The organism is Peribacillus sp. N1 (assembly GCF_054600815.1).
Genome location: NZ_BAAHZO010000002.1, coordinates 749,728 through 807,398 on the forward strand (window position 1 = coordinate 749,728; position 57,671 = coordinate 807,398).

Below are 57,671 nucleotides of genomic sequence, written 5' to 3' on the forward strand. Positions count from 1 at the left end.
GCATTCATAAACTCCAAGAATTCTACCATTAACTTGGATTTTTCAATTAACTTGGTAACCTCATTTTTCGTTCGTGATGTATTATTAGCATATTCTGCTTCAGTGAAAGTTTCTTCTTCGATAATATCACGATAAACGTCCACTAAATTATCAATTGGATTATAGTCTACTGGCTTTTCTTCCGCATGCTGTAGATTTAACTCGAGTCGTTTAATATCTTTATTTGTAATACTATTCGTTGTATCTAAGATAACTGCTTCAAAATAACAGTCCATACCATCTTCATACTTCAATTCCCGTAAGCAAGTATAACGGCGATTCCCATCGATAATTCTGCCATCTTGCAATACTACACCAGCAACCCTTTGACCAAATGCCTTGATATTATTCTTCGTTTTTGTTAAAGCACCAGGATTAGACTTGCGGATAAATTCATGCAGAGTCTGATTATACTTTTTCATATCCTGTGTTGGATTCAATGGCCCTACTTCAGAAGAGTATTGACTAATCCAAGTAGCAATTCGTCCATTACGATCGTTATAAAATAATACTTCCAAAGGAATTTTATAAACTGTATAGTTTTCAGTATCTCCTTTAATCGTTAGCTTCCTGGCCCCCGAAGTTATCGTAATCTCAGTCCCAATTAAATCTAATAAGTTAATACTCACGAAAATACCTCCTCATAATAATCATCTGCATCTAAATAAAATCTTTGTAATTCTTCTGAGTAAAAAACTTCTATCCGTTGGATTGAACTAATAATTTTATGAGTTTCAATATTCAAGCCATATTTGTTTTTTAGCTCGTCCAACAAATCGTATAAATTCAACTTTCTATGAGCCGCTACACGGTTATATATAAAATCTGATAAACTAATTTGTTCTTCAGTGAGTTTGAATACATATCCTGCTCCTAAACGAATAGTCGAAATCCCTTCAAATCTGGCAATCATACGTTCATAAAAAATATTATCAAAACCGAAATCCTCTATAAAGTGTTCAAATCCTAAATCTCTTACCCTTTTCAAAGTGAAAAATTCACTATGTTGTACTAGCTCTATTAACTTTTCCCGAAACTCCATGATATTACCATGGGAGATACCAGCTTCACCTAGTTTCTTAGAAGTGATATACATATCTTTCTCGACCTTAATAATATCGAAACTTTTTTCAAGCTTAGAAATCGCACTATTATAGCTTTGGTTTTTATAAATTGGTAAATCTTCGTAAACAAAATAATCTTGAGATAGAATGTGCTCTCTGAAATATTCCTCAACGGCTGAGTATTCATTTGATAATACATAATTGCTTCTTAAAGTATAGCCTAAATGTGTTAAGTTCATATTATTCACATACCTATTAAAATGTTTATCTACTTTCAAGCCAATTGATTTAAACTGTTCTACCGTATAGATGGGCAAACTTAAATTTGTTTTTAATTCTTGTAATATGTCTTTAGACAATAATTGATAGTCTATTTTGATATAGTCATTGTGAATATATTGAGAAAATTCACTTGTAATATAACTCGTTAAAGAGTCTTTTCTGAGCCCAAAGTTCTCCTCTATATACATTAGAAATTCACTGAATTCAATAGGTGCTAACTCATAAAAAATTTCAAGAATAAATTCTTTCTTTGTAATTTTACCCACTGTGAATTCAGGCATCCGTGTATACCTCACTTGTGGAGGATGTATATACCTTTTCAATAAATTGTGTAATTCGAATTCAGTCCTGATATCCAATTCTTCCATCAGGTCAGGGTTCTCATTGAAAAGTTTTTTTGTACTATATACACCTCGTTCTAGCATTAATAAATCATGTAGACGTGTCAGCATATGTCTATCGACTGCTTGAAAATCATAATATCTAAAATAATTACTTTTACAGCGTATAACAAGATTGCTTCTCTCTGCTATTCCACGAATAGAGTTAATATCAGCCTTCAAGGTTTCTGGAAAATTATTCTTCACAAGAAAATCGTTATAACCTACTAACATATCTTCATTACGCATTTTTTTATCATGGTATTTTTTTAACACTTCATTAAAAACATTGATTCGTGAATACTCTAAAATATCACCGCTAGAAGAAATGAAACAATTAAAATGCTGCAACAAGTATTCCTTTTGTTTTTCATTGAAATTAAGATGGTGAAAACCCTCTAAAATTGACTTACTTTGACGATTAAACTTATTAATCATGAAGTGATAAACTATAGGCGATTCATCAAATAATTTACAAAATAGTGTTTCCTCAACATCATATTCTTCGAACAGTTTTGAAAATCTATACTCTTCTTCGAACACAGACATTTTTGCCATTACTCTTTTCACAACATTAAATGCACCTTGTCTTGAATATCCAAAATGATTTGCCAATTGTTGAAAATTTTTCCCCTGTAATCTTTCTAAAAATAGCTCTTTGTCATCAAAGTCCTCTTTCAAATATTCCATTAAAGAAAATACATACTTTTTTATGCCTATAGATGTAAATTTTATTTTTCTCGCCTTTTGCAAATCTGCAATGATTCGATTCAAAATATCTCCGATTGGCATTTGAAACTTCCTGGATAGAATATCTCTTAACTGCACAACCGTAATAGATTGATTAAACGCTAGAGTAGAAATATAATTATTTGCAAAATTAAATAATTGGTAATAAGAAACAGACCCTTTGGTTTTTTCAACTGCATTGAATGCTTCAATAATTTTTTTTATAGTCGTCTGCCTTAAAGAAATTTTAGAACGTACACTCCCACTAACTAGGAGTTCTGGTACTTCATTATACCGAACACCAGCCTCTATTAAATTTTCTATGATATTCAGTGACAGGCCTTCATTAAATAATTGATAAAGATCATCTACTTTATTTCGTGAATCGATTTTATGCATCATTTTTTTTATTGCTACATACATCTAGTGTAAAGCCCTTTTCAACTAAAAATGATACCTGTCTCGTAGAAATTCCTTGATTGTATAATTCATACAAACTATACAGACCCATCACCTCATTATTCAATATATTGGTAGTATGCCTCTCTGCTAATAAATAATCGTTCAAGTTCTTCTGAATAATATAGTAGACTTTGATTAGCATAAAAACCAATATTATCTCGGTTAGTAAATGTACCAAACTGTTCTATAAATTTATCATCTAGTTCATTTAAAGAGATGGAGGAGTTCTCTCCCATTAAATATCGAAAGAGATCACTTATATTAAAATCATCAATTGATTTAACAAAAAATGACGTTTGATTGATTTTCATGTACTTAAAAGCACCTGGTCTTTTAAGTAAACTCTCGTAAAAAATCTCTTGGAACCCCAGGTCTATTAAATCATTTTGAAAGCCTGCTTTTACGATAGAATTCCAAGTGAAAAATTGACCATAATTAACAAAATTCTCTACATCATTTTTAAAATCAATTAAATCTTTTTTATATATACTTGCTTCATTCAGTTTTTTGATTGTTATATACGTATTTTCCTCTACTTTCAATAAATCATAACTGTTTTCGAGATTCACTAGTTTACGCAAAAATGGGCCACTATCGTAAATAGGATCGATTATTTTAGTGAAATAATCTTGCTCAAATATTTTTTGTTCAAAATATTCCTCAGGTCTACTAATTTCTTTGACTAGTATAAAATTAGGATGAATATTATATCCAATAGCAGAGATATTTTCCGCATTAAAATAGTATTCTTCAAACTTGTCTACTACTTTACTAGATATATTATTAAAATCATCAAAAGTATAAATAGGATGCACCAATTTTTTTTTGATTTTTTCTATGCTTGTAGTTTCCAACTGTTTTAATTCAACTTTACTTTGTTTATAATTCTTTACTTTAGGCATTTCTTTAATGACTTCTCCTATAAAATCCGCATTTAACCAAAATGCTTGCTTTGTAATAGACTGTCCATTAGGTAAAAACACTTTATCAGATGAATCACTCGCCTTGGGTCTGACATGAGCCACATTATTAAATCGGATTCCTGGTAAGTTATTTGTCTGAACAGTCTTAATACCACGCTTCACTACTTCGATTTCCAATCCATCCTGTAAAAGTTTTTTGGTCTTCTCCCATACTTTTTTCACATCGTTATCTAATGTTTTCAACGGCATCTGCCATACATAGAATCCTTTGAAATACAGGTTGTCTACTGAAGTATTTTTCTCCTCATATTCAAAAACCACAAACAGGAATGTAGTAGACAAAAATTTTTCTCTTAACTTGCTTGTCTCCCAGGATTCTCTCACCAGTTCATTAAACTTTATTTGTTCAAAAGACATTGACTCCTTTGGTATACCATTATGTTTCAAACGAACGGTTTTCAAAGATACTGATTTGATATATTCTCCAAAGATAAGATCATCTTCATTAAACTCTTCAATCTCCTTTAATTTCTTTACAATGTTAACTGTCGATAGTTTGGTTTTTAAAATCTCCGGATTGATACCTACAGCTCTAGCTACATTGGAAAAAGAGAGACCTTTGTACTTATTAAATTTTTCATTTAACTGTTGTTGCACTTCTTTTATATATTGCTGTTTATTCATATACTCCACCTACGGTTCAATTAATTTTACACATGGCATAACAGCGTCAAACCCATCTTAAATAGAAACCTATTTCTGTAAGCAATTATCTCACTTTGAATGTGACATTGTCTTCTACAATCATATCGATTCAAAAATCAAAACTCAGTGATAATGGCGGGCATAACGACAAAAAGGCTGGCTGAAAATGGTAGTCTGAGAAAACATTCAGATGATAATTTCCCCATTAAATTAAGCATTACCATAATTTTCACTAAAAAGTTACTTTCCATGGATGAAGAAAAAATGCTTTATTAATTTAATACATGTGTTGTTTAAAAGCGCAGCACTATCTTTCACTTATCGTAATACCCTAAGTTCTATGTAATTCTATATTGGTTCAAATAAACATTGGCATTCGAATGGAACTAAAAACATCCAGCTTATACAGTCCTTAATTGTATTTTAATTGTGCTATATACCGCTCTACTAAATATAGGAATATCCAAATTCAATTAAGCTATTCGACCAAACTCATAATAGTACATATATACCATTATATATTAATCACATTTAACTTACATTTTTTTTATTAATTTCTTTAAATTGTAACAACAATTAGATGTTGAATTAAAATAGGTGTTTGAAAAACCTTTGGGTTGGTACTAATGAAGTAAGGGACTGAACACTTCCCTACTGAAAGGGGATCTTATAATGGCAATTCATGAACGATTACCAGAGACGAAAGAAACCCGGAGTAAAATCATGTCATCGATAAAAGCCGTTTCGAAGCTGGAAACGTTCGTTTCACATGAACTATGGCACAGGGGGTACCGATTCAGGAGGAATGTTAGGGGGATGATGGGAACACCAGACATCGCCATCAAAAAGTATAAGGTCGTTATATTCATCGATTCGTGCTTTTGGCACTTCTGCCCAATACATGGTAAAATGCCGAAGAGCAATATAGATTTCTGGGTGAAGAAGCTTTTGAGAAACCAGGAACGCGATTTAGAAATCACAAAATATTATACAGATGGAAATTGGAATATCTTACGAATATGGGAGCATGAAGTAAGGAAGGATTTTGATAATACCATCGAAAAAATCACCACGTTCATCGATAATGCCAAGGAAGATGTGGACACGAATAAGAATGGTCCCTGACAATTTTGCCAGGGACCATTCTAAATTTAAAATAAACTAAGTTGTTGTGGATTCGCTTTAATGGCTTCCGCATCTTCTTCCTCGATTTGGAGAATCCGCTTGGCCATTCTTTCAATCAATCCGACCACCAAAGCATTTCCCATACAGAAGTACCTCATCCGTTCGGACATTCCTTCTGTCCAATGATCAGGGAAACCATTCAATCGTTCACACTCTACTGGGGTAAGGATTCGAAGCCTTTTCGTTTCAGGGTCTTCCACCACATGGCTGCTCCGATTCACAGTCCCTTCACTTGTCAGCATCGTACGGCCTGGCTTGTCCAACGATTCTGGGAAAGCCATCCCACCCTCGGAGAATACATATTTATGGCCGTTAGCAGCCGTTCTCTCAATCTTTTTCGGCCCTTTAAGGTAACGGAATTTCTCGATTGCATCCGTGCTAAGGTAATACTTTTCATCGACACCCGATTGCAAGATATCACCTAACATCCGTGGCCGCTCCTCGATTGGTAGCAATTCCTCAGTATATACAGCGCCATCTCTCATGATTCCTGAATTCAAGTAGGTCATCGTGAACTCATCTGAAATTTCCAGAATACCTTCTTCCATCGTAAACGAATGTGGTTTATGCCTTGTGGAAATTTCCCATTTGACTGGAAATGCATTAGCGAAGAAACCACGTTCATGCAACATTACCGCAGCATCTTCCTTGGCCCTACTTTTGACATACGGCGTATCGTTCCTAATGGCAAAAATGAAGACGCGACGACGCCTCTGTGCTTGTCCATACTCCGCGGCATTGACCACTCTCCATTCGACAGAGTAATTCAAATCCCTGAAGCTTGCCAGCATGATGGAGAAGTCCCTTCCCCGCTGTTTCGATGGCGACTTTAATAACCGATCCACATTTTCCAGCAATATATACTTCGGCCTGATTCCTTCAGCAAGCCTCATGATTTCCCAGAACAGGACACCCTTCTTCCCTTGAATTCCCTTTTCTCCGGAAAGACTTCTGGCAACGGAGTAATCTTGACAAGGAAAACCGCCTACAATTAGTTCAATCCCTTTATTTATAAATATCTTTTCATCTACCATAGAAATATCTTCATTGGAGTGTATTCCTCTATCGAACTGTCTAGCATAACAGTTAAAAGCATCCTGTGATTTTTTTGAAGGTTCCCACTGGTTACCCCAAACCACATCAAATCCTTTTGCCGCCTCAAGGCCGAGCCGGAACCCCCCGACCCCCGCAAATAATTCAATTGCATTTATCATGACCGAACATCCTTTCGGCTTTTATACCTATTATAATAATAATCCCTAGGAGGATCAAGAACAATTCATAAAAATATAAAATAAATTCTTATTTAACCAATATCAGTTAATTCATATACCAGATTTTTGAATATAGCGGTATAATATTATATACCCTAACTCTATCATTTTAAAGTGTAATGCGTGAATTGTAAAAGATTTTAAAATTCCATTTTAACAGAACATCCTAGAAACGAGTTAGTAATATTATGGAATAAAAACCTAACGAAGGTTGAAATATATTTAAAAAGTCATTTATATATTAAATAATCAATGAGATAAACTGTATGCTATTAAGAACCCTCAATTTGAATAATTAAAAACCAAGTTCCATATCTTAGTCGCGCACCTAAATAGGTTTTTCTCCAATGTAAAGTTGAAAGACTAGGTAATTTTTCATGAAATCAATATAGAGAACAACTATTAGAATACATAGAATATATTAAGGTAAAACATTTGTTCAAATACAAAGAGAAGGTCTGTTAAAAATAGGGAACAAGGATAAAGGAAAGGTTTAGTAGCTTATAATGAATTAAAATTAAACAGAAGTGTTCATTATAATAAAATGTTTCATTTTATTCCTCTAGGATGTATTAAACTCATAAAGTTATATCCTTAATGAGTCAAAACGCTGTATGCCAAAAAATTGACTACAGAAGGGGTTCATACTTCTTCATAAATCAGTTCTTCCTTAAAGGCTTCTTTTATTAGTTGCGATAAGAATTGATTCAACTGGTCATTGGCAACGTACCCTTTATCGTTCAGCATTTTATCAATGATATACACAAGATACTAAATCTGATTTCCATTAACATATGGATATTTTGTTGCCTTCCTTAACTGATAATTGGGCATAAACAGCACTAAATTTTTATACTGTTCTGATATACCTTCAAATAGTTTACTAAGTAACAACGGACAGACTCCTTAATAAATTGATATGGACGGCTTCTTGAGGGATTTTAATTTTTTAAGGTACTATATCATTTGTAAGATATGAAACCGATATAGTATAATATCACCATTTTTTAGATTGGAGTATGAATTACTCTCAAACGGTATACCCATATTCTTTACTTCAATATTAGATAACTTTGTATTAGGAATTTACCTTACACCATAGTTAGAAACCCCTGAATAAATTAAATCAACATATACCACTTGTTAATTTTTGGAATAGTAGCGATTCTAATATTATTAAACAAAATCTTTTAAAGAAATAAAATTGAAACAAATTTATAACTCTTAACATTTTATGTCTTTAACTAAGTAAATCCCAATATTTCTAATGGATATCCAGAAATACTGCTACCAATGTAGGCCAATCACTATTGAACCAATTGTGAAAGATTTGGACATAGTTTAGGAGAGTTTCAATATCGATTCTGGGGGATAGATGTTAATTGCTGTTCCATGTGACCACCCGCTAAATAAACTAAGTTCAGTTATTAGTTTTTTTCAGCTCTTATTAAAAGATAAAAAACCACCCTTGTTCATTTAGGGTGGTTTTTGGTATAACCAATTGACTTTCACTTTATTATTTTGTGAAAAGATCGATTATCCAAAGTGGATTGTCGCAGTTTTATATGCGTAGTAGTGTTCACTATTATCTTAACTATATCTTTAGTCTATGTAACTTACTTATGCTCCGTTAAATACTAATGTTCCATTATTAATTGAATAAAATACTACTTTCGCTTTTAATGAAACCCTTGTTTTAGTACCTTTGAAGTTTTACTTATACATGGTAATTATGTAAAACTAATTTAGAAGAACAGAGTGTACTAACAGTATTCACCAAGCTCAATCGAAGTGTAAATCCACTAGAACAAAAAAATACTCGTTTCACAAAAAAATTCTTGCGTTTTGCATCGTTCATAATTTAGTATACTAATTGTAACAACTTTTATAGCTGATCACCCGAAAAGTGTACATGAGTAAAAAGCCTAAGATACTAAGTTCATTACATAAAAGAACCCTCATCCGAAGGGTAAGATATTTACCTTAAAAGGATAAAAAACTAAAATAGGAGTACACCAATGAATTTTACAAAACAACAAGGTAATACCCAACGGAAACAACTGAGTAACGGAGAACTTTTTAACGAGGTAATATCTTTCAGTAAGGAAGGTAAAATTATTACTGAAGCAATTAAAGCTGTATGTGAAAAATATCAATTAAACTTTGGTTCTACCAAATCACGCTGGTACAAGCTACTTAAAAAAGAACCCTATATAAACCATTACAAGATTTTTTTACAAAGCCAACAGTCATCTTTGTTTGTAAATGAGAAAAACTCCTCTAACACAACCTCTGATAAAAAAAATATACAAAACTGGGATTATTCTAATAATGAAACCCTTTTAAATCTATACATTAATAATTTTAACAACTTTTATCAAATTGTTAAGGATAATAAAGAAATTGTATCAAAACTGTTAGTAGTGCAAGAACATCAAATTGAAATAAAGGAATATAAGAGCAAACTAGAAAAATCTGACAGAGTTTTCGAGATTGCTAAACAAATTGAGGAAATAATTAAATAATATCATTATTGATACATGAATTGATTATTAAATAATTATTCGATTTTCTCAATTACAAGTAGAGATTTATTCTTTTTTGTGAAACAACTTTATGTTTTTTTATTATGTTGTTGGGACCATGGAGGTACTAAAAATGAACGTTGATGATAGTTTAATGGGGAAAGACGATATAAAGAAGTTGAAATTACCAAATGAGTTAATAGTGTATTTTACTGAGAGCTCTCGTATTTCAGATAAACTGTACACCTCAGTTTTAAAAGATCTTGAAGATATTTATTTGTTATACTCAAGTATGTATAATTTTAAAATATCTGACTTCTGTAGTTTCGCTATAAGCTGTATTGAGCGAGCGAATAAAATAGATAGTTTTCACTACTACCTTAGCAAGACTTTGGAAAACCACCTAGATCGAACTGAAAAATATCCGACTAATTCTGTGGATGATTCATCAAAATTTATCAAGGTAGAAACCAAAACGTTTGATGAAGTTACTAAGGAGGTTGTAGTTTTATATATTAACCTTGTAGATAGAATGTATAATGAGGAAACTGTAAATCTATCTGAGGTTTATGAGGCATTTGGGAAAGTAGAATTTATGCTTAAATTAAACTTTGACGAATATCATAAAAAGCTTTTGGACTCAGGCCGAAATATTTTAAATGCTTACATCAAGAAGCTCCAGCAAAATTCTGAACTGGAACATAATCTATAAAACAAATAAAGCAGGAACCCTTTAGGTTCCTGCTTATTTTTTTTGTGTCATCCTAGCAGTTGCCTCAATATGACTGGGGTGCGAAAACTATACTTCTACTTTATCCTGAGGATTTATATTAAATAACTTACACAGGTGTTTAGTCACCATCTCTTCTACCTCATCAGCATCCATCACATCAAGGATCATAGCACCACCAACAACATTTAGATATTTACTAGCCTGAACAAAATGATTTCGTTTAATGTTCTCACCCTGTTGCTTAAACTTATAGATAGCTCTTAGGATTCCGACAGTAATATCTCGGTTAGATGTAAAGTTACTTGAAAAAAAGACTGTACTGCGGGCTGAGAAATCTCGTTCTGTAAAGAAATCAGTTAACCAAAATGGATTTTCTTTGTTATTCTCGTCGTATGTCATATAACCGACCCACCATAGACGAGCCAAAATATGAACAAATAAAGAGCGTTTGGCACTATGTGTAAAGAATAGACTAGATTTAATACGTTTGTCATTCTTATCATCAATATCCTTTTTTAATCGATAAAACGTAAAGTCTCTAAACTGCAGATGGGCTAGTCCAGCCCAAATCCGTTCTTGAGTTGCTTGAGCAACAGGTAAATGTTGTAACGCTTTGTATATGGCCTTAACATTTTCTCTGTCACTAACAGCATAGTCTTCATGATAAGAAAATATCGGCATATCAAATTCAAAGCTGCTGTTTAATTCTTTACCTTCTTCACTAAAATATTGGTCAAACCATTCAAGGTCTTCCATATAATAACGTTCTAAGTATGTATCGTTATTAATTTTTAAATCTTGGAGTGTGTGTTCTGAAATGAATTTTAATTTCATCTTTAATCCTCCAATGCTATTTTTTCAATTTCTTTAAAGCTTAATTTTAGCGGCTTACGCAAAATAAGCTGTGCGGCTTTTAGTGCAGGTAAACGATCTGTTCCTACATCTTCAATTTGCAGATTGTTTTCTTTGAAAATCTTCTCCATCACTTGGTACCATGTGTACTCTACTAAATCTTCTTCTCTATCATCTTTCATTCTAGTAAATACCTCCATTAAGCACGGGAGGAATATCATGGAAATGATTGTGCTTTTTAACCTTGTGTTAGCATAACTTGCGTAATGGTCATACTCTTCTTCAGGCAATGAAACAAGTATAATTTGAGAATTTATTTCTACCTCCATATATTCCTTGTTTATTCCTCTGTGAACATCGATTATAGCCGGGAGGTCCATTAATTCAGTGTTATCCTCATGAAGAGTTGCTTCAATAGCATTACCGATTGCTAGAAGATTTCCTCTTTCAAACATAATCTTAATTCCTTTATACCAGTCATTTAAAGATTTATTATTATAATGTGTGATTTCTCGTTGCGCGATGATAAACGAGTGAATGTTCACTTTACCTCTAAGATGCTTTGTGTCAATAGATTCATGAATTTCGGGTTTCGCATTAAAATAAGCTTTTCGAAAGCTTGTTTGTGGACATTCCACACGAAGCATGTAAACTGCGTTTCCTGCTTGAATTAATTGTTCTATTCCTTCATTTTGTAATGAAAAGAAAGCATGAATTTTGAATTCCCCGAATACTTTTTCTGTAACAAATTCAACTTGAAAACTTGAATTACTATAGTCATCATTATTCGGATGAAGAACTGGATAAGGATAGGAATTACTTAACTTCATACACGCTCACCTCCATTACACAATAATCTGAATAGTCAATTTCAATATCAACATTTAAGGATTTCGTTTTTGCTGTTGACGAAAAACGAATTGTGTTATCTGATATGCTATCCACCACAATACCATTGTCAGCAAATCGGGCTTGTACAATTGGTAAATCAAATTCATTTTGTTCACCCAAAACTTTGAACTTCAACTCGCCTTTTGTAATTGCTTTTTGTGATGTAATCGCGAATCTGTATTGCCCAGCTTTCTTATTGGCACATGCATATTTTTGTTGGTTTTTGACAGGCACACTTTTCGTTGCTTCTTCTTCTTTTATACCAACATTTCCACCTTTATCTGGATCTATTGTTTTATCGCCACCAGGTTCGGTTGTGCCACCACCGTCACCACCACCAGAGCGGCCTTTTCCAGGAACATGTCCACTTTCTTCACCATCAGTAATGCCAAACTCTCCTAGAATTTGCTCTTCTGTTTTAGTAAGATCGTTTCCTCTAGATTTAGCCTTCTTAGATGGCTTTTTCTCAATTTCTTTTATACCAATTGACTTCACTCGTGTTTCGATTGATTCTAATTTTTGAGTACCATCTTCTTCTAGTAAATTTCTGTTTGGTAAGAAATCACTTAGCCCTACCGCGTTCATCGAATCAGTGGTATTTTGTTGGAACGTATCCTTCACTGAATCACGAAGGAATCGACGTAAATCAGAATAAATCTTATCTGCAAGGTTTTGGTTTTCCTCGTAACGCTTCGGAATCCACTTATCATGAGCTGGGTTTTCCATTTGTTTGAACACTTTGTTCATGTTTTTTCCTTTCATAATTAATAGACCTGTAAAAGAGATGCTACCGCTAATTCGGTTTTGCTCGTAGATTCTCATTCCGTTTTTACGTGTCATTAATACACAACGATTTAAATCATCCCCGTCCATCAGTAACAGTTCCGCTTCTCCTTCTTCAAAATCAATCTTGCCTTTGCTATTACTGAATGACTGCTTTGAATAAGGAATGCGGATAGTACGTTCAGATGTAAGTAATGAAAAGTAATGCTTTAAAATTTGATTTTCATCATTATCATCCAATCCAGCAATTAAATCAGCAATATTTTTATGATCAATTTGAAAACCATTAATTTTTACAATTAATAGCTTTTCAAAGACTGTTACAAAGAAATTTTTTAGAACTGATAGAATCATTTCATTCTCCCAGTTTTCAAACTCATTAAAGGATGTGACAAAAATGTCTGTTCCGGATTCATCACGATTTAGTGATGGATCAAGATTTAATAGACGTTCAATCGCATGCGAATTATCATTTTTAGTGTAAAAGCCTTTTCCAACCGTTACAAGATTGTCATCTTTATGAAAAGACATAATATCAGAAACTCCAATATGAGATTTGTACCCTTCTTTATCATAACTGGAATAAAACAACGTCCTTAATTCTGAGCTTAAAAATGGAGCAGCCTTCCCTATACCGAAGCTACCACCAGAATCATCATCTTTATTAGAAGAGCCAGCTTCTTTAATGAGGGAACTCCAAGGTGTACCTAATTTTGCTTCTTTTGCACCAACTAAGCCAATGGTATTAAAATCACTAATACGCATAAATTTAATTTCTCTGTTTTCTAACAGTTCTAATCCTCTATTAATAAACTTGAGAATTTTTTCATTTTTCTTCTCTGTTTTATAAAGCCAAGTATTTTTGGCTTTTCTTAATGCCTCAATGAGTTCGTTTCGGTTTGGTAAGAAGTCATTAATGAACGTGTTAAATTCTACCGTAACAGGTTTAGTAGGATCTTTTATCGCGTCCAAAGAGTTTTGACAAGCCTCACGTGTTAAAGAATCAATTGGATAATCACGGAAGGTTTCTAGACCAGCATTATTAATTGAGTTAATACTTCCTCCTGCAACAGCAGGAAAGTTCCAATATGTCATACATTATCATCCTTTCAAGTAATCTATCTTTTTAGCTTGAAATCCTTCTCTTTCGTTTCACTTTGGAAAAACTTCTTTTTTAATTCCTTCAGTTCACTTTCCAAAGTACCTATAATCAACTTCACATCTTCATCAGTGTATTCATAGTTGTTTTTGTTTGAACAATTCCCCAATAAATCAATCAATTTAATAATCTTATTTGTTCGTGTTTCGGCCACTCTAATGAAACGCTCACGTTTAGTTTCTTCCATATAGTGAACCTCCATGTATTTTATACTGTAATATAATTGTACAATATATTTAAATTATATTACTACATTTTCAAATTATAGTTTTACTACAGTAATTGAATTGGTGATTTACCATATAATAAAAAACCTCAAGCCAGACTCTTACTCAAGGTTGAATTAATAACAATATAATTAAGCAGGATTACTAAAAAGATATTCAGGACCAGGTTATATACTTATCCGAGTATTATAGCCATAACTACATGGATGGAATCCACACATCCGGTTTCACTTTCGATTTTAGGACAATCTAATGTGTAAGGAATCGATTATATAGGTCAAAAAGAAAACCTTGACTGAGTGACGAACACTCAATCAAGGTTTTTTAGCTAATTGGTTTGGTCTTTTTTTATATTAATTATTTTCTTTCTTGATTTGTTCAAACCATGTCCTAGCAATAGAACTTGCAGTTTTAATAGAATCATTTGTATGTACAAAATCATATTTATAATCTGCCGCTAGTTTATTTGCTTGTACATCATAAAAAATCTTAATTTCTGTTGGCATTTCACGATCATATTTTCTGCATAATATAATCAATTCTTTAATATTTTCATTTATTATTTTCACAACTGCTTTTTGTCGATCCACTGATATATCATAAGAAAAGTTTGCATTACCCTCTTCATTGACTAATGCATCATTGAGTTTATGTCTCTCTACAATCTTACCATTGATATTATAAAAAAAGTCATTTGAAACAAGGCCTTCTTCATGTGAACAATATATAAATATTTTATTAGCTCTTTCAAAAACATACTCTAAACATATCGAAACCATATCTGCTTGCAATTCACTAAAGTAATCCTCAAATACTTTACCCAATTCATCTACTCCTAATTCAATATATTTACTTCATCATGCTTTCCGCTATCTCATATTGTACGAGAAATTGGATACCCCAGTACTTTATCTAGATTTATAAAACTTAATTCTTAGGTTCTTTGTATCTTTCTGGAATTTTGTTTCTCCATATTAGCATAAGTTCTTTAAATTGTTCAGTTTCCATTTCATTCTCGTTTGGCTTATCTAAAATATAAAAGTGGCGAAGAACCGTTGTATCTTTTTTTATCAAGACACTGGTAGCATTCCCTTCTATTTCAAATTCATCGTAGTCACCGCCCATTACTTTATGAACAATATCAATATACTCATCCACTTCTGTTTCAAATACAATATCTTCAATAAAATCTGAGAAAAGGTTAATTTCTTGTGGTAGGATAATCCTTAAATATCCTAACGGGTTTCTTTTAAATTCATACGGATATTTCATGCGCTTTAATTCCTTTTAGATCATTTATATATAATGGATAGGCCGTTTCTATTGATTCATCTTTATTCAAGTACATTTCTACTTTATACAAAACATAAAACCATTATTGCATGATGGTACAAGGTACAACCTCCATTAGCTTTTAATTTCAGTCAAGCATTATTCATATCGGCCAAAGTATAGAGATCTCATAAAAGAAAACAATAACACCTGTTGCCTAAAAGGCAATCAAGTGCTTTATGGTTAGCAGGCTTATTCCCTGTAACACTTTTTTATTCTATTTCATCCATCCTCTGCTTTAAATAATCAGCAATTTCTGTTTGCCCAAATTCTCTAGCATATTCATATGCATCCATATTCTTAATACTCTCTCCCGTATATCTAATTGAAATATCTATTCCATTTTCAACTAGAAACTCCACAACTTCTTTATGCCCACCATAAATTGCTCCAAATAATGGGTTTCTTTTTGCTAAGCTTACATCTAATTCTGCGCCTGTCTCTATTAAATACTTTACTATCTCCAAATGCCCCGCTCCTGCAGCCACATTTAAAGAAGAAGCATCAAATATATCACCTTTTGTATTGACATCAATTCCTTTAAGAATCAGATATTCTACTATTTCAAAATGCCCTTTCTTTGCTGCAACATGTAACCATGTACCAAATGGTGTCATTGTATGTAAAGAATCTGGATTATCTTTTATTAAACGCTTTACTTTATTAATATCACCGAGCTTAATAGCGTTTCTTATAGTTTTATTTAGACTTTTTTCATCCATAACATTACCTCCTGTATTTCTACTATCTTGTACTAGCTATGTCTCCTAAATCTTCAAGAGCTTCAACAATATCATCAAAGTCACCGTCCATTGCTTCAACAGCCCTTAACGATTCACTACTTCCTCTAAAGCATCAAAACTATGTTGTTCTATTACGGCATTTGGCGCCCAAACCTTAATGAATAAAAAAATGGATAGTCCCTTTGATTTCAGGCTCCATCCACTTCTTCTTTTATAAAAATATTTCTTACTTATAACAAAACATGATAAATAACTATTCCCCTCAGCTTTTACCAATCTTCTTCATCTTCATCCCATTCTTCTTTTGCCAATTCAAGGCGGTCAATAAAATAATCCACAAAATTATCAGCAAGCTTTCGACCATAGCCTTCTTGATTATCCCACATTATAACTGGACATTCTCCATTTTTCATTTTATTAGTGTCGAGGCAATAGGCAAATTCATCAATATCTTCTATAACCACTATTCCATCGATTAAACCATAATACTTTTGATGATCATTGGTAGCAGTTACTACTGATGGACCTACAAAGTCATAACCAATTATATCAATACCAAAACTTCCCCCTGAGCCATAGTTTTTTAAAAACCATTTGTAGCTCTCCGGAAGTGGGACTTGTAATTTATTTTCTGTTTCTTTAACTTTGTCTTCACTTACCCCTCCAGTAAAATCATCATCTTTGCCAAACTGCTCAATAAACTCCTGTATAGCTGAATATTTCACCAAAATCACCTACTAAACTTAAATTTCGTATTGTACGGACAAGTCTGAAGAACACATGCAGGGAATAATTGATTGAATTTTTTTTGCTAATTTATCGGACAGAAAAAAAATATTATGAAGAAGGCCCGAAATAACCCCTGACACCAGAGGTGCCAAGGGTTTGAAAGATTAATACATTGACATACAATGCTAAGAATACGACCGTTACTGAAGATTCAAGTTAACGTTTGATCCATTGTTTGCCTAAGATGTGGTGGTTTAGAGCTTCCTCTACTAGCAGTTAAAATATGCTTTCAAAAATTCATAAAATGTAGGCCACGTTTCTTTTAATTCTCCTTTTAAAAGCAGCTCATCTCCGCCCTCAAAATTCACCGTATAGACTTTATCCGTTATAGTATCAAGCACTAATACAGCATTTGCTGACATTTCACTTAAAATCAAATACTTTTTCGGAAAGCCATGCTCTTTTCGGCAAATAAATGTATATGATTCAATATTATTCTCTTCATCTACGATATCAAGTAATTCAAAAGGTACAAATTCTTCCCAAAAAGGTCCAGCATAATAATGGTAAAATCCACGGAATGTATCTGATACATCTACTTCTAAACTATTTAATGTCTCATTTACTTTACTTTTATCTTCACGTTTATAAATGTCCTCTCCTAGAATTTGATCTATTTTCTCAGGCAAAATACTCATTTTTAATTCCCTCCTAAAGCTTCTAGTCCCCTTGTTATCCACTGATGTATGATACCTAGTTGATAGCCCAATGCTTTTTGTTGTGAATGGTGTTTTGGTTTATTAGCAAAAAAGCATTTGTTGCCTATATTAGACAATCAAGTGCTTTTCTTTGTTCTTGTCACCCAATTCCAGCATTATATGATCCTTCATTATAATACTTTCGGCGTATAGAATTACAGAAGGCTTGCTTCAAGTGCATCACTCAACATAGAATCGAAACTATCAAAGAACTGAATTAAAGTTCCAGAGGGTTTATCAAGTTCTACATATACTCTCTCATTTAGGTCATAACAAAACCATGCAATATCAGAATCCCCCATAAATATGTATTGCTTTTGCCAATCATTTTCATACCAAAACTCGTTTGTTTCAATAAACCCCTGAACCTCTTCATCTACTTCGTTATCAAGTAGCGTTTCATCAACTCCATAGATTACTAATCCATTAAAGTCTAATCCATTTACTTTCTTTAGAAATTCAATATAAGACTCAGGAATAATAATGTTTCCAAGTTTCTGCTGAATAGTTTGTTTCATTTTTATAATTTCTGAATTCGATACTGGATTCCTAAGTGAACCATCATATTTCCCTTCAATTTTTTCTACTTCTATCAATAAGTCTTTCCACTGAGGCATATGTACTCCTCCTTTCTTTTAAACCGTTTTGAAGGGTAAACATAATCCTCAAATATCAAAAAAGTATTCATTGTCTTCATCAACTTTTTTTATAAAACTCTCTAATGAATCAGCTATTTTATTGTCAAAGAAGTGTACAGAGGTCCTTTGAGTATCATTTAAATCAAGGGTTAAATATACACCCTCGTTTACTTCATAAAAAACAAGTTTGTCTGCTTCATCATATATCCCCTCTAAGTCAGGGTCATACTCAAAGATACCTTCCCTTAGTGTAATATCTGCAATAGTATCAGGATCCATTAATCTACTTATTGAATTCTCATTATTGCCTTTTAAAAAACCATATCCAACTTCTAAGTAAAACTCCCTTAGTTCAGGGGGAAATTTAAATCCGAGTCTTTCCTCTGCTTCTATAAGATCTTTTTCTTTTAATGGAAAAAACTTATGATTATTTTTTATATAATCAAATTTAGCCACCATCAATTACCTCCTTGGAAACAATTTATTTGATGGAGATCCTTTACCATGAATGCCTGCCTGATGTTCATCAGGAAATTTGGCAGGACGTAAATTAATTGTTCCGTTTGCGCTTTGTATTTTTTAATCTTGTTGTCTCGATATTTCTAATATAATCTTTAGCTAAATCGTAATCAATTACCCTTACGCTATGTTGGACACTTCATGCTCTTTTAACTTTTCACGTTAATAAACAAAAAAAGCACTAATAGACAATCAAGTGCTTTAAGTTCATCTGTTTTTAAGTAGCATTAAATTTGTAAGTTTTATAGTAACAGTATGATCCCTTTATTCTTTTTCATCCATCTTCAGCTTTAAATAATCAGCAATTTCTGTTTGCCCAAATTCTCTAGCATATTCATATGCATCCATATTCTTAATACTCTCTCCCGTATATCTAATTGAAATATCTATTCCGTTTTCAACTAGAAGCTCAACTACTTCTTTATGCCCACCATAAATTGCTCCAAATAATGGGTTTCTTTTCGCTAAGCTCTCATCTAATTCTGCGCCAGCCTCTATTAAATACTTTACTATCTCCAAATGCCCCGCACCTGCTGCCAAATTTAATGCCGAAGCATCAAATGTACCACCTCTAGCATCAATATCTATCCCTTTATTAATTAGGTACTCAACCATTTCAAGGTGTCCCTTCTTGGTAGCTACATGCAACCACATTCCAAATGAAGTCATCACTGTTAACATTTCTGGTTCTTTCTCAAGTAAATCTCTTAACGTATCCAATTGGTCACTTTTTATGGCACTTCTAATGTCTTTCGCAATTTGAGTTTTATCCATTTAGTTTCTCCTTTATTTACAAGGTATTCTAGTATTTCAAAATATCATCAAAGACCTGCACCCACCATTGTTCTTTTCTGATAGAACCACCTCGGTTTTATCAAATGTCAATTCCGACTATCTTTTTATTCTTAGTTTAGAAATTAATGCTTCAATACTTTCTGATATAACCTCAAATGAATTCCTTTCGAAATCCTCTAACTTTACTTTACCGTTCTCATTATCAATTACCACTAACAAACCATTCCCTTCGATACCTAAAGGGATATTTTCTAGTCTATTGTTATGTTTGCTCTTATACCCCTCTAAGGTCCCTCGGAATGAATCAAACTCGAAGTTTGGCAAAACCGCATCTAATTTAATATAGAAATCATTTAAAAATCCGTCTAAATTAGCGAACCAATACGAATTAAAATATTCAATAATTGATTTATGGAATCCCACCCCTAAGTTCTCTTCTACCTCCTTTAAGTCATGTGAAGTAGTTTTTTCTACAGGTTTCCATGTAATATAATCTTCTTCGTCAACTTCACCTTCATAAATTATTGAATTAAGCTCTTCAGTAACTGAAGCCTTAAATAAAAAGTTCATTCCTTCATCAGCAAGCTCATGTCTCATACTGAAGTATTGGCCCATTGATTTCTTAATAGACAAAGATATCACCCTTTTCGTTTAACTTTATTAAACCAATTATAAGACATAAAAAACCTTGAAAAGCTTAAGCCAATCAAGGTTTAAAACATTTACATTATATTTCAGGAACGTCAACCACTTCGCCTGGTGATTTATTAATAAGAATATCAGGAATGTTTGGGTTATTCTTTTTCAACTTATACTTTTGAATTTTGGTTAATTCAGGGTCAAAGGAAATATTTTGGGATTTAAATTCAAAGTTTATAAGTTTATTATAAATCTTATTCAAAAAATCTTTCCATTCCTCTAATGAAGAACTTGAAACTTCCTCTGAATTTTCTAACATACGAATGCCTTCCGCATAATGAAACATTAGTAAACCTGTTCCTAAATCACAAGCTTCGTTTTCTAAAATAACTCTTGGTACATCAAATCCACTATTCCAATTATAATTTGCAGCAAAATAATGAAGTAATAAAGGGTTGTATGTATTCGTTAGCTCACTGATCATATAGTGTTTATCTGTATTATAAAGTAACTGTTCAAGGAAACTAATAACTTTTTTATCCACAGTAACTCACCTTAATTTCAATAATTTTAAAATTACTATTATACATAACTAATAGAAGTGATAAAATCAAACTCACCTATTGAATTAATTTTATTATCATACTCAAAATTATAAATTAGAATTACAGCATTATATGACTTTCTTAAATTAAAGTGTTTATTAATTTTAGGGATTATAATTTCTTCATATGAACAGCCTTCTAACAATATAGAAATATCATTACTATTTTCTAATACTTCTTTTTCAATAAAATCCTCGTCAGTATCATCCATATCAATATTAAAATCCATAAAAAATTTAGAAGGAACAGACTCCCCATCTTCAGCATATGTTATATCCACATATTCTTCTATAGAGTTTTCTTTTTTGATATTACCTAACCATATAGAAACTAGTCCTTGTTTTTCCATTATAAAACCTCCTGCTTTAATCTAAGACCTTCTGGTAAAGATGAAGTACCGCCTTCTAATAAAGGTATTATAGTCATTTGAGAATCTGTGCTTTATATTCGATGTTTAATAGCTGTTTAGTTACCTTAAAATATTATCAGAAAAGCCTTGAAAGACCTACGCTTTTCAAGGCAAATTGCAACTTATCTATACCGCCAATTTATCTCCCCATCTTCATGTATTGCCGGTAAATATATTCCCTTTTTATTTTGATGCTCATCAACAATAAACCAATTATCATCGTTAAGCCATTCTTCACTAAAACTACCTTCCTTGAATTCTTTCTCCTCATTAACAAGAACCGCTAGAAAATCTTTATACTTTATTAAATTTTCATAGGCTACGATAGATCCATAAAACCACACGCCTTCTTTATTATCATTCTGTATTTCACCCAAACATTCATTACGGAAATATAAGAACATAACCTCACTCCTTTGGAGAAATTATTATAAACTTGCTAGGAACTTCTCCTCTTATTTAAAAAAGTTAACGCTCTTTTCTTCCAGAATTCAGAAGAAGAATTATTATTGTTGTTGTAGGTACTATATTATTTGGTAAAACATCATATAGGGATTTAAGCGATTTATTCTTATTCTCTGTATAAAAAGCTGTTTTACTCGGCACAGGGAGCCCCATACAAAAGAGAAACCTTGAAAGGCTTTTAGCCAATCAAGGTTTTCTATTTTGTTTTAACAGCTTCTTTTATTTGTTCAATTACTTGATAGAGCCACTGAAGTGGTTCTAAACCAAGAGCGGGAAAGTACACACCATCTGCACAAGATTGAACGTATTCATTCTTTTCGATATCTGAATACTCCCTTCCAATAAAATCTGTTAAAAAGACAATAGCAGATTCCAGATACTCTTTACTTTTCTCCGTTAATAATTCTTCTAATGCCTCTTCTGGAGATTCAATATCCTGATGAAAAGTTCCAGCCAAGAACTGAAAAACTGGTTCTTCTAATTTATTAGAAGACAACATAACATCACAACCTTTAGTATTAATTTGGATAGCCCTGTGCTTTATCTAAATCTATAAAACTTAATTCTTAGGTTCTTTATACCTTTCTGGAATTTTGTTTTTCCATATTAGCATAAGTTCTTTAAATTGTTCAGTTTCCATTTCATTCTCATTTGGCTTATCGAAGATATAAAAGTGGTGAAGAACCGTTGTATCTTTTTTTATCAAGACACTGGTAGCATTCCCTTCTATTTCAAATTCATCGTATTCACCTTCCATTACTTTCTGAACAATATCAATATACTCATCCACTTCTGTGTCAAATACAATATCTTCAATAAGGTCTGAGAAAAGGTTAATTTCTTGTGGTAGGATTATTCTTAGATATCCTAATGGGTTTCTTTTAAATTCATACGAATATTTCATACGCTTTGATCCCCTTTTAGATCATTTATATATAAATATAAATAGAACGATTAATCCTAAGATTAATCGCTCATACCTCACTTATTTTTATCATGTAATGTTCTTATCAATACTAATCTAACATTTCATCCAAACGATAATAGAGATACTTATAAAAGTCATCAAACTTTTCCTCTCCAACTTCTTCATTAATTGGATCCCAGCTTACAATTGAACACTCATTATTTCGGAATATTGACGTGTCGATACAGTACGCCAACTCACCTAATTCTTCTACCATTACATATTCTTTCGGTAGATTGTCATCTTCACGTGATTTCTCCGTAAATTTTACACAAGAAGGAATATTTGTTTCTTTTGCTCCTGCACCATAAATTTCAATTACAAGTAGTATACCTTCACCATATTGCTCTAAAAACCATTTATAACTATCTGGTAGGCTTACATTGAGCATGTTTTCAATATCTCCTATTTGATCAACACTGACTCCACCAGTTAAAAATATCGAATCATTATTTTCATTGATAATCTCTATAATTTTTTCTTTTTCCAATTTATATTCCTCCTTTTATGCAATTACAATCCTTGTCTTTCAATATCTAAAATACTTCACTTCCAATACTCTTATTGAAATTTTAAGATTCCGCTAAGATCTCACACTTTTCCTCACAGCCAGTATAAAAATAAAACTCCTTGATGGTACTACCATCATGAGTTCTCGATTCTCAAACAAATCATTTTCTTTTTTATCAATCAATTCAGCTGATTTATATAATTTAAAGTAAAAAACCTTGAAAGGCGTAAAACCAATCAAGGTATGAGTTTTATTTTCGTTCTTTAATCAGCTAGTAACTCCAAGTAATATTTATCATTTTCTTCTATCTTTCTTAAAAATTCTTCAAGAGAAGTCGCAATTTGAATATCATAATAGTAAACTGGACTTCTATTATTTTCATTCAATTCGATTGACATTAAAGCTGATTCACTTCCTTCAAAAAATATTAGTTTGTTATTCTCAAATTCATCATAGATTTCTATGTCGGGATAAAACTCAAAATCATTAACTCTTAATCGAAAATCTCTTACGGAATAAGGATCCATAATACGATTAATATTAAACTCTGAACCTTCAATAAACCCGTAGCCAACCTCTATATAAAAATTAACTAACTCCTTAGGAAATTTTAAATCGAGATCCTTCTCAACCTCTTTTATTTCGTTTTCAGTCACTGGATTAAAACTATTTTCTTGGTTTGCCTTAATAAATTCATAGTTCATTATTTTTTACCTCCTTTAAATAGTGTATTTGCTGGTGAACCTGTTCCATGAATACCAGCTTGATGTTCATATGGGAATTTTGCAGGATGCATATTCCACCATTCATGTTCTCCTCCAAAGGTATTTTCAATTATATGATGTGCATCATACTTATCTCCTTTTTTCCTAATTATTTTACCTGTTCTTTCTGAAATAACATTTTCATTATACATAGGCCACTTTTGCCCAGTATTTTCTTCCCACTCTTTGATTACTTTATTTTTTACTTTATCAAATTCTGCCCTATGCTTAGCTGTTTCTATTGGTGACATTTTTTTATATTTTTTATTTCTTAAAGCTTCCTTCAACTTCTCTATTTGGTTTTTAGGTAACTCTCTTCCAGTTCGTCCTTCTATATCTCTAATATATTTTTTTATTGTATCAGAATCTATCTTATTACCCTTACTATTAATCTCAGACTCCACTTTCGCCATTGAAATTAACTGATCCTTCAACCCAACACCATTAACCACATTATAAGGTACTCCATCTGCCAACGACAGTTGGTTTTTTGGGTTGTATGGCAATAGGTTAGGGATTGAGATAAGTTCTTTTGCCTTCGTAACGCCTTTTACTGCTGCCGCTTTTGTGGTCGCTACCCCAGTTTTCGTTACGGCACCTGCTCCTTTTGTTCCTACTACTGATGTGACGACTGTTCCGAGGGCATAAGTTACCCAATGAGACCGCGAGTAGGCATCGCCATTTACCATATCCCGTTCATATGAATCAGATATTGCCTTTGAAATATATTTATAGGTTTTTATCGGGTGCATGATTGAATTTGCTACACCTTCAACCGTTTCCCCAGGGTCTGTGACAAAGTCCCAAACTCCTGTCACGAAGTCTTTACCTACATCATAAAGGCCTACGCCGATTCCTTTTGCAATGTCTGCCGTTTGCTTGGATGCTTCTAGCTGCATAACATATTGCTGGTGGGTTTGCCCTAAGTTTTCATACCCGATTTGCTTGGCGATTTTGAGGAACTCATCTGGATCTGTTACATGATCGAGTTGTGCCTTCAAGTCTTTGATCCGGCGATTCTCCGCTTCTTCTTTCTTAACCTTCAGATATTGCGCGGTTTCTTTTTTCCTTACTTCCAGGTTTTTATAAGCTTCGCTATTTTTATAAGCTGCTGCATTAAAATAGAGCGGGGATACTACTCCTCCCCTTGTACTGGATACTTTCAATTGCTCCATGAGTGCCGTCACTGCCGCTTGGTCCTCTTCGGATTTGGCATATTCAGTCGTCCACTTATGATCGATTTCGTTTACTTTGTCTATCGTTTGGGTCCGTTTTGTTTCAGCTTTCTCGATATTTTCAAAGAACGCATCATCGGAAAAGGGCTCTAACTGAATGATGTCATCAATTCCAGCAAATATTTTTTTCAGATCATCTTTTTGGGCGGTGACCATTTCCTTAGAATTTCGAGTCGCATTTGTCAGCTCTTCCTCTAAAAAAGGAACCGTAACTATGGTTTCACTAAGGTTCGCTTCGATTGTATCTCCTTGAATTCCACTTAAAAAGGCAATATGCCGATTGATTAGACGCAGCCAAGAATCCACGACATCGATCTGTGCTTTGTAAAACCCTTTAATGGCCTCTGCGCCTTGACCCTGTAGCTCATCATCCAAATGAACGATACTCTCAAATCCTTTTTTTAATTCCGTGAGCTGTTCTTTTAGGTCCTTATATTGTCCGACACGCGTTTGCATGGCAGAAACTAGTGTTTGAGATTCGTAAATCATCGACATAATGGAAAGTCCTTTCAACTTCTTTTCTTATAACTAGATTTCATTTGTATGTAATATTTTTATTCACTGTAAAATTATGGACTAAATATATTTTAGAAGAGTTTCTATATTTATTCAAGAATTGGAAGGAGTTTTTACTAAACGGATTAAAAATGAAGTAAAAGTGTATTTCTTTAAGCTTTGGATTATTGAACAAAGCTAGGCTGTCCAGGAGCCACAAAATTGGCAATGTTAAACCGACACGTAAAAAAGGGCTATTCCTGTTGAAGGAATAACCCTTTCTTTGTATCAGAATTAAAATGCCGGAATGGCCGTTTCACTATATTTCTCTTCTAAAAATTTGCGTACCTCCGGGCTTGTCATAGCCTTGGCCAATTTTTGGACTGGCTCAGAATCCACGTTATCCTTGCGTGCCACTAATGTAATCGCAAAGTCATTTTCAACACCTTCTGTGAGAAGAGCGTCATTTTTTGGTGTCAAACCAAGCGGTGCAGCGTAAGCAGGTGTTATCACGATCGCATCTGCTTCATCATACGTTCTCGCCAGCATTAATAAATCGACTTCTTTAAACTTATAGTTTTTAGGGTTCTCAGTGATATCAGACATTGTATAGTATGGACCCTTTTTTTCCTTTAAAGTGATAACTTTATGCTGTGCCAGCAATGCCAATGAACGATCAATATTCGACACATCATTTGCAATGGCAATAACGGCACCCTCTGGCAATTTATCCATTGAATCGTATTCTTTGGAATACACACCATAATTGGCAAAATAAATGGGTTTCACAGGTACAAGCTCGGCATTTTTGTTTCGATTGAATTCCTCCATATAAGGAACGTGCTGGAAGAAGTTCACATCCACTTCTTTTGCCGCCAGTGCGGTGTTAGGCTGCACATTATCACCTAATACAACCATTTCCAGGTTAATGCCCTCCTCTGCTAGCTTTGGTTTAACAAGCTCAAGAATTTCCGTCATTGGGGGAATGAGTGAGGCCACTTTTAATGTTACCTCTTCCTTCTCCTGATTCTGCGCATTTTCTTTCTCTTTTCCTTCATCCGCCTTGCCACATCCTACTAAAAGCAACATAATTGCTGTCATGAGAAAGAGTATTTTTTTCATGATGTTTCCCTCCATTATTTATCTTTTATCAATCATTCTGGCTACTGCTGTTCCAATGAATTGGATAAGCTGTACTAGAATAATCATAATGATAATCATATAAATCATTAGCTCTGTTTTAAACTGCTGATAGCCATACCTGATGGCAAAGTCGCCGATACCGCCGCCTCCGACCACTCCCATGATTGTTGAATAGGAAATAAAGCTGATAATCGATGTTGTTAGTCCAAGGACAAGCCCTGAACGAGCCTCCACGTAAAGAAATTTAAATATGACATCCTTTACAGAAGCCCCCATGGAAATGGCTGCCTCGATCACACCCTTTGGCACGTCCAATAAAGATTGCTCGACCAATCGCGAATAATGGGCAATGGCAATGATCGATAATGGAACGCAAGCAGCTGCTGTACCAATGGCTGTGCCGATAATGAGCCTTGTAAACGGGATTAAAAAAACAACCAATAATAAAAATGGGAATGAACGGATAATATTGACAAGTAAATTTAAAATCGAGAAAGCCCACGGATTTTCAAGCAAATGACCCTTCCTACAAAGAAATAGCAAGGTCCCGACAGGCAATCCAATCAAAATCGCAGCAAAAATGGACACACCAACCATCGTAATGGTTTCTCCAATTGACTGCCAAATTTCTGCCTCATATTGAACTAAAATCTCAGGCATGACCTAGCCCACCATTCTCTGCTAATTGTTCGATAAAGTATTCTGGACGATTATCCTTTTTTTGAATCCCATTTGGTTCGATTAAGACCGTGTCATAAATCTCTCCCTCTGCCATGATCGATACACGATTGCATATACTTTTAATGACATCCAGCTCATGACTAACAATGACAATCGTCACACCGAAGCGCTTGTTTATGTTCTGTAGCACATCTAATATTTCAGCCGTTGTATTTGGATCAAGGGAAGAGGTCGGTTCATCACATAACAACACTTGCGGGTTATTTGCCAATGCCCTCGCAATGGCAACACGTTGCTTTTGTCCCCCGCTTAATTGTGCAGGATATCTCTCCATCTCCTTCTCCAATCCGACAAATTGAAGACACTCAATAACACGGCTCCGACGTTCTCTCTTTGGATAATTTGCCAGCTCTAAAGAGGCTGCCACATTGTCATGAACCGTTTTATTTGCCACAAGATTAAAATGCTGAAAGATCATGCCAATCGACTTCCGTGCCCCTCGAAGTGCTTTATTGTTCAATGTTGTCAACCTTTGGCCGTTTACCTCCACGTCACCTGCATCTGGGGTCTCCAACAAATTCATTAGCCGCAGCAACGTTGATTTCCCTGCTCCACTTGCTCCGATTATTCCATGAATTTCACCTTTAGGTATTGTTAAAGTAACAGACTTAATTGCCTGAAACTGTGAAAATTTTTTACTCACTTGATCCAGGTTAATCATAAAATCCCACTTTCTATTTGTTGACAGGTAAGTATAGCGCTCCTCATTATAGTTTCATCAAAGAAACACAGCTGATAAATCATTTTATCAACTAATGAGGATCTAATGCAAAGACACAAATTAACAGTTAAAGACTTCCAACCCTATTATCATCCTTATGACTAGATTTTTCTATTAATCGGATTATTCCTTTCAAAATAATGGAGCGTACATTATAATTGATAATGGTTATCATTATCAAATGTTGTTTTCTAATCTTCAAAATACGAATATTCTTAAAGGACATGGAGGAAAATACATGATTCAGTACCTTGATGAGAAAATTGCCAACTATGAGGTATGTGTCATCTTACCCTCAAATTACGATCAAACCAAGAAATACCGAACGATCTATATGCATGATGCTGGAGAAACTGCCAAGCAAGCTGCAAACTATATCGATCATTTAATTCTTTCAGGTCAAATTGAGCCACTTATCGTTATTGGAATTGAACCAATTGATCGCAAAAATGACTATACGCCGTGGGATGCGCCATCACTTGCACCACATGCTCCTACCTTTGAAGGACAAGCACAGATTTATTTACATACTGTTGTAACCGAAATAAAGCCATATATAGATGCCCATTATGCTACGAATCCTGAACCTTCTCATACAGCTATTTCCGGCTGCTCATTAGGAGGGCTTGTTTCGATTTTCGCCTCCTATTATTATCCAGAGGTATTCCATCAATATATCTCATTATCGGCTTCCTTTTGGTACGAGGATGTTCTTCGCTATCTTCAAGGAGAAAAGATCGAACGGCAAGGAAATATCCATATCAAACCAACTGTGAAGCGTCAAGATCATCAGCTTTATTTATATGTCGGGGAATTAGAGGGAATTTATAAAAAAACGATACAAAAGCATATGGTTGGCTACACGAAGAAGGCCCACCTTGAATTTATCAAGGAAGGCTATTCGGAATCCAATCTATTATTTGCGTCTGATCCAGAAGGAACTCATGATGACCTATTCTTTACTAACTACTTCATTCAGTCCCTTCGTTGGTTATATGGCATGGAAACTAAAAACGAAACGCTGGATCGATTGCATTACAACAGCCCCCAAGAATGGTGATTTTCCTCCAGTCTTGGGGGCTGCTTTTTCAAAAGTCCTTATCTATTGGCGAATCGAAAGGCCCTACTCATAATGGTCGGCACTACAGAAGCATGATTTTCCTCCATCGCTACATACAGCTCAACTGCTAGTGAATGATTCAGCTACAAGCTTTTTAGCAAGAAATAACAAACGATAACTAAGCAAGGGTTTTCCTCGTAAAAATGTTTTGTGGTATGATAGTTAAATTGTTTATCTACCCTGTGACACATCTACATTCATCTAAGAAAAGAGGTATTTATGCACACCACAGAATTAACCAAGCGACATTGGTTGCTCATCTTAACACTTACTTTATTAACATTTGTTCTCGGGACAAGCGAATTTGTTATCGTCGGGATCCTAACCGATATTTCCTCGAGTCTCCATATCACAAATGCCAAAGCAGGCACACTCGTTTCTGCTTTTGCGCTTACGTTTGCCGTTGCCACACCGCTCGTGATGTCGGCAACGAGTCATTTTCCAAAGCGTAAATGGATGTTGTTTTTGATAGGTTCGTTCATCGTCCTGAATGCTTTGTGCGTGATTTCGACGAGCTACATCATGCTCCTTGCACTTCGGATGCTGACTGCGATTGTAACAGGCGTTTTAATTTCACTTGCCATGGTTGTTGCAAGTGAAACCATGCCGATCGCTAAACGCGGACTTGCTATATCATTCGTTTTCGGTGGCTTTACGCTTGCAAACGTGATTGGAGTACCGATAGGCACTGTCATCGCTGAATGGTACGACTGGAATGCATCCTTCCTGTTAACGACTTTTCTCGGAGCTATTGCGTTTCTGGCATCTTTCTTCGTTTTGCCTACTATGCAAAGTACAATTCGCAGTTCGATGCGTGATCAATTTTCTTTGTTAACACACCCGCGAATTTTAATGGCTTTTTTCATTCCATCTCTTGGATTTGGAGCAACGTATGCCGTTTATACGTATCTCGTTCCGATCCTGAAAGGAATGGAAGCACCAGGCAGTTCAATCAGTTTGATCTTGTTTGGCTACGGATTCATTTCCATTTTCAGCAACATCCTTGCTGGTAAAATTGCCAGCTACAATGCGATCGGACGCCTCCGGTTTGTTTTCCTTGTGCAGGCAATCGTTCTGATCAGTTTATATTGGACGACAAATCATTTTATCTTTGGATTGATTAACATTGGCCTGATGTCGTTAATGGCCATCCTTTTAACAACATCTACCCAGCTTTATTTGATAGACCTTGCCGGTATTTATCAACCAAAAGCTACAGGGCTAGCTGCTTCACTGATGCCAGTAGCAAGCAATGTCGGTATCGCCTTTGGTTCCGCACTGGGCGGAGTTGTTTACCATCAGGGAAATTTGCTGAATGTGACATGGGTCGGTGGGCTGGTTGCAATCTTTGCAAGTCTTCTAACATTCTTAAGTTATCGCTTGGACCAAAAACAAAAGAAAGCAGCATAAGAGAAAACTAAAAACGCATTGGTATGCTTCCTTTGGTTACCTCCAATAGAACAAAAATCTTTTCATGGCAAAATAAACATATCTTCAAATAAATGGAAGAAAGAAGTATCAAGAACGATAGTTGTTCTTTGATACTTCTTTTTTTAAAAGACTAGGTGCTAAAAACCAAGCGGACAATTGCAATTTAGGCCGCCTGAATTATATGCCCTTTTTTCCTAGAGTTACCGCCAATATAAGGAATATATAAGGATAAGTTAATAAGGTAAGCTCTAAAAACCCAAAACCTCCAAAAACTAACATTTCCGGAGCGTGCCCGTCTAAATAATATCCTTTTCCGGTCATATACAAGCCAACAAGAAGATATGTTGTTATAGATATTCCTATTAAAAAATATCCTATGATATTAAACTTAACTTTTGTAAAACTATCTACTAAAATACCTACATATAATAATCCAAGCAGCAGCACTAAAATAGGTATGTATACTGGCTCATAAAAAAAATCACTCATACTTTCAATTAGCATCTTATACCTCCTTCTAAAAATAACTTATACTGGATTACAATTCTTAATATGAGTACTGGCCGCCACGGTTCTAAATTCCAATAATTTTTATAAAGTGGAAGGTATGTATTCCGATGTTGGCCGTCCAAGTATTGACCCTGTACCCTTATTAAAATTACTTTTTTTTACAATTATGAGTATCCAAAAACACTGCCAATTAAAATGGCGGTGTCGTCTTCTTGATAACTTTATCGGTCCAACAACCAGGTAATGTCTGAGAAATATTTATAATAATTTTAATAACTTTTCACATTTATTTGTTTTTGTCTACACGCTTTTCTAATACGACCAAAGAAAAATAAATAAACAGAGTGGTTATTAAAATTATGAAGCCAGCTTGTGTGATATAAGAAAAATCCCATTCTTTTATTTCTTTCTCATCAAGTCCATTATAATTTTGAATTATATAGTTCGAAGTCTCATAATCCATAAAAACGCAACTAATAATTCCTCCAATTATAACTCCACCTAATAATGATAATAAAAACTTTTTCAATATGTTATCCCCCTGACCCTTAGTAAATATGAGTGAGAGTGAGACTGAAACTTAATTCATATTATCCAAAGTATCTATCTTCATCTCTAAAATTGTTCAAACTCTACTTCATACATGGTTCTCTTAAAAGGTATAAATACCTTCAAGTTCCTCGAATAACTCTATAGGCAACTCATCACTGTTTTTTCCTTTTCCCCCCATTTTTAATTTTCATTCCTATAATGGCATAATAACCATAAATACAGATTAAAAGATTCCAAAATTGAATTCAGGATTTTCAAATATGGAAAACTCCGCTTTCTTTCCGATAGGCTATGTTAAATCTTAATGTTGTTTTACCCCTCAAAAAAACCGCCCTTTGTAAAGGCGGTTAATTAAACTTTCGTTACCCGTTAGTGGCAATGAATCCCGAATCATTGTTTCCTAATCTTTCTCTAATGTAACAAGTGAATAAACTGCTCCACCACCACCTGCACCTGACATAGCACTCTGAGAGACAACCTTCCACCCCTCTTGCAAAAGTTGATTTAAATCACTTAAGTTATTCTTCTTATCGGTAATATAATAAACTACGATTGCCTTCTGCATAATACATCTCCCTCCAGAACTCAATATATCATATATAAAATTTCATATTTTTACCGATTAGTCCATCAATAAGAAGCCGTTCGTCGAAGTTTAATGTTTGTTTCATTTACAGTAAACAGACAAGAGGCGACCAACATATTTTTCTTATTCGACGTTGTGTTCCTATATTCCTTGCTGTCTAAGTAGCGAAACCAAGCCAAGTAATTTTGAAGATACTTGGTTGCTACGCCGTTGATGCGGTCAATTCAACGTTTGAGTCGGCTATGGTAGCTGTTCACGTTCTGAATGTGGTAAACGTCTTTCACACGCTGTTTCCCGTCGGACTTGAATCCGGTAATGGTCTAAACCTTTTGAATTGGCATAGGAACTGAATGCCCGCCATGAATCGGTACAAAGCACGTTTGAATCGGATAACTGACCGCCAATCGCTTCATCCTATTTCGTTAACTGGACATATACCGTGACGTTATTTCGACGACACCACCAAAAACCGGACAATTTGATCCGAGAAGTTAAACCAGTAATGGGCTTTTCTAGCATCGAACATGAACGACTGCTGTTCATGGAGTTCTATTCTTTCCCCCTCTATTTCCACTGTTAACTTCCCTTCGATAATGAATAAGAATTCATGTCCGCTATGAGAAAAAGCGCTTCCTTTATTCTCCCCTGGCTTTAACGTGACTAGAATAGGCGAAAAAACAGCATCACGAATGCCGCTGGATAAATTCTGATAATGAAATTGTTCATGATTGTAATCTGAATTTTCTTGGGAGCGGTCCTCAGAAAAAAAGAAGCTTGGGCTGACATCTAATGTATCGGCGATTTTTTTTAATGACTCTAATGTGACGCTTGATTTTCCTCGTTCTACTTGTGATAAAAAGCTGATCGAAACGCCTGTTTGTTCAGCAAGGCACTTTAATGTTAGTTTTCGCTCTTTCCTCAATGACTTCATTTTTTCCCCGATTGAATCAAAAGGCATAGAGATGCCCCCTTTTTTTACATAGTATCTAGCTACATTATACAGTACAAATTTTGATGAATGTTCCGTCATTAAAAAAATAATTGACAGAAAATTTAAAATTATTTACAATGAAGGAAATAATAAATTGAAGTGACACTTCAATTTTAATGGGGTGACTCAAGATGGAGAAGAAACAAATGCGGCGAATTTTAATTGCGAGTTTAGTCGGAAGTTCGATTGAGTGGTTTGACTATTTTTTATATGGAACCGTTGCAGCTCTCGTGTTTAACCAGCTATTCTTCGTGAATGAGGATCCGACAATAGGGCTGTTGCTTTCCTATGCATCCTTTGCGTTAGCATTCTTCATCCGCCCTTTTGGCGGAGTGATCTTTAGTCATATTGGCGATCGCATCGGGAGAAAGAAAACACTTGTTATAACACTTAGTTTAATGGGGGTCGCAACATTTGGGATGGGGCTTCTTCCTACGTATCAAGCCGTTGGTATTTGGGCGCCGATTTTATTAATCACGTTGCGCTTAGTTCAAGGTCTGGGAATTGGCGGTGAATGGGGAGGCGCGCTATTATTGGCCGTTGAATATGCTCCCGCTGAAAAACGGGGCTTGTTCGGAGCCATTCCTCAGATGGGTGTTACTATAGGAATGCTGCTTGGAACCGTTGCCTTATCTATTATGACACTGCTTCCTGAAAACGCATTCATGACTTGGGGATGGCGTATACCATTCATTTTTAGTGCTTTGCTTGTATTTTTTGGCCTATGGATTCGTAAAGGAATTGATGAAACTCCGTCTTTCAAAAAAGTAAAGGAATCCGGAGAAGTTCCAAAGCTGCCGATTGTAGAAACTCTTAAGAATTATTGGCGTGAAGTGCTTATCGCCGTGGGAGCCAAAGTGGTAGAAACAGCGCCATTTTATATTTTCAGCACATTTGTCGTATCATATGCTACTGCAAATCTCGGTTTCTCACGGACAGCTACATTGACTGCAGTCATGATTGCGACAATTATAACGACAATTTTAATACCATTCATGGGGATGTTATCCGATACAATTGGCCGTAAAAAGCTGTTTATAGGCGGAACGATTGGGATGGCACTGTTTGCATTCCCATACTTCTGGTTGCTGCAGCAAAAATCAGTACTCCTATTAATCATTGCAACAGTGATAGGTTTAGGGGTTATTTGGGCTCCCATCACTGCTGTTCTTGGAACGATGTTCTCGGAAATTTTTGATGCAAGGATTCGTTATACCGGCATCACGCTTGGTTATCAAATCGGAGCAGCTCTGGCAGGAGGAACAGCGCCGCTAGTTGCAACGGCTTTACTTAATAGGTTTAATAACTCCTATGTTCCTGTCGCCATCTATATTATTTTTGCATCTGTCCTGTCACTAGCAGCGATTTGGGCAGTTAAGGATCGCAGCAATCAGAAATTAGACGAAACGCATAATACTAGCGCCATGTAATCTATGGTTTTTTACTTCAAGGAGGTCAATTGAATGTTGGTTATAAATGAAAAGGAAATTCAACAATCATATGGAATGAAGGACGCAATATCGGATGTAAAGGCCGTATTACGTGCACACGGTGCTCAAAGTATAGACAACCCTCATCGCACGGTACTTGCTTTCCCTCAACACGAGGCATCGGCACTTTACATGCCAAGCGCTGATTTATCTGAAGAAGTTTCGGCGGTCAAAGTTGTTACCATTTTTCCAAAGAATCCTTCAAGGGGGATGGCCACAACACAAGGAGTCATCATGCTGTCAGATGCAGAAAATGGCGAACATTTAGCATTGTTGAATGCCTCCTATTTAACACGTCTCAGAACGGGGGCATTGAGCGGTATTGCCACGGACTTTCTTGCTCGTAAAGATGCCCGGGTTCTCACGATCATCGGAACGGGAGCTATGGGATTTGAACAAGCAATCGGTGTGTTAGCCGTAAGGGACATTGAACGCATTTTATTAGTGAATCGTACACGAGAGAAAGCGGATAAATTCGGAGAAAAGCTGCGCGCATTCGGAGTAACCGTTCCTTTTGAAGTTTTCGAGGATGTCTCAGCAGCTGTTCGTCAAGCAGATATCATTTGCTGTGCAACCCGCTCGAACGAGCCAGTATTCAATGGGCAGGATGTAAAGCCGGGCACACACATTAACGGGGTCGGGTCGTATTTGCCGGATATGAAAGAAGTGGATAATACCACCGTTTCACGCGCTGCTAAAATTATCGTCGACGATTTGGCGGGCGTGAAGGATGAAGCAGGAGAACTCATTTCTGCAGCCAATCAGGGAAATTGGTCGTTTAATGATATTCACGGTGAGCTCTATGAACTTGTTATGCTGACCAAAACAGGCAGGGAAAACGAAGAGGAAATTACCTTCTTTAAATCGGTCGGTGCTGCTTATTTTGACCTCGCTGTCGCAAAAGGTGTTTACCGCCAATCGAAAGAACGGAACATCGGGATGGAGATTGAGGTATAACAGAAAATCGTACATGTTGCGGTCTATTATTTGAGTTAAATTCAGAAGGAACTTATGATGACCTATTCTTTTCCAACTACTTCATTAAGTCGCTAAGCTGAATATTAATTATTGAAGTAGTTAGCAGTGAAGCTGTATGTAGCAATGGATGAAAATCATGCGTCTGTAGTGCCGACCACCATGATCAGTGCCATACCATTCGCCGATAAATAAAGACCTTTGTAAAAACCAGCCGCCGAGACTTGGTGAACATCACCATTCTTTGCGGCTATTTTAATGGTTAACGATCCATCGTTTCTATTTTTAATGCCAAATAACCGACGAATATAGTAGCTTTACATTTACTGGAACATTTCATCAGGTTATTCTATATTTATATGAATGAGGACACTTACCTGAACTAGTTATGATTGGAATAGTCCTTCTTGGCATGAAGAGTGTGCTAAAGAAATTTCTGAATAAAAATGACATTGGATGTAGTTACTAGTGGAGACCGAACAAAAACACACCCATAAAAGTACCTGGGTGTGTTTAACTATTTAATATACAGAATCTTTAATTACTAACTTACGCCAGAATCATTTCCAAGTATTTTATCTAATAATCCCATCTGACTAACTATTTCAATATCCTTTTTAAAATTTTGTAAACTAGCTTTATATTCATCGTATTCTAAATCTTTGGAGTAGCCAATACATAAGTTTAATATACTGTTTAGTTTTTCAGCAGAACCACTAATAAAATAGGTCGTGAGTATTTTATTATTTGTGCTTGCAAGTACTACAATTGTTGCCATGTCCAGTGCATATTCTATGTCTGTATCTGAAATCTTTCTATTCTTTTTCTTAAGGTATTTAAATTCATAGCTATTAATAGAATGAATTTTTCCTATGAGTAATTCTAGTATCGTTTTATTATAGATTAAATATACTCCTTTAATTAGCTTCATTTCTGGAGCATAAGGATCAGCCAGTATATATTTTATACGTTCATCTTCTTTAGGAATCTCTATTCCGTCTAAATCATGCTCTAATATGTAAGCTACTTCCTCAATTCTTTTAGGAGGGAATAAATTTGCGAAGCCGTTTTTTTCCATAGAATACCTCCTTTATAAATTAATTTGATAAATCACCAGAGCTTACCTCCTCCGTAGAATGAGTGGGTACCATATTCATGAGGATGATAATGTGCAAATGTACGTTTTCCTTTACCAGCAGTATGTGCTGAATCAAATCTATATTGTCCAGTTGGTGAAGCACCTTTTGCTATACTGAGTGCATTTGATGAGCCAATACTCCAAGTATCTAATCCACTTTTTAATCTTGAAATTGCTTTCGATCTAGATCTACCTGGACCAACCCATAGCCCCTTAGAGTTTGAAGTTCTCATTGCTTCATAATGCACATACCTCTTATTTTAATGTTATCATTAACTACCTTACCTGCTACCCTTAATGCACCTGCTTTTCAATTTTTATTGCTCTTTATCAAATTCAGATTCTGAACGGTCTCTATCTGTAGGTATTTCATTTTCATATGCATTTTCATACTCAGAAACTACCTCTGTGGCTTCCTCGTTCAAAGAAGCTTTACCTTTTTCCATTTTTTCACTAGTCACATCTTGCTTAATACCTTCAACGTATTCATTCGAATTTGGACCTGATACTAATAATGAACCATCATCTTGTGCATACGCTAAAAACACATATGATTTTCCTTCTTCCGGTAATGTATCATCTTCATACAAAACAACAGAAGAGCCATCTTCATTTATCCCTCCAGCCTTTTGAATAGGTATGGAAGTATCTGTAACTAAATCACCCTTTATATTTTGCAGGACAGTAACTTGGTAATTTGTATACGGTGTTGAAACCTCTTTAGCACCGTCACTAGTTTTAATTGTTACAGGATCTTTGTATAGAGTGTCAACATCTTCATCGACTCTGCCTATAAAAACGTAATCTGCATCGCCTACAGTTTCTTTTGGATCATCCACATTTATAACAAAAGTACCATCCATTTGAATTACCTTTAGATTTTTTTTATCCTCCGAACTTACATTGCTTACATCTTTCTTGGAATTAGAACAAGCTGAAACTATCAAAGAAAGACTAAATATAAATAATAGCGAAGCTATCAACTGAACCTTTTTCTTACCCATCGTTTTCATTCCTATTCTTCCTGTTAGTATTTCTTATAAGCAGCGGTATAAGACGCTTTATCATAATGCTATAATAACCAAAAATTCAGATTGAAATATCCCAAAATTGAATTCAGGATTTTCACATATGGAATCTTTTCTGTGACCCTCTCACGTTATACCTTTCTTGCCACAAATAAAAGAACCTGACAGTACCAAGGGTTGAAAGATTAATTCACGACAAATAAAAAAGAATCCACCTTGAATAAAGATGGATTCTTTTAATATCTGCGTTGCTGTGTCGATCTTGGATTAACTTAATAAATTCATGATCCACTTGTTTCTGCTTCAGCTACCTTTTTGACACGATCTAAAAATTCAACGACCACTTTATCGGTGGCAAATACTAAAAGTAATTTCAAAAACCACTTTAATGGGCGACTGGTGACTGTATATGTAAAGGAAGTTCTATTGTCATTGATTTTATTTAGTTCATATAAAGCGGTAATATCAAACATTTTTGCAAGTATAAATCCTACTTTAAGCTTTTTCTCATTTGTCTCATTCAAATATTCCAATGTTTCTATATCATACTCTTCTGTTCGTTTCCCTTCTCTATATGTTTGACGATATACGCTTCCAACCACTTCTTCCGTTATTTTAACCGGCTTTTGTTCAACTACTTGAGGCATGATTTTTTGCATATTTTCTACAGAACCATCAAGAAACTTCCATACCTGTTCAATTGGGGCATTTATTTCTATTTCTTTTGTCCATTTTTTCAATGAAAATCACCTCTGCCTCTATTATATTTCCTTTATTATGTAAAACCAAATTTTCAACTGATAAATCCTTACTTGATGTTCCTGAAACATCGACGAATTGGTTGGCTTAAATCTTACTCATATAATATTAATAAAGCAAAAGAAGCAAGTATCGAAAGACTGCTCTAGGCTGACTCTTCAAATAGTATACTACATCATTAACAAACCCTCTTACTATTCCTTTTGCATTGAACTATTGATTTATTGAGATGCGGGAATAGGTAAATCACATTTATTAACTGATAACGCTAAAAGATTGCAGGAAGCGGGTCATAGTGTTTTCTTTTGCGAAGTACGCATACGCTGCTTTAGAACAGATAATGGACAGGTTGAGCTATTCAGATGGCCAAATTACTCTTTGGTTACCCCATGTATTCTCTGCCTATCATTATTGGAAGGCTTATTTAATTCATATAAGTAACTTTTTAAGTAGTTTTCTACCCTTTTTTGCTGCACAATAAGGACATTCTATTAGTTAATTCACGCGTGCCAAATTATTAACCGGAGCTTCCGTACGCCTTTCTCTTAAATCAACCAATTTTTTTTGTTGCCTTATTGTTCCCACGAGGAGTTGACATTCAAACCGCCCCCTTTTCGCACATTAGAATTTCTTCAAATCGTTTCAACTTTCACTTAAACACTTTGCTTATTTACTCCTTACCAGTAAAAAGTCTTATTCCTCTTCCTACTTTGTCTGAATCCATATGAAGTATTTTATTACTTACTTCAATATATCTATAAAAGGCGTATAGAAGTTCTAACCCATCAATAATATTCATATTCAACTTATACTGATTAAAAGCATATTCTTCACTTAGCCTTTTTTCATCTATTTTCATAACTTGTCGATTTTGATTTACATTAGACATTTTGTTAAATCCTTTTTTTGTAAACAATACTCTCTCGTAATACTCTAATTGATTTAATCTAGTAATATTTATAAATCTTCTTAACTCAAATTTATAATTTGTGTACCAGATACCAAACATTCTATTCTCTGATTTATTTATTGCTTCAAGTTTTTTAATCAAATCATTTAATTCAGTAATATCATCAAATAAAAAATCAAAGTCTATGCTTCTTAAACTTTCAGTCCTTTTTTGGTTCTCAAGTGTTTTATACTTTTTTAATGTCCAAGACTCATAAATAGACTCATAACAATTCAAAGCATATTCTAGATTCTTTGACCCTTTTAAGATGATATCAAGCACAGGTTTTTCTAATTCTCTAAATAATTGGATAACATCTTCTAATTTCTTTTTATTTGCTTGAGCAATTGCCCTTCTTGTAACACCATAGCGACTCACAAAATACAATAAAAAAATTAATAAAACAACAACAACAACTGCGGATAATTTCGAAGAGTTACTCCATAATAAAAAAAACAAATTGTCCCATTGGTCTTTTATCGATTCTAAGCCACCATATATAATAGAGTAATTAAATGTTAAAAGTGTCAATAGAGCCGCTAATATGGAATAAGTAGATTTAAACAAATTGAAAAAGAATTTTAACCAATCAGTAAATATGGGGGCAGTAAGATCGTCAATAAGTTTGGGCTTACTTCTAATTGAAATTTGGATGATTCCTAGTCTAAGATAATAATAAATCTTTTGAAAACCATAATAAAATCTTATTAACTTTATAAGTATCCATTTTTTCCTGATAAATCGTTCTGTTAATTCGGTATATAGAGAATATACAACATTAGAGAGCCTTAAGATCACAAAGTCCCACAAAGTAGCAATCATAAAAATTTCAATAAAATATATGGCATACAGCCCAACCCTTTTCTCTGACCAGTGCATGTTGGAATTAAACTCCAAAATCATAGAAACAAATTCTGTGGGAGAATGAATAACAAGCATCCAAATCAAAATAAATAAGGGTAAACAAATTACAAATAGGTCAAATATTCGCTCTATTTTTCTCATAAACTTTTTGGCATCCTCTCTATTTAAAAAGATTTCGTTAATTTCTTACTTCCCCCAAAAAATAAAACCCTAAAACAAACAAAACAAGTTTTAAACCCTTTAAAATATTAGTATTTATCGTTTTAATAACTGAAGTTATTCTTTTACAAAGTTCGTATTTAAATCGTAAATCCCAGGAAGCTTGAGGCCATGATGACTGCTAATTTCTTAGGTAGTGATTCGTTAAAGTAGTAGGATTTAATTTAGATGTGTAATTTTCTGAACTGTCATTTTAGCTCCTAGTGGACTTTCCATCCAATTTTATAAATTCGTTAGAAAGTAAATCCTTAATAATTATGTCAAGCACTGTTCTAGAAAATTTTACCTTTAAAGAAGCTTCGATTCACTTCTGTTCTAGTCATTCCCCCTTTCCTTCTTCTATTAAATTTTCCAAAATTTGCTCAAACTGTTATTTGGATAATTTATAAGTTTTTTTCTTTCTTCACTTTCACTACCTCTTAATGCTTATGCTTATACGATGTTTAATGTTTTAACCTTTATGAAGTAACAGCAATTATAACATTTCAAGAATGTTGAAATTCAATATTTATAATAACCTTTTTAGCCCAATTACAAAGTCACATTATTCACTTCATCCATCCCTATATAACAATCTAACGACAAACTTTATTAATAAATTCATTTTTCCTAAAAAGGCGTACTTAATGATCATTATTTTGAATTTAAATGTCGTTCTGTAAATAAATTACTTATTAAGATTCTCTTTTTTGGTGTTATTCTTGTATAATAAACCAAACGGTTACTTTTTCAGGAGAATCCTATGAATTTTATTTATATCAATCAAAACATATTAGATAATCTTTTTTATATATTAGTAAGTATTCTGATTTATTACATTTTATTAGATCATGGCAAAAGGTTAAGTCAGTATGTCAGGACCCTTATCACTGCATGCATGAGCATCCCTATTATTTTATGTATGAAGTTTCCTATTTATATCGATGAATATTGTGTCCACGATCTCAGGCAAATTCCTTTTATAATAGGGACCCTTTATGGTGGTTGGCCTGTAGGGGCTGCTCTGTTAGTCATCATATTAACTTTTAGGTTTGCTTTTTATGGCTTTAATTTACTTACGTTAATTGTATATATCGTAATCTTTATTATAACGGCTCTATTTTCTTCCAAATTCAAAAATTTCAATCGAAAAAATAAGCTTAATAGCTCGATACTATTAATTTTGTTTCTTGGAATACTAACGAGCTTCATTTCACTCGCTATGTCTGATTATTTTCAAATAACGGAGGCGTATGTATTTTACTTTATCATCCTCCCTCCTTTCATTATTGGTTTAGCTGTTTATATCATGGAAATTTTAAAGGATGCCATTTTAATCCGGACACAAATGATAAGGCTTGAAAAAATGGAGGTAGTCAGTCAGCTTGCAGCCAGCATTTCACATGAGGTTAGAAATCCTTTAACGGTTGTGAAAGGATTTGTTCAACTGCTAAAGACTCCTGATCTGACTCAGGAAGTAAAAGAACAATATATAGAGCATGTTGTCAGGGAGCTTAATAGTGCAGAATCCATAATTAGTGAATACTTAGCATTTGCAAAACCTGCACTTGAGAAAGTGGATAATATTTCAATTAACCGTGAAATAGGGTATGTAATTGAAATGATCAAACCATTGGCTAGCATGAATTTAGTTACTATATCTGAACAGTTGGCTCCAGGCATTACTAGGGGGAATATTCAACATTTCAAGCAATGCTTCCTAAACCTCATCAAGAATGGTATAGAGGCAATGCCAAACGGCGGGGAACTTAATATTGTTTCTTATGTAAATAATTTCGATATCATTATCGAAATCAGTGACAATGGAGTGGGAATGAACAAGGAGCAAATAAATCGTTTTGGCGAGCCTTATTACAGTTCCAAAGAAAAAGGGACTGGGTTGGGATCAATGGTGGCTGTCAAGACCATCCAAACGATGAATGGTACACTTCATATAACTAGCGCTTTGAATAGGGGAACAACGATTTCAATAACACTTCCCGTTTATCATGAAGATTATTCTGCAAAATAACTCTCATATAAAAAAAGTCCGCCATTTACGGCGGACTTTTAGTTTGTCTAAGGTTTTTTAGGTTTTTAATATTTGACCGTTGATTTCCACTCCAGGCACTCGCTTTCCGCGGGCGGTCCGGGAGCCTCCTCGGCGCCTTTGCGCCTGCGGGGTCTCCCTTGGACACGCTTTTCCCGCAGGAGTCTCGCACCTTCCGTTCCAATCAACTTTGTTTTAAATCACTTTCCGCCGACTGTCTGCACTGTTTTGGGTCAATGACGCAGTTTATCAACCTAAACCACACACTTTTCGTCCGTTCACGCACATTATTCGACCTAAACCACATAGTATCCGACCGTTCACGCTCAGTATTCGACCTACCCCGCTTAGTATTCGACCTACCCTGCACTATATTCGACCGCTTGCGAATTTTTTTCGACCTTCACCTCACTATTAGACTCTTAGCCCCTTATGTCCGCAAAATAAAAGTCCGCCATTATCAGCGGACTTTTTGCTTTATTTTTTCTGGTCAAGGCATTGATAAACCGCCATCATGTCTCGTTTGTTCAATTCACGAATCCGGGCGAAAATGGGGATATCTGCAACGGCCTCGGTACGTTCACTTTCAGCCACGACATCCTTTACTTTCCCTGTCAGCCAGGTTTGTACTTCGATGCTTTCGACGATTTCTTTACGACCTTCATCATCGATGCCACTGGCATGACAGCTCACACAAGGGATCGTTAATTTATACACACCGTCATGGATGTTGTCTTCTGAAATGACTTTCTTGCCATTACAGAATGGGCATTTATGACTTGCTTTAATTTTATTGATTTGGGTAACGATTTTTTTGTAGCCGAATGCTTCATAGACATAGGTTAGTTTTTTGTATTTGCCATTGGTGAAATATTTATCAATAATGGTTTCTCTTGTTTCGTTAATATTGGCAAAGTCACAGATGGTGATCTGGTTTTTGCTGCTGATTGCTTCGATATTGCCTTTAATGCTGTCCCAGAATGGCTGGGTATTTTGTAAAACCACTTCATAGCCGACAAAGCTTGCTAGTTCGAGCTCAAGCATTTTCAATGCCGCTTTTGTTTCACGTGGAAGGAATGAGACATCATCAGTGAGTGCGATATCGCCGCCCACAATCGCTTTTAGTTTTTCCAGTTCCGGCAGCTTTCCTACAATTTTGATGACTTGATCAATTGGCTGTTGGATGAGCTCGCGAATGTCCGTATCACCAAAAATCAGCTTTTTATGATGTTTGAGAACCGTTCCTTGACAGACTGGACAGTCGATCATCTCTTTTGTTTCTTTCATCTGCTCTTTAATGATTGATTTCGATACGAAGATATAACGCCCTATGATGAAATTGAATCCTTCCCAAATTCGCGATGCCTTGCCCGCTTTATCGTAAAAGGACTTTTCCCAATACCCATATAAGAAGGTATGCTTTTCGGCATCTGTCATCTCATTATAGCTTTTACTAATGTCGTGACCGAGTTCATTCTTGATCTCATCAAACAGGAATTGCAGTTTTGAATGCTGATAATATTTTAATACCTCCATCACGTCCGGATGTAATAAACCATCCCAGAATGTCACGTTTTTGTCTTGTATGACTACATCGAAATCGAATTTTTCAATGACCCGGCGTCCCGAACAGCTCGGACAATGATTTTCTGCAGAATAGAAATCAAAGCTTCTTGTATCCTTATTGGTCGGATGTGCAGCCACTATATGGTTGATCATTCCGCCCAATTCATAAAGAAACGTATATTGACTGTACAAGTGCCGTTCAAGGTCAATGGCGATGACAGGTGCAATCGTGTCTGACTCGTACTCCCCATAAATCACACGAGCGATTGGTGATAAGCTTTTTAAAATGCCGCCCTTATAGACGTTCTCAGCCTTTTTGAAATAGTCCAGATGATTTTCCTGTAAATAATTGATGCCATTTTTTGACCGAAGTGTGGAAGAGATTTGCAATGGCTCCACTTGATCGTCACTGTTTTTGTGACGATAATAATCATCATGACTGACAACGTCAAGATGCTGGACAGGCGTTAGCTGTCTTTTACCAAAATCAACGATATAATCCGAGCTTTCCAGCATATAGGCATTATGTTCAATCATGATGATGGAGACGGATTCATCATCTAGAATGACTCTGACACTATCAATGAATTGGTTTAAAATATTTTGCGATAACCCTTTTGAAGGCTCGTCAAAAATGAACAGCGTATGCGGATTTCTTGTCTTCGCAAACAGCTCGGAAACTAAGTGGACACATTGAAATTCACCCGTCGATAGTGTTTGTGTTTTTCTTTCTAACGTCAAATAACCAAGCCCAAGTTTGATCAATAAGCTCAAGCGTTTATGAGCGATGTCTTCTTTTGGCAATTCTTCAATGATATCTTCGATCGAACGCTGAAAAATATCATCAATTTCATCACTGTATTTGGTTAGTTTCTTTTTAATATCAAGAAACGTCGCAACGGTTGAACGACTTGTAATCGATTTGTTTCGATCCTGCCCGACCATGACCAGCTTATCCTTTGGATACCGCTTATGAAAATCTATAGAGATACATTCATTGACTAGTGTAGATTTACCGCAGCCTGACTCACCCGTAAAGGTAACGAGTCTATTCTTGGGAATCCGGATTTCTTCCATTTGAATATTACGGCAGTAAAGATCCTGAAATTGATAGTATTCCGTTGGTGCTGCTTCATTTCGCTTCCAGCTGATTGGTTTGGGCCGCGGTGATTCCTCAACGATTTTCCCGCCATATTTTCCGCTGCCGGGTCCAAAGAACAATTGGTCATCAGTGCTATCCAGCACCGTATCTGAATGATCAATGAGCCAAATTTGATTTTTATAACCTAATTGCTTAATCTGTTCCAAAATTTTCAAAAGGGTTTGATGATCAAGACCGACGGAGATTTCATCGATGATGATCACGGTATTTTCACTTGTTGCCATGAATTCGGCCAAATAAAGCCGGGTTAATTCTCCCCCAGACACTGTCCCCATAATACGATTCAAGCCTAAATAACCAATATTCATATTGATTATATTTTGGAGAATATGCTGTTTAGCTTCACTAATATGTAAGGTCTCTGAGAGTGAAAGGATCGTTTCGATGCTTAAGTTGTTAATATCGGAAATAGTATGCGGGCGATCTAATAATTCAATCGTATATTGCTCGACTTCTGGATTGTAGCGCTTCCCCTCACACTTTGGACATTCGACATTTTTCGTCGTACCGCGTCCTTTACAAGTGGGGCACCAGCCTAAAGCATTATTAAATGAAAAAACTTCCGGAGAAAGATTGAATTTTTCTGCAAGACAAACACGAATCTCTTTAAACACACCAGTATGTGTGCCAATGGTCGAACGGGGATTGGCTGAAATGGATGATTTGCCGAGAAAAAGGACCAGCGGCATTTCCTCCATCTTGATGGCACTGAAGTTGGTTTCCATAATATTAGGAAATAAATACTGATATTCAGACTTGGGCAATAAGGAAACGAGACGCTTCTTGGATTCTTCACCAATGGTTTGACAAAAAGTCGTCTTCCCGGAACCTGATAATCCAGCAATTCCTAATGATTGGTCGTCTGGCAGTGATGAATCTAAATGGTTTATATTGTTCGCTATTAATCGATTTATTTTCATATGTAACTCCTCTCCATTTTTTAAGCTCAGTCTTTCATATTAGCATAGCGGTATATGTATTTGGTATTTTTTTAACGGTAACCACATCCTTCTATTCTTTCACATTCCACTTCTTCAAAAACGTATGATTCATCGACAAAAAACGAGGAGTGATACGAAATAGGGTTGGATATTCAATCATCTGCAGATTGAGCCTTCTTTTAGATTATAAAAGCCCCTCTCCATTAAGAGAAGGGCATTCTTTATAAAGTATGACCATAATTTTGACCAATACGCTTATTTTGTATTGGACTTTTTTGCCTTGTTTTCAAGCTCGCTTTTTGGCTCTGTGGAGAATTCCACATCTTTTCCATGTCCCTGCGGGTTAACACTTGGTGCGATGCGACCTCTTCCTGTCTTTTTACTCATTTCCTTCACCTCCAAGTATATTATGTCCGAACTGTTATAAATTAAAAACGAGGTCGTTTCCTTCTATAAACTTGTCAACAAGGCAGGCAAATGAATAAAAAATTGAGTTTAGCCAAATTCACCAGGATGTAACTTAAAAGTGTACACTTTCAAAAGGTAAATTCCATGATTTAAGAATGTTGTATATTTCTTTTTGGTCCGGCTCACCTAAAGGAGAAACGGGCTCCCTAGTTACACCGGCAGTTAGACCCAATTGTTCCATAGCTTCTTTAATCACAACGACATTATTGCCGTTGTTATATTTTGCTCTAAGATCCTCAAATGGCAATATCTCATGCCAGGCTTTCCACACTATTTCCTTGTTGCCTTGACGCAATGCTGTTAATAATTCAAATGATTTTGCCGGATATAGATTCACCAGTCCAGAAGTAAATCCAACTGCACCAGCATGAAAGAAAAATGGAGCCCACTTTTCTGCTGTACCGCAAATCCAAGCTAGATTGTGCTCTTTAGGTATATCTGAAACAATTTTTGCAAATCTCGGTAAATCATTAATAGCGTATTTGACTCCAACAAGTTTCTCCAAAGATGATAATTCTTTTAGGACATTATCACTCAGGTTTGGATCTTTAAAATAGATTATAGATGGGATATCCAGTGCATCAATGATTTTTTTAAAATATTGTACTGCACCTTTTTCTGTAATGTACGGGTGAATCGGTTGATGGATCATAACGCAATCAGCACCGGCTTTTTGAGCTTCAATTCCCAGGTCTATCGCAATGTCCGCAGCGTAACCGACACCTGCTACAACAGTCGCCCTTCCATCTACCAGGCGGACAACCTCTTTTGTTATGTCTTTTGCTTCCTCTAGGGTCAAAGCATAGAACTCACCAGTGTTCCCATTTGGTACAATCACTTCGCTTCCGTGCTTGAGCAGAAATTGAATATTCTCCTCCAACCCTTTCCAATTAATCGCCTTTGTTTCCTTTTCAAACGGTACAATATTAATTGCAGTAATGGTTGAAAGCTTTTCACTGAAAGTTGAATAACTCATTGATTTCCTCTCCCCTTTTTTATTATGATTCTAAAGCTGTTTCACTTTTTGCATCTTTTATATAATCCTTAAAAGACTGGTTAATCAAAGATGTCACTGTAAGGCCTACATAATCTGCACCCCAGTCTTTTCGGCTTTTTGCACCAGCTTTATCTTTTGAATGTATCCCAACTCTCACTCCATACTTTTTGGCAGTTTCGTAAATTCTATCAATACTTTTTAAAACTTCTTGATGATCAATCCTGCCCCCAAAACCTAAGGAAACTGATAAATCAGTAGGGCCGATATAAACCATATCAATTCCTTCAACACTTAAAATCTCTTCAAGGTTTTCCATTGATTTTCTAGATTCAATATGAATGCAAACTAAACTTTGTTGATTAGCGTGTTCTAAGTATTCATGAATCGGCACTGTGCCATACTTAGCTGACCTCATTGAAAATGCTGCTCCCCTTGTCCCCCTTGGAGGGTATTTCACTGCCTCAACGATTTTTTCAGCCTGTTCCTTCTCGTCAACCTGGGGAACGTGAACTCCATGGGCTCCTCTATCCATCACTTTTAGAATCTCACTAGGATTGCTTGAGCCAACTCGAACCAAAGGCGTCACTCCTGCATTCTCTGATGCAATTACCATATGCTCGATATTTTCAGCCGAAAGCATCCCATGCTCATTATCAATGACAACAACATCAAATCCGTTATATCCGGCCATTTCAACCAATTGTGTACTTGGAAAACCAATAAATATTCCAAATACCGTTTCCTGTTGATCTGTATAGAACGAAGATTTCAATTTGTTGTTAAACACAAAACCCATCTCCCCTTTGGATTTTTATTATGAAATATTTAGCTGTCGTTAAAAAGTGATATCTGATATTTGATATATCATAAATTAGTACAGAGTTTTACCTATACCGATAAAATTCACTATCAACCTTTGATACAAACTAAATGAACTAGATAACTGAACCGGCTTAATAACATAAACGCCATCTTAATGAAACATAAAAGAGAGAGATGGCGTAAAATTTCAAGATACCTTTTTCTCCAAAATTAGGGGACTTTACTTGCTGCTGTTTTTGTTTAAGGTAAAAGTTGTAGAACGGTTAATGTGATTGCGCATGGCATCCTCTGCACCTACCTCATCCTGTGATTTTATCTTCTCAAAAATGAAATAATGGTCATTAAAAGCCCTTTCGTGTTCCTCCTTATGAGACATTGCTTTCTCTCTAAAAAACTTGTCAAAGGAGCATACTGCTTCTATTTGATTAGAAATATAAGTATTCTTTGCTGTTTGTTGGATGAAATCATGGAATTCACTATTATACTTTTTCAGCATTTCGCTATTTTTTTCCTTTGTGTATGCTTCCATCTCTTTTAGGATAGATTCAAGCTTTTCTAATTCCTCTTGTGTTCTTTTCTTTGCAGCCAACCGTGCCGCAACTCCCTCCAGTGCTGCCCTAGCCCATCTTATTTCTTCCACTGAGCTCATGACACTTTCGGAAACAAATGAACCCTTTCTTGCCTGTGTGACAACTAATCCATCTTTTTCAAGCTGTCTCAAAGCCTCTTTGACCGGTGTAGTGCTTACATTAAACTCTTTGGCCAGTTCCCTCTCTCTTAGATGTGTTCCAGGCTCATATCTTTTGTTCAATATTGCTTCTTTAAGCTCCTCATAAATCAACTCTCGTACAGACCGTGATTGCATACTTATTCTTGTTATAATATCGTCGCTCATTCTGTTTATTCTCCTTCTGAACATTGTTAAATCCATTATAGCATTTGGTTAAAATAGATTAACAATTTATTCCTGATGCATGTACACCTTGGGCTCCGTGACATAAATACACTTTTAGCAAATTAAGAGAAGAAGCTTAAGAGAAGTTGGTATGATCCCCAAATCGCTAATAATGTAGTCCCTACTAGCATGATGTTTTCAAACCAGTTGTTCGTATATTTGCCCAAATATTTTTTCTGATTAGAAATGATTAGAAGACCTACCGCAATTGCTGGTAAACCTACTACATTCAGTGCATTCGTAAAAAGAGTCAGGGCCACAAATCCAGTAGTCCCAGGTATAGACCAGATAATTGGTGAAATTAGGAGAAATAAACTAATCCATTTAAATTTGTTGTCTCCCTCTATTTTCTGTTCTTTAGTCAATACCTTATTCGTCACCTTGTAATAACAATCCGTAATCACCTTGGCATAGCCATTCGCTGTTCCAATTACACTGCTATAAAGGATAGCAAAAACACCTAAGTAAAAAACCCAGGATCCCAAATCACCCATGTATATGGATAAAGCACGGGATATATCATCTATGTCCTTGATTTGGATTTGATTTGGACGGAGGATTTCAGCTCCAACTATCCATATGGCTAAAGTAAGGCTAATGGCCGCAATAAACCCGAATAACAAATCATTACGTTGAATCCGTTTATGAACTGGTTTCGTCCAGCCTTTATCCTGTAAAAAATAAGGGTAAATCAAATTGGTAAGAGAACCTGCTACTGCGCCCACCAATGAAACACCTACCAAAATAACGCTATATGCACCTGTATCCTCTGGCAGACCAAAACCAACCGTCCCCTTAAGAATACTCCCAACATCAGGTCCGCTATATACGGCCAATCCTATAAAACATATTGTTAAAACAGCCAATAAACCTTTCATGACCAGTTCTAATTTTTTATAAGCATTACTTCCCGCAATGAACAAGCTAACTAAAACAACAATAACTGACCAAATGAAATCGTTGCCAATTCCAAACATCCAATTGAGGGCTATTCCTGAACCTTTAATCATTTGCGCTATAATTAAATGCCCTATTACCAGGGAGGCGATTCCAAAGAAGAAAGGGAAAAATTTATGGAGGCGTGCATATCCTTCTAAAATAGTCATTCCTTGATTATTGTATATCTGGTACCGCCCCATAATATTACAAATGACAAACCGAATTAAGAGAGATAATACAAGAAGCCACATTAAATTATAGCCAAAGCTAGCACCAGATACAGAGGCAGTGATTAGGTCACCCGCTCCCATCATGGTAAGAATCATAATAATTCCCGGACCATATTCCTTTACACTATTCCATATCTTTTGTAAAAAGGTCTTATTCGATTGGATATCAAGTTCTTTTTGAATCTCCATTCTCCCATCCCCCAATTATAATGTTTTTCAAATTATTCAATTATGAAAAAGCATTTACATACATCTCACGCGACTGGGTTTCTCCTAAAACAATACAGACCATGTTGAATTAACATTTTATTGTCCTTAAAAGATGGAAGACAAAAAGAGTCATTGGTTCTCCCTGTTAATGATCCCTCCCTTTTTTATAGAAAGCGCTTTCATTTAGTTTTGACATATGATGTTTTATATATGAGATATGATATATCAGTTTAATGAATCAGTCAATCTGTTTTTACATTATTTTGAATTTACATAAAATAATTTCCTGATGCCAATGTATAATCAAATTTGAATGTTTTATCATTGCAATCAGTCTTATAAAGATTACCCCAATAAAAAACCTGCATAGAATTAAATTCTACACAGATTTCAAAATGCTGTTTTCCATATTTCGACTATGGAAATTGCATAACCATGAACTCATAATCTATCCTGCAATAACCCTTAATACCCTATTATGTTGGAGTGATCTACTTAAAATTACGCGTGTAATTAAATGTGTCTTTGTTTTGAGGAACATCAGGATCTTTTTTCCCGGCAGGCTGTACTGCTCTTCCTGTATTTCCACTATAGTCATTCATATAAACCTGAAAAGTTCCACTTTGTTATTCCAAAGTCAGAAGTAAGCTCTTCGTTGCATCGTGCAAGAAAGGACTTGGTTCGCCAACAGTATATATTTGTAAGTTATGCATAGCCCTGGTGCATGCGGTATAGAACAATCTACGCAGGCTCTCATCGCCATATGTTTGCATGGATGCATCATAAATGATGACAGCATCAAATTCGATTCCCTTGGCCAAATAAGCCGGAATAACAACAACACCCTGTTCATATTCATTTGTGCCCTTCTGAACGAGTTTAATTTCACCGTGGACACTAAGGGCATCGTATGCGGCGGCACTTTCGGCAGCAGATTTACAGATTATTGCGATTGTATTGTACTCGCGGCTTTGAAAGTCTTTAACTTTAGACAGAATTTTACGGTGCAATTCATCACGGCTGGACACTTGAGTCAGCACAGGCTTCTCGCCTTCACGTTCGAATGCCTTAATTCGATGGCCTTCAGGAACTAGTTCACGTGTGAATTCTATAATCTGCTTTGTGGATCTGTAGCTTTGATCCAAGGTTATACTCTCAGTTTCATCTATCCCGTATAAACTGGTAAGAGTCTGGAAATCCACCCGTTCGCTGGCATGAGCAAATATTGCTTGGTTAAAGTCACCGAGCACGGTCATCCTTGCTGAAGGAAACAACCGTTTCAAAAACTCGAATTGAAACGGGGAATAATCTTGTGCTTCGTCGACAAGCACGTATTTTATAGCGGTATTCGTCTGAAACCCTTGTATTAACTCCTTCAGCAGCAAAAACGGAGTCGCGTCTTCGTAATACAGTTTACCTTCGTCCAGCATTTTTTGCGTTGATAAGCAAATTTCCTTTTCGGCAGGTGTTTCACCCTCATTCCACAGTTCGATCATTATTTGTTCGTCAAAAAGTTGCTTGTATATTCCCTTAATATTGATAAAATGAAGTGCTTTTATCCGTTTGCGCAACGTCTTCAATTTCTTACGAACAATCATACGCGCGAGCATTTTATTTTCTATCTCATAATCGTCAAAGGAATCTTCATTAAGGCCGCGTTTTTTCTCTAAGTAGTTGTATACCTTCTGATATTCTTCTTTGCTAAGATACTCGATTTCCTCCTGGACCCATGGTTTTTCCAACTCGGACTTTTCCGTTTCATCAAGCATCTCACATAACCAATCTTTCAACTTTTCAATCCTATTGTGAAACCTTAGTGTGGTGTCTGTGTTATAAAATCTTTCTGAGATTTGTTTGGCCGAGACGAGCGTTTCCCCTCGGAACTTTACCCCTCTAAAGATCATTCCAGATTGCTCCAATGATTGTCTGTATGTTTTGATGATCTCAAAGAAGCGAATCGATGCCTTAAATTGGATACTCGCTGTCCTAGTGCTATAGGAAGGATCATCCGCTGCAGTCAACAAAAATTCTAATTGCTCATAAGGATCCTCAACTTGAAACGAGTCAGTCAAACGATGATCCAGGTATTCCTGGAATGTTACCTGCTGCATATTCTCTTCGCCAAGTTCGGGCAACACATTGGATACGTAGTTATTAAACATTGAGTTAGGAGAGAATAGAATGATTTGATCCGCTTTCAGCCTTTCTCGATTCTTGTAGAGCAGGTAAGCGATCCGTTGAAGGGCAGCTGATGTCTTGCCGCTGCCAGCTGCACCTTGAACAATGAGCAGACGTCCGCGATCGTTCCGGATGATCCTATTTTGCTCCCGTTGAATGGTGGCAACAATACTGTGCATATGCTTATCCGTTCCCTTGCCAAGTACCTGCTGCAGTATCTCATCTCCAATGGTGAGACTCGTATCGAACATTGATTCGATAACGCCTCCCTTGATCATGTATTGCCACTTGTTCTCCAGCATCCCCCGAATTATGCCACCGGGAGTAGAGTATTCTACAGGACCTGGAGGATAGTCATAATAAACACTCGAAATCGGAGCCCTCCAATCGTAGATAATGAAGTTTTCTCCTGTTGTATCAGTAAGAGTGGAGGTCCCAATATAAATTTGTTCCGTAAGGGAAGACCCTTCTTCAGTGACATCGATCCGGCCGAAATAAGGCACTTCCTGCATGCGGCGCAGTGTTGACAACCTCTTGAAGGAATATCTATGTGCGCCTTCGCTTTGTGACAGGTCTTGAGCCTGCTGCCTTAAGCCAATGATGGTCTCGAGGTAATCATCGAAAGTATCGATATTAACCTTGAGGTCATCCCAGAAATGTTTACGGATATTAACAACTTCTTTTCTGCGCTGTGAAGTCTCTCCTTCTATTTTGCTGATTTGTTTCGTGATTGTTTCTATCACCTCATCCAAACGTTCTTGCTCCTGCCGAATTTCATTGGTCATAACAGACACTCCTTTAAAAAATGAGAAATTAGGGGTTGACTAGAGGTGAGCTTTACCTTATACTTATAGTAAGGGGTAAACTGTTTTTGTGTATAATTAAATGTGTTTCTATACTAATTTATCATAACTACTGAATTATATCAATGTATATTTCATAACAGTTTCCATAATGAATCGGCGTTTTAAACTTTAATTTAACATGTAATGTCAGTAACCAGTTGAGCAAGTAGCTTGACTGGTTATTTTTATGCCTATTTATATTTTTAAAGCCAAACGCTTCTCCAGTCCTGTTTTTCGTAATAGCTGCAATACTCACATCAACAGATGATTCGTAGTATCGATGACCTGTGATTCATATTGTCTTGACTTATATTTGTTTGTTAGATAATGTTTAGGATAAAACTTTTTGTAGGAGAATTTATAATGAAAAAATATAAAACATGTCAGAGCTGTGGAATGCCGCTTTCTAAAGATGAATTAGGTGGAGGAACTGAAAAAGATGGTAGTAAAAGCACTAAATATTGTAGTCATTGTTATCTAAATGGTGAATTCACTCAAAATATTACTGCGATAGAAATGCAAAAATTTGTTCAAAATCATATGATGGAAAATATGAAAATGCCAAAATTTATTGCTAAGTTTTTTACAAGAGGAATCCCAAAGTTAGAGCGATGGAATAAGTAAACTACAGAAAACGAAAAAACTGTTTTCATTCAAATGTGATTGAAACGGAAGGCGCGAGACTCCTGGGGGAATAGTGCGTCAAAGGAGACCCCGCAGGCAGCACCGAGGAGGCTCCCGGACCACCCGCGGAAAGCGAGTGCCTGGAATGGAAATCAATATTAACGAGATTATCTACAGCCGAAGCCCTCCATTATAGAGAGGGCTTGTTTGTTCTGCAGGATGAGTAAAATACTGAATAATCCGGAACTAAAAAAATGGATAGCCCCAAATAAGGCTATCCAGCTTAATTTATAAATGCTGTCTAAAAGATCACTTTACCTTTACCCCAGATTTGATCAAGGTAGGCGGAGTTTCTCCCTGTAATCCTCCTACAAGGTTGGTTGCTGCCAGCATCGCCATTTTCTTGCGGGTTTCATATGTTGCGGAACCGATATGAGGCAGGGTGACGACATTCTTCATGGAAAGCAGAGGATTGTCCTCCTTGACGGGCTCCTGTACAAAGACATCCAGTCCTGCAGCGTGAATTTCACCGGTTTTAAGTGCAGTGATCAAGGCTTCTTCATCCACTGTTTTCCCTCTTGAACAATTGATGAAGATGGCGGACTCTTTCATGAGCTTGAATTCTTTTTCCCCCATCATTTTTTCAGTTTGGGGAGTTAGTGGTGTCATCAAGCAAACAAAATCAGATTGCTTTAACAGATCTTCCAGAGAACAGTATGTAGCTCCATACTTTTGTTCCGCTTCTTCATTTCTGGATCTGTTGTGATATAAGATGTTCATATCGAATCCAAAACGGGCCCTTTTTGAAACGGCAGAGCCTATTCCGCCCATGCCGATTATGCCTAATACTTTATGATGCACGTCCAACCCAAACGATTTTTCTCCGATGTTCGATGTCCATTGTCCTGACTTTACCATTTGATCCAACTCTGGCATTCTTCTTGCTGTGGACAGCATCAAGCCCATGATCGTATCTGCGACTGTCTCATTCAATACCTCGGGAGTGTTCGTAGCCATGATTCCGCGATTGGACAGCTCGGTTACATCCAAACTGTCGTATCCAACCGATGAATTACAGACGATTTTTAATTGCGGTGCTTGATCCAGTAAAGCTTTATCCACCTTTAATCCTGACCCTAATATACCTTGTGCGTTCTTCAGCTCTTGAAGGAATTCAGAGTGATTTTGTGAGTCAAGACCTTCAAAATAAACGACATCACAAGTCTCTTGAATATATTGCAGCACTTCCTGATCCACTTTCTTATAGATGATTACTTTCGGTTTCATCACTGATACCTCACTTCCATTAAAGTAGGACCCCTCTCGGGATCAAATGTCGACATAACCTTTATGTTTTACGCCTCTATCTATAATCTACCATTATTTAAAAAAAGGTTGTAGCTAATTGAATGGCGGACCAAACCGCTAAAATGGAAGCTAAGGATAGAATAATATTTTCAAACCAATTGTTTTTATATTTTCCCATCAAGCTTTTTTTATTTGATAGCACCAGCATCCCAATTGCGATTACCGGAAAACCGATTATGTTTATTGCATTTACGCCAATCGTCAATGCGATGAAACCAGGCATGCCGGGAATGGACCAAATGATTGGGGTGACCAATACAAAAATCATAACCCATTTATACATTGGATCTTTTTCATATTTACCATTGTACTTTTCACGACGCCCCTTATTTATTACGTAAAAGGCATCTACTATCAATCTAGGAAAACCAGTTGACTTACCTACTACACTCGCGAACAATACGCCAAATACACCAAGATAGAAAATGTACCAGCCAAATTGTCCTAACGACATTTGTAACGCCATTGCCAAGTCATCAATCGTTTCCACATGAATTCCATTCGGTTTTAAAATTTCTGCCCCAACCACCCAAATGGCCAAATTAATCACGATGCAAACTCCGATGGCAAACAGCAAATCATTTCTTTGAACCTTTACATGACTCGGTTTCGTCCAGCCCTTTTCCTTCATGAAATATGGATGAACAAAGTTCGAAATCGATCCAGCAACTGCACCGATAATTGAAATCGCTACCAATAATGCTCCATGAACGCCAGTATCACTTGGAATGCTAAAACCAACTGTTCCTTTAATGATTTGCCCTACATCCGGTGTTGCTTGAATGGCGAGGAACAGGAAGGCAATAGTCAATAATGCCAAAAGCACTTTCATTACACTTTCGATTCTATTATAAATATTCCTGCCAATAAGCATAAAAACTAATCCTACAACTACCATTGAAGCTAAGAATGGCTGATTAACATGGAATAGGGTCGATAATACCTCTCCGGCCCCCTTAATCATATAGGCATTAAATAGATGACCCATTATTAACGCATAACCAAACATGAAGTAACCGAAAAATGGGTGGATACGTCCATACCCTTCAAGTATGGTTAACCCCTCTGTGTTACAAAGCTGGAACCGGGCGATAACATTAACGATAAGAAAACGAAGGATTAATGACAGTGCTAAAATCCACATTAAACTATATCCATAATCTGCCCCGGCAACAGAAGAAGTCACCAGATCCCCGGCTCCAAGCCACGTCAACACGGCAAGGATCCCCGGACCATAGGATGTTTTAAACTTCGTGATGAAATTTGGTTTCTTTCTTACGACCTCAGGAATAATCACAGTGGA

The 57,671-nt window shown here is 35.6% G+C and carries 53 protein-coding genes and 4 pseudogenes (2 of these 57 only partly in view); 9 read left to right on the forward strand and 48 right to left on the reverse strand.

The annotated features are described in order from the left end of the window. From ACYP5M_RS12090 to ACYP5M_RS12100, 3 genes are all read right to left on the reverse strand, one after another. On the reverse strand, positions 1 to 668 hold the 5' portion of the coding sequence (locus tag ACYP5M_RS12090; protein ID WP_459735098.1) for a ParB/RepB/Spo0J family partition protein. 541 nt of this gene lie to the left of the window's left edge; the window shows 668 of its 1,209 coding nt (coding positions 1-668); its start codon is at positions 666 to 668; its stop codon lies beyond the left edge, outside the window. Next, positions 665 to 2,917: a hypothetical protein gene (locus ACYP5M_RS12095; protein WP_459735099.1), complete on the reverse strand. Its 2,253-nt coding sequence runs from the start codon at positions 2,915 to 2,917 to the stop codon at positions 665 to 667. The genes ACYP5M_RS12090 and ACYP5M_RS12095 overlap by 4 nt, the downstream gene beginning before the upstream one ends. A 95-nt stretch (positions 2,918 to 3,012) precedes the next feature. Continuing rightward, positions 3,013 to 4,563: a MutH/Sau3AI family endonuclease gene (locus ACYP5M_RS12100; RefSeq protein ID WP_459735100.1), complete on the reverse strand. Its 1,551-nt coding sequence runs from the start codon at positions 4,561 to 4,563 to the stop codon at positions 3,013 to 3,015. Between the two features lie 693 nt (positions 4,564 to 5,256). Between ACYP5M_RS12100 and ACYP5M_RS12105 the strand changes: the two genes are divergently transcribed. Next, the gene (locus ACYP5M_RS12105; protein ID WP_459735101.1) at positions 5,257 to 5,709 is read left to right on the forward strand and encodes a very short patch repair endonuclease; all 453 of its coding nucleotides are present in this window, start codon (positions 5,257 to 5,259) and stop codon (positions 5,707 to 5,709) included. A gap of 26 nt (positions 5,710 to 5,735) precedes the next feature. Here the strand turns inward: ACYP5M_RS12105 and dcm are convergent, their stop codons facing one another. Then, positions 5,736 to 6,983, reverse strand: a complete 1,248-nt coding sequence (gene dcm, locus ACYP5M_RS12110) for a DNA (cytosine-5-)-methyltransferase (protein WP_459735102.1) — start codon at positions 6,981 to 6,983, stop codon at positions 5,736 to 5,738. Positions 6,984 to 9,061: 2,078 nt separating this feature from the next. Between dcm and ACYP5M_RS12115 the strand changes: the two genes are divergently transcribed. Both ACYP5M_RS12115 and ACYP5M_RS12120 read left to right on the forward strand, forming a co-directional pair. After that, the gene (locus ACYP5M_RS12115) at positions 9,062 to 9,568 is read left to right on the forward strand and encodes a hypothetical protein (RefSeq protein WP_459735103.1); all 507 of its coding nucleotides are present in this window, start codon (positions 9,062 to 9,064) and stop codon (positions 9,566 to 9,568) included. Between the two features lie 133 nt (positions 9,569 to 9,701). Beyond that, positions 9,702 to 10,280 carry a hypothetical protein gene (locus ACYP5M_RS12120; RefSeq protein ID WP_459735104.1) on the forward strand — a complete coding sequence of 193 codons (579 nt, stop codon included), beginning with the start codon at positions 9,702 to 9,704 and terminating at the stop codon, positions 10,278 to 10,280. An 87-nt stretch (positions 10,281 to 10,367) separates the two neighbouring features. Here ACYP5M_RS12120 and ACYP5M_RS12125 read toward each other — a convergent pair whose 3' ends face one another. The 26 genes and pseudogenes from ACYP5M_RS12125 to ACYP5M_RS12250 all read right to left on the reverse strand — a co-directional run bounded on the left by ACYP5M_RS12125 (position 10,368) and on the right by ACYP5M_RS12250 (position 28,362). Then, the gene (locus ACYP5M_RS12125) at positions 10,368 to 11,135 is read right to left on the reverse strand and encodes a DUF6339 family protein (RefSeq protein WP_459735105.1); all 768 of its coding nucleotides are present in this window, start codon (positions 11,133 to 11,135) and stop codon (positions 10,368 to 10,370) included. Between the two features lie 2 nt (positions 11,136 to 11,137). Further along, positions 11,138 to 11,983, reverse strand: coding sequence for a hypothetical protein (locus ACYP5M_RS12130; RefSeq protein WP_459735106.1), 846 nt, complete (start codon positions 11,981 to 11,983; stop codon positions 11,138 to 11,140). Next, entirely contained in the window at positions 11,970 to 13,922 is a 1,953-nt protein-coding gene (locus ACYP5M_RS12135; RefSeq protein WP_459735107.1) for a hypothetical protein, read from the reverse strand. Before ACYP5M_RS12135 ends, ACYP5M_RS12130 begins: the two co-directional genes overlap by 14 nt. Before the next feature lie 23 nt (positions 13,923 to 13,945). Continuing rightward, the gene (locus tag ACYP5M_RS12140; protein ID WP_459735108.1) at positions 13,946 to 14,173 is read right to left on the reverse strand and encodes a hypothetical protein; all 228 of its coding nucleotides are present in this window, start codon (positions 14,171 to 14,173) and stop codon (positions 13,946 to 13,948) included. 393 nt (positions 14,174 to 14,566) lie between these two features. Next, on the reverse strand, positions 14,567 to 14,992 hold the full coding sequence (locus ACYP5M_RS12145; protein ID WP_459735139.1) for a DUF600 domain-containing protein: 426 nt from the start codon (positions 14,990 to 14,992) through the stop codon (positions 14,567 to 14,569). Positions 14,993 to 15,140: 148 nt separating this feature from the next. After that, a complete protein-coding gene (locus ACYP5M_RS12150) occupies positions 15,141 to 15,485 on the reverse strand; it encodes a tRNA-Val4 (protein WP_459735109.1) in 345 nt (114 codons plus the stop codon). A 272-nt stretch (positions 15,486 to 15,757) separates the two neighbouring features. Beyond that, positions 15,758 to 16,267 (reverse strand): ankyrin repeat domain-containing protein, encoded by a 510-nt coding sequence (locus ACYP5M_RS12155; protein ID WP_459735110.1) that lies wholly within the window; start codon positions 16,265 to 16,267, stop codon positions 15,758 to 15,760. A gap of 290 nt (positions 16,268 to 16,557) precedes the next feature. After that, the gene (locus ACYP5M_RS12160) at positions 16,558 to 17,013 is read right to left on the reverse strand and encodes an SMI1/KNR4 family protein (RefSeq protein WP_452444461.1); all 456 of its coding nucleotides are present in this window, start codon (positions 17,011 to 17,013) and stop codon (positions 16,558 to 16,560) included. Positions 17,014 to 17,286: 273 nt separating this feature from the next. Then, positions 17,287 to 17,715: an SMI1/KNR4 family protein gene (locus ACYP5M_RS12165; protein WP_452444460.1), complete on the reverse strand. Its 429-nt coding sequence runs from the start codon at positions 17,713 to 17,715 to the stop codon at positions 17,287 to 17,289. A gap of 215 nt (positions 17,716 to 17,930) precedes the next feature. Continuing rightward, positions 17,931 to 18,392: a YrhA family protein gene (locus ACYP5M_RS12170; protein ID WP_452444459.1), complete on the reverse strand. Its 462-nt coding sequence runs from the start codon at positions 18,390 to 18,392 to the stop codon at positions 17,931 to 17,933. Positions 18,393 to 18,440: 48 nt separating this feature from the next. Further along, positions 18,441 to 18,869: an SMI1/KNR4 family protein gene (locus ACYP5M_RS12175; RefSeq protein WP_459735111.1), complete on the reverse strand. Its 429-nt coding sequence runs from the start codon at positions 18,867 to 18,869 to the stop codon at positions 18,441 to 18,443. Between the two features lie 6 nt (positions 18,870 to 18,875). Further along, positions 18,876 to 18,965: pseudogene (locus ACYP5M_RS12180) on the reverse strand (HNH endonuclease); the annotation flags it as partial. Positions 18,966 to 19,196: 231 nt separating this feature from the next. Continuing rightward, complete coding sequence (locus ACYP5M_RS12185) at positions 19,197 to 19,706, reverse strand: ankyrin repeat domain-containing protein (protein WP_459735112.1); 510 nt, start codon at positions 19,704 to 19,706, stop codon at positions 19,197 to 19,199. Between the two features lie 117 nt (positions 19,707 to 19,823). Continuing rightward, the gene (locus ACYP5M_RS12190) at positions 19,824 to 20,342 is read right to left on the reverse strand and encodes a SecY-interacting protein Syd (RefSeq protein ID WP_459735140.1); all 519 of its coding nucleotides are present in this window, start codon (positions 20,340 to 20,342) and stop codon (positions 19,824 to 19,826) included. A 112-nt stretch (positions 20,343 to 20,454) separates the two neighbouring features. Then, the gene (locus ACYP5M_RS12195; protein WP_452444456.1) at positions 20,455 to 20,910 is read right to left on the reverse strand and encodes a DUF4274 domain-containing protein; all 456 of its coding nucleotides are present in this window, start codon (positions 20,908 to 20,910) and stop codon (positions 20,455 to 20,457) included. Between the two features lie 38 nt (positions 20,911 to 20,948). Beyond that, complete coding sequence (locus ACYP5M_RS12200) at positions 20,949 to 21,320, reverse strand: immunity 22 family protein (RefSeq protein ID WP_452444455.1); 372 nt, start codon at positions 21,318 to 21,320, stop codon at positions 20,949 to 20,951. Positions 21,321 to 21,502: 182 nt separating this feature from the next. After that, positions 21,503 to 21,784, reverse strand: a complete 282-nt coding sequence (locus ACYP5M_RS12205; RefSeq protein WP_452444454.1) for a hypothetical protein — start codon at positions 21,782 to 21,784, stop codon at positions 21,503 to 21,505. A gap of 257 nt (positions 21,785 to 22,041) precedes the next feature. After that, positions 22,042 to 22,344: a contact-dependent growth inhibition system immunity protein gene (locus tag ACYP5M_RS12210; protein WP_452444453.1), complete on the reverse strand. Its 303-nt coding sequence runs from the start codon at positions 22,342 to 22,344 to the stop codon at positions 22,042 to 22,044. Between the two features lie 60 nt (positions 22,345 to 22,404). Continuing rightward, positions 22,405 to 22,749, reverse strand: a complete 345-nt coding sequence (locus ACYP5M_RS12215; protein ID WP_459735113.1) for a tRNA-Val4 — start codon at positions 22,747 to 22,749, stop codon at positions 22,405 to 22,407. Between the two features lie 112 nt (positions 22,750 to 22,861). Continuing rightward, positions 22,862 to 23,302 carry an SMI1/KNR4 family protein gene (locus ACYP5M_RS12220; protein ID WP_452444451.1) on the reverse strand — a complete coding sequence of 147 codons (441 nt, stop codon included), beginning with the start codon at positions 23,300 to 23,302 and terminating at the stop codon, positions 22,862 to 22,864. 284 nt (positions 23,303 to 23,586) lie between these two features. Beyond that, complete coding sequence (locus ACYP5M_RS12225; RefSeq protein ID WP_452444450.1) at positions 23,587 to 24,027, reverse strand: SMI1/KNR4 family protein; 441 nt, start codon at positions 24,025 to 24,027, stop codon at positions 23,587 to 23,589. Continuing rightward, positions 24,027 to 24,467 (reverse strand): annotated as a pseudogene (locus tag ACYP5M_RS12230) (LXG family T7SS effector ribonuclease toxin YxiD); the annotation flags it as partial. The gene ACYP5M_RS12225 and the pseudogene ACYP5M_RS12230, both read right to left, overlap by 1 nt. A gap of 762 nt (positions 24,468 to 25,229) precedes the next feature. Next, positions 25,230 to 25,817, reverse strand: a pseudogene (locus ACYP5M_RS12235) (T7SS effector LXG polymorphic toxin); the annotation flags it as partial. Between the two features lie 294 nt (positions 25,818 to 26,111). Next, positions 26,112 to 26,939: a MetQ/NlpA family ABC transporter substrate-binding protein gene (locus ACYP5M_RS12240; RefSeq protein ID WP_452444449.1), complete on the reverse strand. Its 828-nt coding sequence runs from the start codon at positions 26,937 to 26,939 to the stop codon at positions 26,112 to 26,114. Positions 26,940 to 26,957: 18 nt separating this feature from the next. Next, positions 26,958 to 27,620, reverse strand: coding sequence for a methionine ABC transporter permease (locus ACYP5M_RS12245; RefSeq protein ID WP_452444448.1), 663 nt, complete (start codon positions 27,618 to 27,620; stop codon positions 26,958 to 26,960). Continuing rightward, positions 27,613 to 28,362: a methionine ABC transporter ATP-binding protein gene (locus tag ACYP5M_RS12250; RefSeq protein WP_452444447.1), complete on the reverse strand. Its 750-nt coding sequence runs from the start codon at positions 28,360 to 28,362 to the stop codon at positions 27,613 to 27,615. Before ACYP5M_RS12250 ends, ACYP5M_RS12245 begins: the two co-directional genes overlap by 8 nt. Before the next feature lie 298 nt (positions 28,363 to 28,660). Between ACYP5M_RS12250 and ACYP5M_RS12255 the strand changes: the two genes are divergently transcribed. Together ACYP5M_RS12255 and ACYP5M_RS12260 are read left to right on the forward strand one after the other, a co-directional pair. Then, positions 28,661 to 29,482, forward strand: coding sequence for an alpha/beta hydrolase (locus tag ACYP5M_RS12255; RefSeq protein ID WP_452444446.1), 822 nt, complete (start codon positions 28,661 to 28,663; stop codon positions 29,480 to 29,482). 279 nt (positions 29,483 to 29,761) lie between these two features. Then, positions 29,762 to 30,952 carry an MFS transporter gene (locus ACYP5M_RS12260; RefSeq protein WP_452444445.1) on the forward strand — a complete coding sequence of 397 codons (1,191 nt, stop codon included), beginning with the start codon at positions 29,762 to 29,764 and terminating at the stop codon, positions 30,950 to 30,952. 198 nt (positions 30,953 to 31,150) lie between these two features. On the opposite strand, the gene ACYP5M_RS12265 is transcribed toward ACYP5M_RS12260, so the two are convergent. The 5 genes and pseudogenes from ACYP5M_RS12265 to ACYP5M_RS12285 form a co-directional block, all read right to left on the reverse strand. After that, positions 31,151 to 31,477, reverse strand: coding sequence for a hypothetical protein (locus ACYP5M_RS12265; RefSeq protein ID WP_452444444.1), 327 nt, complete (start codon positions 31,475 to 31,477; stop codon positions 31,151 to 31,153). A gap of 292 nt (positions 31,478 to 31,769) precedes the next feature. After that, positions 31,770 to 32,012 (reverse strand): hypothetical protein, encoded by a 243-nt coding sequence (locus ACYP5M_RS12270; RefSeq protein ID WP_452444443.1) that lies wholly within the window; start codon positions 32,010 to 32,012, stop codon positions 31,770 to 31,772. Positions 32,013 to 32,435: 423 nt separating this feature from the next. Next, positions 32,436 to 32,600, reverse strand: a complete 165-nt coding sequence (locus tag ACYP5M_RS12275) for a hypothetical protein (RefSeq protein WP_452444442.1) — start codon at positions 32,598 to 32,600, stop codon at positions 32,436 to 32,438. A 65-nt stretch (positions 32,601 to 32,665) separates the two neighbouring features. After that, positions 32,666 to 33,035, reverse strand: a pseudogene (locus tag ACYP5M_RS12280) (IS1595 family transposase); the annotation flags it as partial. Positions 33,036 to 33,066: 31 nt separating this feature from the next. Then, on the reverse strand, positions 33,067 to 33,579 hold the full coding sequence (locus tag ACYP5M_RS12285) for a helix-turn-helix domain-containing protein (RefSeq protein WP_434167756.1): 513 nt from the start codon (positions 33,577 to 33,579) through the stop codon (positions 33,067 to 33,069). Positions 33,580 to 33,743: 164 nt separating this feature from the next. Between ACYP5M_RS12285 and ACYP5M_RS12290 the strand changes: the two genes are divergently transcribed. Together ACYP5M_RS12290 and ACYP5M_RS12295 are read left to right on the forward strand one after the other, a co-directional pair. Continuing rightward, positions 33,744 to 35,042, forward strand: a complete 1,299-nt coding sequence (locus ACYP5M_RS12290; RefSeq protein ID WP_434167757.1) for an MFS transporter — start codon at positions 33,744 to 33,746, stop codon at positions 35,040 to 35,042. A gap of 33 nt (positions 35,043 to 35,075) precedes the next feature. Then, positions 35,076 to 36,059 (forward strand): ornithine cyclodeaminase family protein, encoded by a 984-nt coding sequence (locus tag ACYP5M_RS12295; protein WP_434167758.1) that lies wholly within the window; start codon positions 35,076 to 35,078, stop codon positions 36,057 to 36,059. A gap of 562 nt (positions 36,060 to 36,621) precedes the next feature. Here ACYP5M_RS12295 and ACYP5M_RS12300 read toward each other — a convergent pair. From ACYP5M_RS12300 to ACYP5M_RS12315, 4 genes are all read right to left on the reverse strand, one after another. After that, complete coding sequence (locus ACYP5M_RS12300; protein ID WP_434167759.1) at positions 36,622 to 37,155, reverse strand: hypothetical protein; 534 nt, start codon at positions 37,153 to 37,155, stop codon at positions 36,622 to 36,624. A gap of 377 nt (positions 37,156 to 37,532) precedes the next feature. Further along, on the reverse strand, positions 37,533 to 38,228 hold the full coding sequence (locus ACYP5M_RS12305; protein ID WP_434167760.1) for a cell surface protein: 696 nt from the start codon (positions 38,226 to 38,228) through the stop codon (positions 37,533 to 37,535). A 296-nt stretch (positions 38,229 to 38,524) separates the two neighbouring features. Then, positions 38,525 to 38,983, reverse strand: coding sequence for an SRPBCC family protein (locus tag ACYP5M_RS12310; protein WP_434167761.1), 459 nt, complete (start codon positions 38,981 to 38,983; stop codon positions 38,525 to 38,527). Positions 38,984 to 39,672: 689 nt separating this feature from the next. Beyond that, on the reverse strand, positions 39,673 to 40,956 hold the full coding sequence (locus ACYP5M_RS12315; RefSeq protein ID WP_452444439.1) for a hypothetical protein: 1,284 nt from the start codon (positions 40,954 to 40,956) through the stop codon (positions 39,673 to 39,675). 820 nt (positions 40,957 to 41,776) lie between these two features. On the opposite strand from ACYP5M_RS12315, the gene ACYP5M_RS12320 reads away from it, so the two are divergent. Then, positions 41,777 to 43,045 (forward strand): ATP-binding protein, encoded by a 1,269-nt coding sequence (locus ACYP5M_RS12320; RefSeq protein WP_434167763.1) that lies wholly within the window; start codon positions 41,777 to 41,779, stop codon positions 43,043 to 43,045. A gap of 495 nt (positions 43,046 to 43,540) precedes the next feature. On the opposite strand, the gene ACYP5M_RS12325 is transcribed toward ACYP5M_RS12320, so the two are convergent. The 7 genes from ACYP5M_RS12325 to helD all read right to left on the reverse strand — a co-directional run bounded on the left by ACYP5M_RS12325 (position 43,541) and on the right by helD (position 54,316). After that, the gene (locus tag ACYP5M_RS12325; RefSeq protein WP_452444438.1) at positions 43,541 to 46,711 is read right to left on the reverse strand and encodes an ATP-binding cassette domain-containing protein; all 3,171 of its coding nucleotides are present in this window, start codon (positions 46,709 to 46,711) and stop codon (positions 43,541 to 43,543) included. A gap of 276 nt (positions 46,712 to 46,987) precedes the next feature. Next, positions 46,988 to 47,119: a small, acid-soluble spore protein L gene (gene sspL / locus ACYP5M_RS12330; RefSeq protein WP_061464729.1), complete on the reverse strand. Its 132-nt coding sequence runs from the start codon at positions 47,117 to 47,119 to the stop codon at positions 46,988 to 46,990. Between the two features lie 133 nt (positions 47,120 to 47,252). After that, positions 47,253 to 48,176 carry a dihydrodipicolinate synthase family protein gene (locus ACYP5M_RS12335; RefSeq protein WP_452444437.1) on the reverse strand — a complete coding sequence of 308 codons (924 nt, stop codon included), beginning with the start codon at positions 48,174 to 48,176 and terminating at the stop codon, positions 47,253 to 47,255. 22 nt (positions 48,177 to 48,198) lie between these two features. Next, positions 48,199 to 48,984 (reverse strand): HpcH/HpaI aldolase family protein, encoded by a 786-nt coding sequence (locus ACYP5M_RS12340; RefSeq protein ID WP_434167766.1) that lies wholly within the window; start codon positions 48,982 to 48,984, stop codon positions 48,199 to 48,201. Positions 48,985 to 49,239: 255 nt separating this feature from the next. Further along, positions 49,240 to 49,938 (reverse strand): GntR family transcriptional regulator, encoded by a 699-nt coding sequence (locus ACYP5M_RS12345; protein ID WP_434167767.1) that lies wholly within the window; start codon positions 49,936 to 49,938, stop codon positions 49,240 to 49,242. 98 nt (positions 49,939 to 50,036) lie between these two features. Then, on the reverse strand, positions 50,037 to 51,332 hold the full coding sequence (locus ACYP5M_RS12350) for an Nramp family divalent metal transporter (RefSeq protein ID WP_452444436.1): 1,296 nt from the start codon (positions 51,330 to 51,332) through the stop codon (positions 50,037 to 50,039). Between the two features lie 647 nt (positions 51,333 to 51,979). Then, the gene (gene helD / locus ACYP5M_RS12355; RefSeq protein ID WP_452444435.1) at positions 51,980 to 54,316 is read right to left on the reverse strand and encodes an RNA polymerase recycling motor HelD; all 2,337 of its coding nucleotides are present in this window, start codon (positions 54,314 to 54,316) and stop codon (positions 51,980 to 51,982) included. Between the two features lie 423 nt (positions 54,317 to 54,739). Here helD and ACYP5M_RS12360 point away from each other — a divergent pair, with 423 nt between their 5' ends. Beyond that, positions 54,740 to 55,000 (forward strand): zinc ribbon domain-containing protein, encoded by a 261-nt coding sequence (locus ACYP5M_RS12360; protein ID WP_434167770.1) that lies wholly within the window; start codon positions 54,740 to 54,742, stop codon positions 54,998 to 55,000. A 309-nt stretch (positions 55,001 to 55,309) separates the two neighbouring features. Here the strand turns inward: ACYP5M_RS12360 and ACYP5M_RS12365 are convergent, their stop codons facing one another. Both ACYP5M_RS12365 and ACYP5M_RS12370 read right to left on the reverse strand, forming a co-directional pair. Further along, complete coding sequence (locus tag ACYP5M_RS12365) at positions 55,310 to 56,287, reverse strand: 2-hydroxyacid dehydrogenase (RefSeq protein ID WP_459735114.1); 978 nt, start codon at positions 56,285 to 56,287, stop codon at positions 55,310 to 55,312. A gap of 97 nt (positions 56,288 to 56,384) precedes the next feature. Then, on the reverse strand, positions 56,385 to 57,671 hold the 3' portion of the coding sequence (locus ACYP5M_RS12370) for an Nramp family divalent metal transporter (protein ID WP_452444433.1). The gene runs 27 nt beyond the window's last position; the window shows 1,287 of its 1,314 coding nt (coding positions 28-1,314); its start codon lies beyond the right edge, outside the window; it ends in the stop codon at positions 56,385 to 56,387.

Excerpts from the sequence above, each read along its gene's own strand:
- ACYP5M_RS12255 (WP_452444446.1), top strand. The coding sequence starts at position 28,661 with ATGATTCAGTACCTTGATGAGAAAATTGCCAACTATGAGGTATGTGTC.
- ACYP5M_RS12155 (WP_459735110.1), bottom strand. The coding sequence starts at position 16,267 with ATGGATGAAAAAAGTCTAAATAAAACTATAAGAAACGCTATTAAGCTC.
- ACYP5M_RS12120 (WP_459735104.1), top strand. The coding sequence starts at position 9,702 with ATGAACGTTGATGATAGTTTAATGGGGAAAGACGATATAAAGAAGTTG.
- helD (WP_452444435.1), bottom strand. The coding sequence starts at position 54,316 with ATGACCAATGAAATTCGGCAGGAGCAAGAACGTTTGGATGAGGTGATA.
- ACYP5M_RS12115 (WP_459735103.1), top strand. The coding sequence starts at position 9,062 with ATGAATTTTACAAAACAACAAGGTAATACCCAACGGAAACAACTGAGT.
- ACYP5M_RS12290 (WP_434167757.1), top strand. The coding sequence starts at position 33,744 with ATGGAGAAGAAACAAATGCGGCGAATTTTAATTGCGAGTTTAGTCGGA.
- ACYP5M_RS12200 (WP_452444455.1), bottom strand. The coding sequence starts at position 21,320 with ATGGAAAAACAAGGACTAGTTTCTATATGGTTAGGTAATATCAAAAAA.
- ACYP5M_RS12150 (WP_459735109.1), bottom strand. The coding sequence starts at position 15,485 with ATGAAATATCCGTATGAATTTAAAAGAAACCCGTTAGGATATTTAAGG.
- ACYP5M_RS12250 (WP_452444447.1), bottom strand. The coding sequence starts at position 28,362 with ATGATTAACCTGGATCAAGTGAGTAAAAAATTTTCACAGTTTCAGGCA.
- ACYP5M_RS12300 (WP_434167759.1), bottom strand. The coding sequence starts at position 37,155 with ATGGAAAAAAACGGCTTCGCAAATTTATTCCCTCCTAAAAGAATTGAG.
- ACYP5M_RS12345 (WP_434167767.1), bottom strand. The coding sequence starts at position 49,938 with ATGTTCAGAAGGAGAATAAACAGAATGAGCGACGATATTATAACAAGA.
- ACYP5M_RS12125 (WP_459735105.1), bottom strand. The coding sequence starts at position 11,135 with ATGAAATTAAAATTCATTTCAGAACACACACTCCAAGATTTAAAAATT.
- ACYP5M_RS12170 (WP_452444459.1), bottom strand. The coding sequence starts at position 18,392 with ATGCCTCAGTGGAAAGACTTATTGATAGAAGTAGAAAAAATTGAAGGG.
- dcm (WP_459735102.1), bottom strand. The coding sequence starts at position 6,983 with ATGATAAATGCAATTGAATTATTTGCGGGGGTCGGGGGGTTCCGGCTC.
- ACYP5M_RS12095 (WP_459735099.1), bottom strand. The coding sequence starts at position 2,917 with ATGTATGTAGCAATAAAAAAAATGATGCATAAAATCGATTCACGAAAT.
- ACYP5M_RS12260 (WP_452444445.1), top strand. The coding sequence starts at position 29,762 with ATGCACACCACAGAATTAACCAAGCGACATTGGTTGCTCATCTTAACA.
- ACYP5M_RS12205 (WP_452444454.1), bottom strand. The coding sequence starts at position 21,784 with ATGTTCTTATATTTCCGTAATGAATGTTTGGGTGAAATACAGAATGAT.
- ACYP5M_RS12320 (WP_434167763.1), top strand. The coding sequence starts at position 41,777 with ATGAATTTTATTTATATCAATCAAAACATATTAGATAATCTTTTTTAT.
- ACYP5M_RS12215 (WP_459735113.1), bottom strand. The coding sequence starts at position 22,749 with ATGAAATATTCGTATGAATTTAAAAGAAACCCATTAGGATATCTAAGA.
- ACYP5M_RS12315 (WP_452444439.1), bottom strand. The coding sequence starts at position 40,956 with ATGAGAAAAATAGAGCGAATATTTGACCTATTTGTAATTTGTTTACCC.
- ACYP5M_RS12225 (WP_452444450.1), bottom strand. The coding sequence starts at position 24,027 with ATGAACTATGAATTTATTAAGGCAAACCAAGAAAATAGTTTTAATCCA.
- ACYP5M_RS12305 (WP_434167760.1), bottom strand. The coding sequence starts at position 38,228 with ATGAAAACGATGGGTAAGAAAAAGGTTCAGTTGATAGCTTCGCTATTA.
- ACYP5M_RS12275 (WP_452444442.1), bottom strand. The coding sequence starts at position 32,600 with ATGCAGAAGGCAATCGTAGTTTATTATATTACCGATAAGAAGAATAAC.
- ACYP5M_RS12295 (WP_434167758.1), top strand. The coding sequence starts at position 35,076 with ATGTTGGTTATAAATGAAAAGGAAATTCAACAATCATATGGAATGAAG.
- ACYP5M_RS12185 (WP_459735112.1), bottom strand. The coding sequence starts at position 19,706 with ATGGATAAAACTCAAATTGCGAAAGACATTAGAAGTGCCATAAAAAGT.
- ACYP5M_RS12325 (WP_452444438.1), bottom strand. The coding sequence starts at position 46,711 with ATGAAAATAAATCGATTAATAGCGAACAATATAAACCATTTAGATTCA.
- sspL (WP_061464729.1), bottom strand. The coding sequence starts at position 47,119 with ATGAGTAAAAAGACAGGAAGAGGTCGCATCGCACCAAGTGTTAACCCG.
- ACYP5M_RS12360 (WP_434167770.1), top strand. The coding sequence starts at position 54,740 with ATGAAAAAATATAAAACATGTCAGAGCTGTGGAATGCCGCTTTCTAAA.
- ACYP5M_RS12165 (WP_452444460.1), bottom strand. The coding sequence starts at position 17,715 with ATGAGTATTTTGCCTGAGAAAATAGATCAAATTCTAGGAGAGGACATT.
- ACYP5M_RS12365 (WP_459735114.1), bottom strand. The coding sequence starts at position 56,287 with ATGAAACCGAAAGTAATCATCTATAAGAAAGTGGATCAGGAAGTGCTG.
- ACYP5M_RS12140 (WP_459735108.1), bottom strand. The coding sequence starts at position 14,173 with ATGGAAGAAACTAAACGTGAGCGTTTCATTAGAGTGGCCGAAACACGA.
- ACYP5M_RS12245 (WP_452444448.1), bottom strand. The coding sequence starts at position 27,620 with ATGCCTGAGATTTTAGTTCAATATGAGGCAGAAATTTGGCAGTCAATT.
- ACYP5M_RS12135 (WP_459735107.1), bottom strand. The coding sequence starts at position 13,922 with ATGACATATTGGAACTTTCCTGCTGTTGCAGGAGGAAGTATTAACTCA.
- ACYP5M_RS12105 (WP_459735101.1), top strand. The coding sequence starts at position 5,257 with ATGGCAATTCATGAACGATTACCAGAGACGAAAGAAACCCGGAGTAAA.
- ACYP5M_RS12240 (WP_452444449.1), bottom strand. The coding sequence starts at position 26,939 with ATGAAAAAAATACTCTTTCTCATGACAGCAATTATGTTGCTTTTAGTA.
- ACYP5M_RS12190 (WP_459735140.1), bottom strand. The coding sequence starts at position 20,342 with ATGGGCCAATACTTCAGTATGAGACATGAGCTTGCTGATGAAGGAATG.
- ACYP5M_RS12100 (WP_459735100.1), bottom strand. The coding sequence starts at position 4,563 with ATGAATAAACAGCAATATATAAAAGAAGTGCAACAACAGTTAAATGAA.
- ACYP5M_RS12350 (WP_452444436.1), bottom strand. The coding sequence starts at position 51,332 with ATGGAGATTCAAAAAGAACTTGATATCCAATCGAATAAGACCTTTTTA.
- ACYP5M_RS12210 (WP_452444453.1), bottom strand. The coding sequence starts at position 22,344 with ATGTTGTCTTCTAATAAATTAGAAGAACCAGTTTTTCAGTTCTTGGCT.
- ACYP5M_RS12335 (WP_452444437.1), bottom strand. The coding sequence starts at position 48,176 with ATGAGTTATTCAACTTTCAGTGAAAAGCTTTCAACCATTACTGCAATT.
- ACYP5M_RS12145 (WP_459735139.1), bottom strand. The coding sequence starts at position 14,992 with ATGGTTTCGATATGTTTAGAGTATGTTTTTGAAAGAGCTAATAAAATA.
- ACYP5M_RS12285 (WP_434167756.1), bottom strand. The coding sequence starts at position 33,579 with ATGCCTTTTGATTCAATCGGGGAAAAAATGAAGTCATTGAGGAAAGAG.
- ACYP5M_RS12130 (WP_459735106.1), bottom strand. The coding sequence starts at position 11,983 with ATGAAGTTAAGTAATTCCTATCCTTATCCAGTTCTTCATCCGAATAAT.
- ACYP5M_RS12265 (WP_452444444.1), bottom strand. The coding sequence starts at position 31,477 with ATGCTAATTGAAAGTATGAGTGATTTTTTTTATGAGCCAGTATACATA.